The organism is Xenorhabdus thailandensis, from assembly GCF_037996785.1.
In the GTDB taxonomy this organism is placed as follows: domain Bacteria; phylum Pseudomonadota; class Gammaproteobacteria; order Enterobacterales; family Enterobacteriaceae; genus Xenorhabdus; species Xenorhabdus griffiniae.
On sequence record NZ_JBBMXF010000012.1, the window covers coordinates 660858 to 714577 of the forward strand.

The window sequence follows — 53720 nt, forward strand, 5'->3', positions numbered from 1 at the left end:
TTCAAGATCAATTGGTTGGATGATAAGCTGAGCACATTCATTGTTGCACTGATCACATCAAACAGACGTTGACGGGCTTTATTGGCATCCACAGATTTCGGTGGGGCATATTCTTGCACAACGATTTTATCGGCATAGCGATCAACAGCAACATTGTATTCAGGTAAATCTGCATCATATAAACGGTAGCAATCAATACCTTGCTGCTTGGCCCATTTGCTGATTTTTTTCTCATTTTTACGCAAACGGTTAGCATAATCCTCTGCGATACCGATATCCAATGACTGAGGTCTATCCGCTGGCTGTTCACTTTTCTGGATGACATAATTCTTTTGGATACAATCCAAAGGACCATTTTTAGCTTTAAATTCACGCTCTGCGCGTAATTGTAAACAACCCAACAATTCCGGCGAAGCACTGAACAGTGATAAACGCCAGCCAGGGAAGCGAGCTTTCATCACGCGACCAAATACACTGTGCAGCGCGATCAGTGCAGGTTCACTTTCAAGACGTTCTCCATAAGGCGGGTTGCTTAATATTGTTCCCTCTGGCCCTTCCGGCAAAGGATTTTCCAGTTTGCTGGCATCTCCTTGTTGGAACTGGATCAATTGGGATACCCCTGCCCTACGTGCATTTGAACGTGCCATATCCATGACTCGGCGATCAATATCCGTTCCAAAAAAACGGGAAGTCGTTTCCTGTAACCCCTTACGGAAACGGATCTGTGCCTCTGTAGTGACTTCACGCCAGATTGTTTCATTGAATTGTAACCATGATGTGAACCCCCAATGCTGACGATACAAGCCAGGAGCGCAATCTGCCGCCATCATAGACGCTTCGATTAGCAACGTTCCCGAACCACACATGGGATCAACCATTGGCGTTCCTGCCTGCCAGCCAGAACGTAAAATAATCGCGGCGGCAAGGTTCTCTTTCAGTGGTGCTTGTCCAGCCAGATCACGGTAGCCACGGATATGCAGGCTATCTCCACTCAAATCGAGTGATACGATGGCTTTCTCTTTATTCAGGAAAACATGGATACGGACATCAGGTTGTTGTTTAGCAACATCAGGACGTTGTTTGATTTTGCGCATAAAACTATCGACAATAGCGTCTTTCACTTTCAATGCGCCATATTGTGTATTTCTGATCTCCTCATTCGTGCCGCTGAAATGCACAGAGAACGTACTATCAACTGAGAAAATCTCGCTCCAGTCAATGGACTGGACACCCAGATACAGATCCAAGTCACTATAAACTTTAAATTCGTTAAGCGGCATCATGATACGGGATGCCAGTCTGCTCCACAGCAAACTTTTATACATCACCCGATCATCGCCCTGAAAATGAACCCCACCTTGGGCAATCTTACAGGATTGCGCTCCCAGAATTTCCAGTTCGTTCTTTAATAGTTCTTCCAGTCCACGTGCCGTGCTGGCAAAGAGAGAGTTCATCTTATTAATCATCACAAAAGTTCACCACCAAAAAAATTGTGGCACATTATAGCCAATACCTTCGACATGTCCTAAAGTTGCTGACACAATAAAGCTAAAAATGCTTTGGTAAAGATAAAAATATTTGGGAGATAATGGATGTTAACTCTATCGCGTCTCTATACTTACCCAGTCAAGTCCATGCGTGGATTACAACTTTCTCATTCTCTCGTTCAGGAAAGTGGCCTGATGTTTGATCGAAATTTTATGATCACCACAACAGACGGCACCTTTATTACTGCCCGCCAATATCCGCAGATGCTGCTATTTACTCCAACTATGCTCCATAACGGTTTGTATTTGCAGGCTCCAAATGGAGAAAGCATCACTGTACTTTACGATGATTTTAAAGAAGAGCGCCTCCCCACTGAAGTTTGGAGAAATCATTTTACCGCGTTAGTCGCTCCCGATATGGTGAATCGTTGGCTCAGTGGCTTCTTTGATAAACCTGTGCAACTACGCTGGCTCAGTGAAGAACTAACACGACGAGTTAAAAAATTCCCTGATATTTCTTTATCATTCGCAGATGGTTTTCCCTATTTAATTATCAATGAAGCCTCTTTTCATGCTTTGCAACAACGCTGTCCTGCCAGTATTAAAATAGAGCAATTCCGGGCCAATATCATTGTCACGGGTGCCGCTCCTTTTGAAGAGGATAGCTGGCAAACTATCCAAATCGGCGATATTGTTTTTGATCTACCAAAACCGTGCAGTCGCTGTATCTTGACAACAGTCAGTCCAGAGAAAGGCCGCAAAAATCCGCAAAGTGAGCCACTGGCTACCCTGCAATCTTTCAGAACAGCCAAAGAAAATGGTGCGGTTGATTTTGGACAGAATGCCATTGCCCGTGACAGCGGCGTTATTCGAGTTGGGGATCGTGTTACCATTTTGGAAAAGAGAACGCCACGCGAATATAGCAGTGGTGAACAAGCAACCCATTTACCTATAAAGGAAACTGTTCAACAGTCCGTTACTATTGAATTCAATGGACAACGTTTTATTGGCAATAATCAGCAAATTATTTTAGAACAACTCGAAGATCAAGGTATTCAAATTCCCTATTCATGTCGTGCCGGAATTTGTGGCTCCTGTAAGATATCTTTGGTTAAAGGGGACGTATTGCCACTAAAATCGACATCCATTAAGGATAGTGGAAAAATTCTGGCATGTAGCTGTATTCCTCAAAATAATTTAGTCATTGAACTAAGATAAACATTAATGATGTATACCAATCCAACCTCAAGTTGCAGCTTGTAAATCAATGTGATTATTTATATCTTCCCGCTTCGCGGGGAGATATTACACGCATCTTGAAGTTAGATTGGTATAACACTTATTTTAACCTGCTGGTAACGAGTGAAAACTATTTTGGTATGAATTTATCCAAAATATGAGGACAATGAGAATATTCCCCTGCATTTTTAGTAAATAAATACACTTGATTCAAATTATCCATCATGTTTGAATAACACATTAACAATCGTTATTGAAATTAAATTTATTTTAAAAAATCCACCTCATACATATATTCACCAAACTCTTCAAAATAAAGTTGTTGAGTTTTCATAAAACGCTCATCAAATGTTTCTAATAGCCCCTCTGCCGGAACACCTGCCCCAGAGGATAGAGAATAATGAATAAAATAACCATAAATATCTTCACAGTCTTTTTTATAATTTATAGTATCTAAAATATGATGATGCCATATTTCATCTATTTCAACAGAGGGAATAAGCGCTATTTCTTTTCCGTTATATTTATAGATAAAAAACCTAAATTTTTTATACTGATCTACAGCATCACGTGCACCTTCTTCTGTCCATACCCTGGCTATATTGGGATTTTCTTTCGTGATCTTTTGTATAACACTTTAAAAATTAACACTTTTTATTTTTCAAAAACTCTTCCTACCTCATTTTGGCCACCCTCTTTTTAGTTTACTAAAAAAATAAAGCAGGAACAGAAATTAATTCTATACGCATTAAACTTCAAGTTGCAATTTACAACACGATATGAAACCTGATTTTTCCCCGCTTCGCGGGGAGAAATCACATGCATCTTGAAGTTAGATTGGTATATCCCTGCACGTGTTTATCAATTTAAATATTATCTACTGATAACTATAAAAAAATAGGATTGTTACATGTTATTCGATAATACCTGCATAAGGATATCCTAAGCAGCTTTACATGCATTATTTTTGTGACTACTCTGCCTTTCCGAGTCAATATCCTTGCTATGCTGGTTATAGCCAATTTTTGGTTAGTCTGGCATAAATTTCCGTGGGCAAAACAACGAATCCCATTGAAGGAAAAATTGGTTTTTAGTATTGACCTAATGTGTTGAAAATAAATTATTTTTAGAACAATAGAATAGCTTATGTGAAATAAGATGTGGATAACCGTGACTTCACAGATAAATAGAGAAAAGCAAAATCAACGGATTGATACTATAAATATATCTGAACGCAGCAGCCTGATGACACTAAATTGCCCTATGATATATCGATGACTGAGTTGGCTCGATATAAGGCATGATGCGATCATTCATAACCTTAATGGGATCACAAAAATTCATGACACGATTGTGCATCTCTAGCTTTTGCTGTGCCAATAAACACAAGCTGGCATTGTCACCCACTTCTGCAACCATAAACAGTGCTTCAGTACCGCTATCCTGTAATTTAAGCTGAATAATTTCACCGTGTTCTGGTTTCTCTATCAAAGAAAAATGGGAGAAATACCAGCTCTTAGGCATTTGCGGTTTCATAAAACGTAACGCAACCACCCCGTTTAGAGCTAATTCAGCGCTGAACGCAGGAGCCATGTTGATACGACGTGAATGTTCTTCAAAAGTGTAAAAAAGTGCGGCATCATCGACTGAGAATGACATTTCTTCCATTGTAACGGCGTAATCAGTCAACATTTTGGCAGGGAAACGAGAACGAAAAACCATGCCATTAGCGAGATCGAGCATGACACGACTATGCTCATGATCAAAATACCAGCGCCACTGATCATCAGGTCTAATTTTCATTGATTACCTTTTTATGCTCAAAATAGCTTTTTTGGTTAAAATAAGCATTGTCAGCGAAATAAGAAGTAAAAAATAAATGATAAAATTTAATCTACAAGACAAAATATAGACGAGTTGAGGACAGAAATAAACCCCTGCCCCCAAATTGCAGCAAATATTTAGATATGATTAACAATATCTTTGATGAGTTTTGGTCCTTTATAGATAAAGCCGGAATATATCTGAATTAATGAAGCCCCTGCTTCTATTTTCTCCCTGGCTGCAACAAGCGAATCAATTCCTCCTACACCAATAATCGGTATTTCACCTTTTAATTCTTGCGAAAGGCGACGGATAATCTCTGTGCTACGCAATTGCACAGGACGCCCACTCAATCCCCCCGCCTGTTGGTAGTGATTCAAACCTTCGATAATCTTTCTATCCAATGTGGTATTTGTTGCAATAACTCCATCAATATGATGACGCATTAAACTATCAGCAATTTTTATTAATTCTTCTTCTGAAAGATCGGGAGAGATTTTAACAGCAACAGGAACATATTTCTGGTACTTTTGCTGAAGTTCGCTTTGCTTATTTTTAATCGCAGACAAAAGATCATCCAGAGCTTCTCCATACTGTAATGTCCTCAAGCCTGGCGTATTAGGAGAAGAAATATTGATAGTGATATAACCTGCATGAGGATAAACTTTATCCATGCAAATTAAATAATCATCTTTTCCATTTTCAACCGGAGTATCTTTATTTTTGCCGATATTGATCCCGATAATCCCGTCATATTTTGCACGCTTAACATTCTCAACCAGATTATCCACCCCAAGATTGTTGAACCCCATCCGGTTGATGATCCCTTCCGCTTCAATCACCCGGAATAATCTCGGCTTATCATTTCCAGCTTGCGGGCGCGGTGTTACTGTACCAACTTCAACAAACCCAAACCCCATTACTCCAAACGCATCAATACAATCACCGTTTTTATCAAGACCAGCAGCTAAGCCCAGTGGATTTTTGAAGGACAACCCCATGCAGGTAACAGGCTTAGTGGCAACTGATTGACGGATAAAAAATTCGAAAGGAGTACCGGCTACACGTTTGAGTTGGCGGAAAGTCAGCTCATGTGCCTGTTCAGGATCAAGCTGGAACAACGCTTTCCGTACTAGAGAATAATACATTTAAATTAACCTATTGTTCTTTATGATTGTCTTTACGTGAGAATTGTCAGTTATACATCTTGAGTTATACGCAATCCCATACATATTAATTGCTGCGTTGTTGTGGCAGGAAGAGGGCGTTAATTTAACATTATATGAGTAAACAAAAAAGTCCTCTCTATATAAGCAGGTAAAAACAAACCCCGTTTAAAACAACAACAGGGTTTGTGTGCGATCTCATCTCCGGCAATAACCAAAGAATATGTTACATATACCAATCTAACTTCAAGATGCGTTTGATTTCTCCCCGCGAGGCGGGGAGAAACCAGGTTTCATATCGTGTTGTAAATTGTAACTTGAAGTTTAATGCGTATATTAACTCTCAAGTGCCTTGGTAATCTTTTCGAACAGGTCACCAGATAAGTTCTCTATTCCTTTCAACTGTTCCAATGCCGCACGCATCAAGGCCTGACGTTTTTCATCGTAACGTTTCAAACGGATCAATGGATCAATCAAATGTGATGCTACTTGCGGATTTAGGTTATTCAGCTCGGTTAGCACTTCCACCAGGAATTGATAACCACTCCCATCTTCAGCATGGAAGGCCACGGCATTTCTGCTAAAGAATATTCTCAACAGTGAATAAACACGGTTTGGGTTGCTCAAGCTGAAAGAACGATGTTGCATCAAACCACGCACTTTCTCAAGTACATCGAAGGCTGGATTGGTGGCTTGCAGCCTGAACCATTTATCCATGACCAAACCATTCTGATGCCATTGATTATCAAATTCATCCAGTAATTGATAACTGCAAGGCAATTCAGCAAATACAGCCGCAGATAAGGCCGCGATGCTGTCAGTCATGTTATCAGCGTGATAATATTGTGCCGCCACTAATTTATCGGCCAACTCTTTGGTATCAATAAAGGCCAGATAGTAGAGGCAGGTATTACGCAAATCACGTTTTGCAATATCCCTATGCTCTACACGGTATACGCCTGTCTGGAGGCTGTGATAAACCGCAGAGAATTCATCTGCCATTTCATTGGCCAGTGCTTTTGTCATAGCACGAATGACATCATGGATAGCTTTAGGATCTACCACCGTAAACAATTCTGCCACTTCATTTTCAGACGGCAAGGTCAGGATCAATGCAGCCAGAGCCGGATCGATATCTTTATCCAACAATACAGCACGGAAAGCATCAATGACATGCATTGGCAATTCCAGTGGCAGGGATTTTTGGTGACGGACAACATTCAGCCTCACATAGTTGGTTAACAGTGCCTGCGCTGCATTCCAACGGGAGAACTCATTACGCGCATGTTTCATTAAAAATGAAAGTTGCTCATCACTGTATGGATAATCCAATTTCACTGGTGCAGAAAACTCACGCAATAAAGAAGGGACAGGCCGTGATGGAACGTTATCGAAAACAAATGATTGCTCTGCATTAATAACATTCAAAACATGATGCACAGGCTGACCATGACGACGCAGCGGGATAACCCTTCCCTGTTCATCATAAAGTTCAATATCCAGAGGAATGTGCAGCGGTTGTTTCTCTTTCTGATCTGCTGTTGGTGATGTCATTTGACTGACATGCAAAATATATTGTTGCGTTTCTGCATCATATTCGTCGCGGACAGTCAGCACAGGTGTCCCGGATTGGCTATACCAACGGCGAAAGAGGGTTAAATCGACATTTGACGCGTCTTCCATCGCCTGCACAAAATCATCACAGGTAGCCGCGCTACCATCATGGCGATGGATATAAAGCTGCATACCCGCCTGAAATTGTTCTTCCCCCAATAAGGTGTGGATCATCCGAATCACTTCTGCGCCTTTTTCATAGACGGTCAACGTATAGAAGTTATTCATTTCCATCACCTGATCAGGACGGATAGGGTGAGCCATAGGGCCAGCATCTTCGGCAAATTGTGCAGAACGCATAACTCGCACATTCTTGATACGGTTAACTGAACGTGAACCCAGATCCGAACTGAATTCCTGATCACGGAATACTGTCAGCCCTTCTTTCAGGCTTAACTGGAACCAGTCACGACATGTAATACGGTTTCCGGTCCAGTTATGGAAATATTCATGTCCGATCACGGCTTCAATAGCAAGATAGTCTTCGTCAGTCGCCGTTTCCGTTTTTGCCAGAACATATTTGGAATTGAAGATGTTTAATCCCTTGTTCTCCATCGCTCCCATATTGAAAAAATCAACGGCGACAATCATGTAGATATCAAGGTCATACTCCAAACCAAAGCGGGTTTCATCCCATTTCATTGAGTTTTTCAACGATGTCATGGCCCAATCAGCACGATCCAAGTTGCCCCGATCAACAAACAGCTCCAGTGCTACCTCACGGCCACTGCGGGTCACAAACGTGTCACGCAAGACATCAAAATCCCCCGCAACCAATGCGAACAAGTAAGCAGGTTTTGGGAACGGATCCTGCCATTTTACCCAATGACGCCCATCTTCCAGCTCCCCTTGTTCAATACGGTTACCATTGGAAAGCAGGAATGGGTATTTGGATTTATCCGCAGTAATGCGAGTAGTAAAACAAGCCAGAACATCTGGGCGATCCAAATAATACGTGATGTGACGGAATCCCTCTGCCTCACACTGGGTGCACAAGGCATCACCAGATACGTATAGTCCCTCAAGGGCTGTATTAGCTACTGGATTAATTTCATTCACAATTTTCAGTGTAAACTGGGCTGGAAGTTGTTCAATCCGCAACTTTCCATCCTGTTCCTGATAATGCTCCCACTCTTGATCATCGATATAGATACCTTTTAACGTGAGATTTTCGCCATCCAAAACCAGTGGGGTAATATCATTGACTTGACGTTTTACCTGACTGATTGCCGTCACCGTTGTTTTTTCAGCATCCAGATCAAAATCAAGATCAATATTAGTAATTGTGTAATCTGGTGCTTTATAATCCAAACGGTGTTTAACGAGTCGCTGTTGTGTCATAGGGAACCTTTTCCATTACTTTTAAAAACATAAACGCTGACATAGAGAAATCTTCCTTTCAATCAATAAGTTTCTTTTTTGTATGTTAATAACTTATTAAATAAAGGTATAAATGATGTGATTAGCATATTAGTACTTTCGTGCTAATTGTCATCTCATATCTCATTTAACATGATATTATCTATAAATGGATTAACCTTAATCTTTAGATTCGGGAAAATATATGCAGTTATATGGCTTCAATAACCCAATAATCACGGTATACTCTCCCGACTTTATCGATTTAGCTGACACGAATATGCTCCGCGAGGATGCCTGACGCGCCATGACTTTAGACGCTACCCCGATTATCAAATCACTGCTTGATACAGATGCCTATAAGTTTCACATGCAGCAAGCAGTGTACCACCATTACAACAATATTCCTGTTGTTGCAGAATTTCGTTGTCGTGGTGATGAACTACTCGGAGAATACGCCGAGCCATTACGCCATCAAATTGATATGATGGCAGACTTAGCATTAACAGAACGCGAAGTCGATTATCTTTCTCGTCTCCCGTTCTTTAAAGAGGATTACCTGAACTGGTGCAAAACATTTCGTTTTAATCCTAAACAAGTCGACGTTTCTGTTACCCATGAAGGGCAATTAACTATCCGCATTTCCGGTTTATGGCACGAAGTGATCTTGTGGGAAGTCCCCCTGCTTGCCCTGATCAGCGAATTGGTCCATCGTCATCGCTCACCTGAAATAACACCTGAAGATGCCGTTATTCAGCTGAGAAAATTGATTGAGCTGTTTTACAAAGACGCTGCAGAAAAAAATATCGATCTATCTGGTTTTAAATTAATGGATTTTGGTACTCGCCGTCGTTTTTCATACGCAGTGCAATATGCCATTATCAATGAGCTAAAAAATAACTTCCCTTATTTGATTGGAAGTAGTAATTATCAACTGGCAGAACAGCTTAATCTTTCGCCTCTCGGTACACAAGCCCATGAATGGTTCCAGGCTCACCAGCAAATTAGTCCAGAACTTGCCAATAGCCAGAGAGCAGCACTGCAAACCTGGCTGAACGAGTATCCAAATCAATTGGGCATCGCCCTGACTGACTGTATTACCATGGACGCTTTTCTGCGAGATTTCGATAAATCGTTGGCAACGGCTTACCAAGGCTTGCGTCATGACTCAGGTGATCCTATTGAATGGGGTGAAAAAGCCATAGCTCACTATCAATCACTCGATATTGATCCCATGACGAAAACATTAGTGTTTTCCGACAGCTTAGATCTGCAAAAAGCATTAACACTGTATCATCACTTCCATAAGAGAATTAATGTCGTTTTCGGTATTGGCACACGACTAACCTGTAATATTCCGGGTATAAAGCCACTGAATATTGTGATCAAATTGGTGGAATGTAATGGTAAACCCGTAGCAAAACTTTCTGATAGCCCCGGAAAAACCATTTGTGAAGATGATGAATTTGTCAATAGGTTACGTCGGGCGTTTGACCTTCCCTATATAGAGAAGGTGGTATAGAAAAAACGGCATAACTGGCTAATTATCTTTTGCGTAACCAGCTTTATGCTGGTTACAGCAACTTTTCCCTCTGTTTCCTCATTAAGACCCGAAATTTCCTCTTGTTTCCTGAGAGATGACAAGTAAGATAGAACAATCAGCTCCCTAATTAAGGGAGTATTTGGTAAATCTATCTAGTTATTAATTCACTATATAAAAGAGAGAAATTTATGAGCGTAGCGCCTGTAGTCAATGTACTGCAAGGCCGGGTTCCGGTTGACAACGAAGTCACCGTTCGCGGTTGGATACGTACAAGGAGAGATTCTAAAGCTGGTATCTCATTCCTCGCCGTCTATGACGGTTCCTGCTTTAATCCATTACAGGCCGTCGTTAATAATAATTTACCTAATTATCAGGATGAAATATTACATTTAACCACGGGTTGTTCTGTCGAAATCACCGGTACAGTGGTGGAATCGCAAGGTAAAGGTCAGGATTTTGAATTGCAGGCCACTAAAGTTGTTGTTGTTGGCATGGTTGATGATCCAGATACTTACCCAATGGCGGCTAAACGCCACAGTATTGAATACCTGCGTGAAGTAGCTCATCTTCGCCCACGCACCAATTTGATCGGCGCAGTGGCTCGTGTTCGCCATACACTAGCCCAAGCCCTACATCGTTTCTTCCATGAAAAAGGCTTCTTCTGGGTATCCTCGCCGCTTATCACCGCATCAGATACAGAAGGCGCTGGCGAAATGTTCCGCGTTTCTACTTTGGATTTGCAAAACTTGCCACGCACGGATAAAGGCGAAGTGGATTTCAGCCAAGATTTCTTCGGCCGTGAAGCTTTCCTTACTGTATCCGGTCAGTTAAACGGTGAAGCTTATGCTTGTGCATTGAGCAAAATCTATACCTTCGGACCCACTTTTCGTGCAGAAAACTCCAATACTAGCCGTCACTTGGCAGAGTTTTGGATGGTTGAACCAGAAGTGGCTTTTGCTGATCTGAATGATATTGCCAAGCTCTCTGAAGACATGCTGAAATATGTTTTCAAGGCCGCATTAGAAGAGCGTGCTGATGATCTGGCTTTCTTTGCAGAACGAGTTGACAGCGAAGTTATCACCCGTCTGAAAAAATTTGTTGATTCAGATTTCGTTCAGTTGGACTACACCGACGCGATAGAAATTCTGGAAAATTGTGGTCAGCAATTTGAAAACCCTGTTTTCTGGGGTGTGGATTTGGCATCAGAGCATGAACGCTATCTGGCAGAAAAACATTTCAACGCGCCAGTGATCATGAAAAACTATCCAAAAGACATTAAAGCCTTCTATATGCGCATGAATGATGATGGTAAAACTGTTGCAGCGATGGATGTGTTGGCTCCAGGCATCGGTGAAATCATTGGTGGTTCCCAGCGTGAAGAGCGTCTGGATAGGTTGGATCAGCGTATGGAAGAGATGGGACTGAATAAAGAAGATTATTGGTGGTATCGTGATCTGCGCCGTTATGGCACCGTTCCTCATGCTGGTTTCGGTTTGGGCTTCGAACGTCTGGTCGCTTATGTTACTGGCGTTTCCAACGTTCGTGATGTTATCCCGTTCCCACGGACACCAAGAAACGCAAGTTTCTAACGAATACGATTAATAAATAAGCTAAAAACCAATCCTTTAAAAAGCCAGCGAAAGTTGGCTTTTTTTGTTCATGTCGAAAAGCACCCGAAAAAAGTTCCCTGATATTTACATTTTGAAACATCTATTTTCATTTTATTACTGATTCTGTACTTTTGTAGCACTTTGAGGGTAGATAAAATTCATTACCAATGGAACACTGATCGCCGACTAATAAGACACTCGATACCCGCAAATAGTTCCAAAATTTTTTAGTGTTCTATTTCTGGCAGTGGCAGGTGTCTAGATAACACCAATGAGGGTAATAATAATGAAACGCAATATTCTTGCAGTGGTAATCCCAGCTTTGCTGGTTGCTGGTACAGCAAACGCAGCTGAAATCTTTAACAAAGATGGCAATAAACTGGATTTGTACGGTAAAGTGGACGTTCGTCATCAGATCGCAGACAAAAAAAGCGGTGAAGACGGCGATGATTCCTACGTACGTCTCGGCATTAAAGGTGAAACCCAAATCTCTGATCAACTGACTGGTTTCGGTCGTTGGGAATACAACATCCAATCTAATCGCGCAGAAGGTAAAGACGAAACAACCAAAACCCGTTTGGCTTTCGCTGGTTTGAAATTCGCTAACTACGGTTCACTGGATTATGGCCGTAACTACGGCATAAACTACGATATCAACGTATGGACTGACGTGCTGCCAATTTTCGGTGCTGATTCCATGGCTCAGAATGACAACTACATGACTGCTCGTGCTACTGGCCTGTTGACCTACCGTAATAGCGACTTCTTCGGCCTGGTTGATGGCTTGAACTTTGCCCTGCAATACCAAGGTCAAAATAGTGATCGTACTAAGAATAATCGCCCTTATGCTAATGCAAACGGTGATGGCTATGGTTTCGCCACTACCTACGACGTAGGTTATGGTATCACTGTTGGTGGTACTTACGCGAATTCGGCTCGTGCAAATAATCAGCAAAATGATGGCGCTGCTAAGGGTGAACGTGCTGAAGCATGGAACGTCGGTGCTAAATACGATGCTAACAACGTATACTTGGCTGCATTGTACGGCGAAACCCGTAATATGACTAACTTCACTGTTCCTGTTGGTCAATCCATAGGGAAAGGCACTTATACTGCAAACAAAACTCAGAATATTGAGTTAGTTGCGCAATACTTGTTCTCTGACTTGGGCCTGAAACCAGCTGTAGCTTATGTTCAGTCTAAAGGTAAAGATCTGGGTGAAGGTGAGAGACGCTATACCAGAGATCTGGTTAAATATGTTTCTTTAAATACTTCTTACTACTTTAACAAAAACTTCTCTACCTATGTTGTTTACAAAATCAACTTGCTGGACAAGAACAAAGGCGGAGACTCAAACGCTCGCAACGTACTTGGTGTTGGCCTGACTTATCAGTTCTAATTACTGTTGATAAATTATTTAGCGAAACGTTAATCGATTTATCCCAGGAAAAGCAGCGCATCAGCGCTGCTTTTTACATTTTACCTCCCTGTTTTTTCAGGCTCTTTTTTTCACTCCGTAAACTACTTCACAAGATTTTATTCTTTTTGCTACAAGTAGTTGGCAAATAGATTTCTTAAGGTTACCCTGAGCAGCGTACCACTTATTTTGGGCTTAACTCTCCGAGTCTTGGAATCAAAAAAATGTTTGAAAAAATCACAGCAGCGCCTGCCGACCCGATTCTTGGTTTAGCGGATAGCTTTAAAGCAGATCCCCGTGAAAATAAAATTAACTTGGGTATCGGCGTCTACAAAGACGAAACGGGTAAAACTCCTGTTCTAACTACTGTTAAAAAAGCAGAAAAGTTCCTGCTGGAAAACGAAACTACCAAAAATTATCTGGCAATTAGTGGATTACCTGAATTTGGCCGCGTCACTCAAGAACTGCTTTTCGGCAAAAACAGCCCTATCGTCACTGACAAACGCGCCCGTACTGTACAAAGCCCCGGCGGAACGGGTGCACTGCGTATTGCCGCTGACTTTATTGCTAAGCAGACCAATGCAAAACGTGTCTGGATCAGCAACCCAACCTGGCCAAACCACAAAGGCGTTTTCTCCAGTGCTGGCTTGGAGATCCGCGAATACAACTATTACGATGCAGAAAGTCATGCCTTAGATTTCGAAGGCATGTTGGCAAGTTTGTCTGAAGCACAAGCAGGTGATGTTGTTCTGCTGCATGGCTGCTGCCATAACCCAACGGGTATTGATCCAACCGCTGAACAGTGGCAGAAACTGGCAGATTTATCTGCTGCAAATGGCTGGCTGCCCGTATTCGACTTTGCTTACCAGGGCTTTGCCAAAGGGTTGGATGAAGATGCAGAAGGCCTGCGTATTTTTACCAGAAACCACAATGAGCTAATCGTTGCCAGCTCTTATTCCAAAAACTTTGGGTTATACAATGAGCGTGTTGGTGCCTGCACCATCGTTGCAACAGACAGCGATACCGCAGAAAAGGCATTCAGCCAGGCAAAATCCATTGTGCGTACCAACTACTCTAACCCACCGGCGCACGGTGCTTCTGTTGTGACGACCATTCTGTCCAATGATGATCTGAAAGCAGAATGGATTCAGGAATTGGCAACCATGCGTGAACGCATTCAGCGTATGCGCCAACTGTTTGTGAATACCTTGCAAGAAAAAGGCGCGAAGCAAGACTTTAGCTTTATTAGCACGCAAAATGGTATGTTCTCATTCAGTGGATTGACTAAAGAGCAAGTTGATCGCCTGCGTGAAGAGTATGGTATTTATGCGGTTAGCTCTGGCCGAATCAACGTAGCGGGTTTGACACTGGAAAATATGGTTCCTCTGTGTGAAGCTATCGTTGCAATACTCTGAGTTTCTCAAAAGCCGCTGACAAAGCGGCTTTTATCTTCTTTACATCATCTTATACGGCAAGAAAGACGTTTGCGATTAATCCTGTAAAAATGGATTGGTTTTTCGCTCATATCCTAATGTTGACATTGGACCGTGACCGGGTATGAATTGATACTCGTCCCCCAATGGCAATACTTTTTCCTTAATAGATTGAATCAATTCATCATAGTTTCCGCCCGGAAAATCCGTGCGACCAATACTGCCCTTAAACAATACATCCCCCATTGAGATGATTTTGTCGGTGTGGTTAGCAAGGATAATATGCCCCGGTGTATGCCCCGGACAGTGCAAAACGGATAACTCAATACTGCCAATTTTTAGTGTATCCCCTTCATCTAGCCAACGATCGGGCGTAAAAGAGGGGCATGGTTCAACACCAAACATTTGACATTGAATTTCCAAGCCTTCTATCCAAAAAGCATCCCCCTTATGTGGCCCGTAAACAGGCACATCAAAATGCTGCGCGACTTCGACAGTAGCACCAACATGATCATAGTGACCATGTGTCAGCAAAATTTGGGTGATTTTCAGCCCACGTCGCTCTATTTCAGCGATAAGTTGTTCAGCATTACCGCCAGGATCAACAATTGCCGCTTCCTGAGTTTCTTCACACCAAATCAATGTGCAATTTTGCATCGCCATCGTAACGGGGATAATGTGGTATTTCATTATACTGTTTCACTCCACAATCAAGACTCATTGTTGGTAATAAGATTACCACGTCCTGACCGGGCCTGTATCAATATGAATAAAATTACTCTTTGGATAAAACCCTACTCCCCCTGCCCGCATTTTCAATGCAGCCTTACGAATATGCGTAAGCTGAACACCATCAATGTGAAAATCCATGGCTTGTCCACGGGTATGATAACTGTGTTTTGCCACGCCACCACTGGTGTGACGCAACATATTATTTGTTGCCAAAGAACGATAACCCGAAACTAATTGAACATGTTTATTTATTCCCATCAGCATTTGCAATAAATAAATTTGATCAAATAATTTCGGATCAATGGTTTTAACCTTATTTTGCCGAAAATCGCGGAATAAATAATTCAGGCGGGCTAGTTCTGATTTATTATACCGATGACCATCAAAGAATTCGGCTTTGAGTGTTTCTCCGGTATGCAAGTTATCAAAACGTAAAACTCGAGGGCGTGGCGTTGTCAATGCAGCCAAAACCGATTGAGGCAATAAGCCTAATCCCAATGCGGCCACACTTATACCGAGCCACTTTCGGCGATCGTGGTCAATGTTATTCATGGATAATATGCCCTGCTATTCTTTAATATATTAATACTGTCTAAATGTATTTATAACTCAACTTAATCGACTAATAAGACATCATAAAATAAAAGATAGTTTCAATTATTTTTGTATTTTACTGTAAATTTACCACCTTATTATTGTGATCTACCTAACATAATTAAAATCACATTAAATTTATTGTCAACTACAAAATCACTCATTAAAAATGAACCATAGTAAAAAATACTTTAAAAATAATAAGTAATAAAGAATAACAGAGAAGAAAATATTATTTTCTTCTCTGTTTATACGCATTAAACTTCAAGCTGCAATTTACAACACGATATGAAACCTGATTTCTCCCCGCTTCGCGGGGAGAAATTACATGCATCTTGAAGTGAGATTGGTATATATAAATATCAACGCCAATTTTATTGCTTTAATTCTCATTGGTAACAGAAGAAGTTATAAATCATTTCTGGCTACTAAAATCTTGTAAAGTGACTCTGAATGCTGTCTTGCATTCATATCATAATCATAGATATCATCTCGGTATTGTGGTTTCCTTCCTTCATCAACCCACGCAGTTTGATAATAGAGGAAAACCGGGATTTTTTTGGGAATATTAACATATTTTGTTGACCATGTTTTCAATGAACTATTAACTTTAGTTTTATCCCAACCTGCGTCTCCCAACAACATATTAGCCAATTCAGAAGCCTTATTGACTCGTACGCAACCAGAACTAACAGCCCGCATTTCTCGGCTGAAAGCAGCTTGATTAGGTGTATCATGCAAATAAATAGCTTCTGAATTTGGCATATTGAATTTAAAACGCCCTAAAGAATTAGTTGGGCCTGGTGCTTGCCTGATACGATACGGGAAATTGCTCGGTGTTATTACGCCCCAGTTAATCGATGAAGGATCGACAATTTTGGCATCATTGCTCCAACTGGAAAAAATCGTATAACCACGCGTACGAAAATAACCAGGGTCACGCATTGCCCTTGGTGCAATATCTTTTCTAGTCATGCTGGTTGGGACATTCCACGGAGGATTGATTACCACATTATTTAATTCACTACTCATGATAGGTGTTTTTCGACTGGGGCGTCCAACAACCACTTTAGAACTTAGCACTTCTTTACCATCTAAATAATAGAAAAGTGAGTAATTCGGAATATTAACTAAAATACTTGTAGGAATATCTCCAGGAATAATCCGTAGTCGTTGGATATTCAATGCCATAATACTAGCTCGGGTTTGTGGAGTCGTATTTAACCATGCTTTAGTGGATTTACCGATAACCCCATCAGCTGACAATCCGTGCTGAGCTTGAAAATGTTTTACAGCCGCGGTTAATTCTCTATCATAAACTCTATTATCAGATTTGGCAGCAGATAAATCCACTATGTCTGAACGAGCCAATATTTTCCTTAATGCAATGACACTTTCACTACTTTGTCCGGGCCTTAGCGTTCCTTGAAATGAAAACCCAGTCCATGGCCGTTGATCAGCCAATTGGATCATCATCTCCTTACGCATATTTTCATACATAGGATGAGTTGGTGATAAACTCACAATATAAGAAAAAATACTATTTTTATTGATATGTTGTTGCCACGTATTAATTAAATGGGGCGGAGGTAATTCAATTTTATAAGGGGATTGACTATATAACCATGAACTCCCTTTTTTATCGACATTATTAATAAAGTGGAGATAACCTAACATAGCATCAGATAAGATAATATCACGTCCCATTTCACTTAATTCAGGAGTATGAAGTTGTATCAGCCATTTTTCAAATTGAGGCTGAAAACCCGCTAACGATATTTCAACTAATTGATTTTCAAAATGATTAATGGTTTTCTTATCTGACCACAACGGTTGCATTTTATTGTTAGCATATAAAGTTGCTAACTTATCACGAAATATCGGTTTTATTTGTTGTGGCAACCAAATCTGTAATTGCTTTCGACTTTCGTCAATAGAAATCACTGAAGGAATAGGAACTATCTTATCAGTTAAAATAACAGGATCAGCGTCTTTTTGTTCTGCTGGTAATTGCTGCATAACACTCGATGATAATCCATTTTGTTGATTTGCAAAGGTTCCTTCTGATACCACCAATGTGCTACAGATAAAAGAAACTTTCAGTAACCTGACCGTGTTCTTCATCATAAGAGTTCACCTCACCTTATTATGACTCAGCTATCCAATAACTTATTATAATTATCCGCAGATCTATTTTATCAGAAAGAATATTGGTAATTATATACATAATTACTATTTAAGATAGTATTTCCACCTAATCAAATGAGATCTCACCAGGTAAAATAAAACCTAATAAAATTTTTATCATAATAATTTAAATTTTAATGACTTAAAAAAAGAAAAGGCACCTTTAGTGCCTTTAATTAAAGTATATTGTGTTGAATTTTAAGATTAATACTCAGAATTAATGACAACTTCTTCTCCAAAGCGACCCGCTTTAGGCAGGGGCTGATAAGACGAGTTTGATGCTCTCAGAATGCGGATCCCACGAATATTCAATGCGCGAGCGGCAGCAATATCAGTATCTGCATCGCCATAATAAATCTTCAAGTTATGCTCTTTCATCCAACGAATTTTGTTATTTTTACCTGGTTCATCACCCGTAAAAATAACGGCATTCATTTTATCGGCTGGAATATGTAAGTCTTCCTGTAAGTATTTAGTCACCGCCTCTGTCTTAGTTTTTGTACGTGCAGTAATGAAATAAATATTATCACCCCGCTTTAAGTGCATCTGAACCAATTCAATACCGATCTTTTTGGGCATACTGAATTTATCCCATTCATTATTCATTTTTTCCCAAAATGCCGGATTTTTCAGATAACTATTATCATTAGGTGAGTATTCCGATTTACCACGATAAAAACCTGGACTTGAAAACAGTACGGTATCATCGATATCAAAACCTACCGCCATGGCTGGTTGGTTTTGTAGGCTTTGCTTAATCTGCTCTACGGATACCCAATGTACCGCATGACGTTGAGCCAAATCTGCCACAGAAACACCTGAAGCAACTTGCTCAGGCATAAATATTTTTGCTTGTGCCATGCTGTTCAAACCAAAAGCAAGCACAATTGTACTAAATAGCAGGGTAACTTTACGCATCGTTATTCCTTTTTCACATTAGTAGTAACGGTGCGAAATAGTAAACTTTATCACCACATCAAAACGAGACATACCGCACAAGGAGACAAATATCCAAACAAGTTCTATCCCAATTAAGAAAGAGGGCATAATACGCCCCCTTCTTAGAAGAAATATCATTCAATGATAAAGTTATTCTTGCAATACAGGTTGCACCTGTGTTTGTGATTGCCCAGTCACCGGAATATCTTGCCCAAAACCACGCAGCCCAACAACATGCACATGTTCCTGGTTATTGAAAATCTTACGTACCAATTTATAAGTTGTCCCTTTTTCTGGACTGATATTTTCCGGTGCAGCAATAATTAACTGCATATGCAAACGTTCACATAACTCAAACAGCGTTGCAATGGATTTCGCATCTAATCGAGCAGCTTCATCAAGGAACAGCAGTCGGCATGGAGAAATATCTTTACCACGCAGCCGACGTGATTCTTCTTCCCAGCTCTGTACAACCATGACCAGAATGGACATCCCCGTACCAATCGCTTCTCCGGTAGAAAGTGCCCCACTTTCCGCTTTTAGCCAGCCATCCGAACCTCGGTTGACTTCAACTTCCAGCTCAAGGTAATTGCGGTAATCCAGTAATTCTTCACCGATAGTCTGAGGCAAACGCTGTCCTATATCGATTTGCGGGTTCAGGCGCTGATAAAGTTTTGCCATCGCTTCTGAGAAAGTCAACGCTGGCTGTTGAACAGATCTTGATGCTGTTCCTGCTGTTCAGAAAGCACATCCAACAACAGGGAATGACTTTCACGCACATTCACATTCAGGCGCACACCACCAACCTGTCCAAAAGAAACCGCCTGCAATCCCTGATTCAGCATACGAATGCGATTCTGTTCACGTTGAATGGTTTTGCGAATGATATTTGCCACGCTCTTGGAACTGATTGCCAGTTTCTGCTCACGAGCGGTTAGTTCTTCCGTCAAACGCGCCAATTCAATTTCCATCTGTTCAATGGCATCGACTGGATCATCCGTCGAATAATATCCTGCCGGATACGTTCACGCAGATGCTGATAAACGGCCACAAAGAACTGAATTTTACGCTCAGGACGTTTTGGATCTTCGGATAAACGCACGCATCACGTAGATGTTCATTATCCGCCACTGCCAGACGCAATGCCCCCAATGCTTTATCCGACATTGAACGTAAGCGCATCACCATCCATATAAGCCAGTTCACGACGATGTAAGCGACGTTCAACGCCATTGTCTTTCACCATACGCATAACGGCACACCAGCCCGCTTTGGAAGAAACCACCTGCTCACGTTTCTGATAATAATCACGTTCAGATTTCCGCAGTTTTTTCTGGAGGTTTTCCATTTCCGCTTCACAGAAAGCGATCTGCTTCTCAAGCTGGTTGACTCGGGAACGATTAGTACTTCACGCCGCATGAAGCTGATCACGGCGTTCACGGGCACGGCTTTCGGCGTTAGCATCTGCCTGGACACCAATATCTTTCAGCTCCTGCTCAAGTTCTTTTAACATGTCTTGCTTGGTGTCATAAGAACTTTTCAGTGATGCCAAGACTTGGTTAAATTGCGCACATTGTGCTTGCTGCTGACGCAATTTTTCACGCGCACGGCTGCGATCAGATTCTGCGTGTTCAAGGCGTTGGCGCAATTTGTCGTTCAAGTCGGCATTTTCGTTAAGCATACCGGCAGAGTCGCTGTAGCTGAAATGCGCACGACGCTGTACAACTTCCGTCAAGGCAAAGGTTTGTTGTTTAGCCTGATTCTGGCTCTGTTTCAGCGGTTTCATAATCCTTCTGCAACTGCTCATGTTGCTGTGGATCACTTTGCAAAACCGAAACCAACGGTTCAAGTTTAGCCAACGCATTACCGTGTTGTTGCAGGAAACGAGCCGCTTCCTGAGCTTCACTCATTTCTTCACGGACGGTTTCCACGCGATCAAACAGGGTTTCATCCAACAAAATCGTCATTTGTGGAATCAGGCGATTTAATAGTGACAGGCTCTCTTTCACCTGAACCAGCTTCTGCTGATGTTGTTGAGCCTGGGTTTCAAATTGCGATAACTCACGCTCCAATTCGTGTACGACGCTGACTCAGACGACGAATTTCTGCTTCTGGATCATCATCAAACACAACAGAAAGGTGTTTACCGACAAAACGACTGAAAGCCTGATGCGCACGCTGAATTTTTGCACATCAAACGAAAGTGTCGCGTAACGCTCTGCCAGAGTATCACGCTCCAGACTGAGTGCTTCCAGACGATTTTCTCGCTGCCCGCCCAAATAATGGAACTTCAGGATAGCGGGAATAACGCCATTGGCGATCGGATGATTTCACCAGAACCGCATTTTCCTGCTCTTCAAAATGGAAGACGCTGTCATCAAAAGATTGTGGATCTCCTTCAATTAAATAGAGATCTTCCGGGCAATCTTCCAATGTTTCCAGATGTGGACGAAGTAGTGAGAGATCAGGCACGACAATTGCGTGACGTGCAGGACCATACAGTGCGGAGAAATAAGGTGCATCGTCAATGGTAATGTCGTCATAAATTTCAGACAATAAAACACCACCAAAACGCTCTGCCAATGCGAGCAATCGGCTATCTTCGGCACCACTTGGTTGGCTCAAACGTTCAATCTGTTTTTCCAGTTCGCGTTTCTGTGCAGCAATATCATCACGTTCGACTGTAATTTCACGCTCTTGCTCAAGCAATTGCTGCATATATTCAGTCACATCGTGACTATTTTCGAATGTTTCATTGCATTGTTCACTCAGCTGCTCCAGGCTTCCTGTGCCGCCAACCACACGGGTGCCCGTGCGGTCAGCCCTTGAATTTTTTGCTTGAGCTGTTCAAATTCTTGACGTATTTGAATACGACGTTCACCACTTTCATTGGCGCCCAGGCTCAATTCTTCCAACTGAGCTTCCAGTTCACCCCGTAACGCCTCCAGGTCTTCTGCCTGATATTGCTGATTATGACGCTTACAAAACTCTTCCAACAAACGTTCTGCATTTTGCTGACTGTTCAGGCGTTGTTCCAGTTCGGCCAACTGGATACGCAAAGGTTGGACGCGCTCAGCCAGATGACGCTGGGATGGCCATTCACGCAATGCTTCACGAGCAGCTTGCCAGGCTTCACTACGGCTTACTTCACCAATAATACTTTTTACCAGTTGGTAAGCCTGCTCAAACTGACTATGCGCTGCGTCAGCAACGCTCAATTTCTGTTCCAGCGCCAGCAACGTCTCTGTCGCTTGCTGCGCTTTGGCCTGATAGGTTTCCTGCCATTCGTCGGCATTTTCTATCGACAGTTCGGGAAGCTGGCAAAGTTCACGGGCACGTTCTAATGCTTGCAATGCTTGCTGGTATTGAATAGCGCGAGTTTGCTGTACATCCAACGCTTGTTGGTAGTCAGCCAGCTGGCTTTTCAGTTCATCAACTTCTTGTTCTGCCGCTTCACATGTGGCTTCATATTCCGCCTGCAGATCTCTCGCCTCTTCTACAACTTCGCTCTGCTCTTCCAGTCGGTAGGTTAGCTCTTCAATATCAGACTGGTAGCGATCGATTTTTTCCTGCTGACGCATCGCCGTTTGAACCAGATTCAGGTGATCACTGGCCGCCTGATAATCCATTTCTAAATCAGAAGAGGCTCCGCTTTGTTCCGCCAGTTCCCGCGCCATTTCAACATGGCGATATCGTTCAGCGACCAGTTGGCGGCGGCTGCCAAATAATTCACTACGCAAAGCCAGTGCCTCATCCAGATGAACGCGACGTTCGTTGGCATGACGCATATAGTCAGCAGACACATAAGCCGTAGCTTCTGTGATAAGGTGCTTGAAAAGATCACGGTCGGATTGGGTGACACGGATAGCTTCCAACGTAATGCGATTTTCACGCAATGCGGCTTCCATATCCTGAAATGCTTTTCTGACGCCGCTGTTTTCCGGTAACAAGTAATCACGCAATGAGCGGGTAATCGCACTGGAAATTCCGCCATATAATGATGCTTCTATCAGACGATAAAACTTGCTGCGGTCACTCGCTGAACGCAAACGTTTTGGGATCACACCCAAATCAAACATCAGGGCGTGGTAATCGGTAATCGAGTTAAATTGTTTGAACTGAACGCCTTCCATCTTATCAAGGCGTTCCTTTAGTTCATTTAACGGCAGCACCCGCGCCTGACGTTCGTTGATATTGTCAGTCAATAGCTGCGTTGGCTGAATCGACGCAGGAACGCCCTGAATCATAAAGGGTTTAATATCAACTTTTCGATCACGTCCTGCGACTTGCTGTAAACGGACTCCGGTGATGATCCGTTGATGACGTGAATTAACCACGTCCAGCGTGGAGTAGCAAACACCTGCCCGCAACTTACCGTGCAACCCTTTATCACGTGAACCTGAAGTTGCCCCCGCTTCTGTCGTATTGCGGAAATGGAGCAATGTTAAATCAGGGATCAATGCAGTGACAAAGGCTGCCATTGTGGTTGATTTACCAGCACCATTACCGCCGGATAACGTTGTCACAAGTTCGTCAAGATCAAACGTTCTGGCAAAAAAACCATTCCAATTAACTAACGTCAGTGAGCGAAATTTACCACGTTCAATCATGACTGCTCATCCTCCGTACCTTCTGCTGAATGCCCTGATGCTTCTTCATGTTCATTATCTTCCTGCGATGTTTCCCTTTCTACTGGCATGGCTTCACCATCACGGATCATCCGCAATTGTGCCTCGCGTGGGTCATCACCGCTGCGTACATCTGCGCCGAAGCGAAATACCGCTTCAGTAATCGTAAATTTATTACTGTCGTTTTGCAGGAAATAAACCATACCCAGACGGCGTAAGCGGTTTAAAGCTGTACGCGCTTTTTCCTGCAATTTTTGTTTATCCAAATCTGAACCAGTCGAACGTTGGTTCACTAATTTCATCAGCTTATTTTCGTCTGCCAATGACAATAATTCTTCGTACAGTTCCTGAAAGGTAAATATCCCCTGATTGGACAGGCGCTCTGGGCTAAGGTAAAGGTAACATAGGATTTTACCCACCATCATATCCAATTCAGACAGCACAGAGCGCGGGATCAGCGTCGTTGAACGGGGACGCAGGTAGAAAAAACCTTCTGGTGCACGGATTAACTCGACGTTATAACGCGCATAAAACATTTCCAACTCTTCCTGAAAATCCATCAGAAAAGCATGATTATCAAGATCATCCAGACTAATATGGCGCCCTGCGCGCAGTTGGCTGTCTAATTCAGGGAAAAGTGTATTGGATAATGCCTGAGCCAGTTTTACTGGCATAAATTGTTCAATATGTGTCGATGACATGTGCCTGTACCTTGGCTCCGTAATCATTAATCGCTAACCATTCCGCTGGCAACCCAGAGAAATCCGCTTCTGCAACCCCCAACCTACTGCCTGATCCACCAAAATACGTGCCACATCAAAATGACGTTTACGTGGATGTTGGACAAGGTAGTCGCGCAGTACAGCTCCCAAATCCAGAGGAAGTTTTGCCTGCTGGTAAACCACCAGCGCCTGCTCTATCATTTCAGCTAATTGTTCATTGATTTCACTAAACTCTTCGTATTCCATTTCTGGCGGTAACTCACCCATTACCTCTTCATTACGCAGAGTCAGCTCTTCATCACGCATATCCAAAAAACGTTCTGCGTTAGCGACTGTCAGTGCCCACGGACTGTCAAAATAGTGTTGAATAGATTGACGAAGACGCTGGGCAAAAATGCGGTTTTTATCCATATCAATGGCAGTTCGGATAAATTTGTGAACATGGCGGTCATAACCTATCCACAAATCAATGGCTTGTTGCCCCCAACTGATAATGCGATCCAGTTTGCTTTGCAAATCAAAAACCAGTTTATCGACCAACTCAGAACCGCCGCTGTCCATATTCGCGGCTTGGATGCGTAATAGATTCGCCTGCAATTTATCGCCCGCCGCTTCTAAAGTATCCTGAAGTTCCCGCAACGTGCCGGAGGTTTCGGACAGCAGTTGCTCACAATTAGCGATGGCCGCCTGCCAATCCTGATTGAGTAGTGCGGCGATATCAGTTTTTACGCTGTTTTGCTGTTCATCCATCAAGCGCTGGGACATATCGATACTGTCAAAAATTTCAGCGACGGAATATTTGAGAGGAACAAAAACATTGCGGTGCCAATGTAATTCATCGCCCCCTTCTTCGGCTGCCTCTGCTGCCCGATGCAATTCGTTAGCAACGATAGATAACTGCATAGAAAGACGCAACGTGGAGAATTCACGCTGGCGGATGTAATAATCACTGATACCAATTCCCAGTGGAGTCAGGCGATAAATGGCATTGCCATCCGCTAATTCACTGGTAAAACGGTTAAGTAACTTCTGGCGAACCATATCGTTAATGGCATTATTCGCCCTGACAGATACCGTTTCTGAAGTCTGCTCAAAACCTTTACAGACTTCACGAAAGGCATCCACCAGCTCCCCTTCACTCATTTCACCATCAAGCCGTTCACTGTTTAATACGGCAATAGCCAACAAAAAAGCCAACCGTTCTGGTGGCAACGAAATTGAAAAATCGTTTTTTCTGGCCCAAGACACAAGTTCAGGAACCGTCTGGGAATATTCACTCATAATTCGCTCTTTAAGGTAGGCTTGCGTGCCATCACATGAATATAACGCCCCAGGCTGATATAAGGTTCCTGTCTGCAATAACGCTGTTCAAGTTCAAGCAACGCTGGGAAATCTGTGTCTTGTAATTGACGACTTTGCAGGTAATCATGAAAAACTCTCACACCTGTTTTACCTGTTATTTCCATCTTAAATTCAGTTAGCCATTGATATACCTGTTCTGGTATTAATGGATTTTGTGGTGATAGAGAACGTTTTCGACGACGCTGAATATTAGGCGTCGCCAAATGAAAATTACCCAAGATGGCGTTACGCATGACCAACCCATTTGCATTATAAAACATTAATGAAAGTGCACCACCGGGCGTTATCATCTCTTCCAATGTTTCTATTACATCTTTTTGGTCGGTGATCCATTCCAAGACAGCATGAAATAAAATCAGATCAACGGGCTGTTTAATATGCTGGTGAATTTCCTGTACCGGGCTTTGGATAAATTGCATCTGATCGAGAACATCCCGCTCTTCAGCGTTATGTTTCGCTCTCTGAATCATCTCCTTTGATAAATCACAAAGTATGACCTGATGTCCCAATTCAGCTAATTGGCAGGCCATATTACCTTCACCGCCCCCTGCATCCAAAATGCGCAAAGGACGTTGAGGCAAATGATTCAGCAATTCGTTAATATCCTGCCAGACAACGGCTTGCCTGATTTTACCTTTGGTTGTGCCGTAAATATTACGCGAAAATTTGTCTGCAATATCATCGAAATTGCGATCCCGCATGAAAAGCCGCCTCATTTATAAGCTAAGTTTAATTTATCTATTGAGTAATGATGTTATCTACTGCTATTTTTACTACTGTTATTTTGGCACAGTAATCATTTAATTAACTACTTTTAGCCTTAAACTCGCCCTCATAAGATTATAGTTTAACCAACTCAAGGCCAATCAATGTTATTTCTGTTAAAAAAATATATCGGCTCGCTATTAATGCCTTTGCCGTTGATTATTATTGTCTCTTTTGCCGCCCTGCTATTACTATGGTTTACCCGTTGGCAAAAAACAGGGAAAGCCATTTTATCACTCAGTTGGTTGACATTACTTTTATTTAGTTTACAACCTATTGCGGATAAACTCTTACTCCCTGTCGAGGGAAAATATGTTCAACGCTATGAACCAGACACAACACCTACCACTCCCATAAAATATATTGTGGTTCTTGGCGGCGGTTTTACTTATAACCCCCACTGGGCTCCCAGCGCCAATCTTATTAGTAACAGCTTGCCCAGAGTGACGGAGGGGATTCGGTTATATCGTCTCAATCCTGGCGCTAAAATGATTTTTACTGGCGGTAAAGGCGTTAATGTCATTAGCAGTGCCGAAATTGCTGCTATGGTAGCACAATCTCTGGGAATTCCTGTAGAAGACACGATAGCATTAAAAAAACCCTTAGATACAGAAGAAGAAGCTGCTGAAGTTGAAAAAATCGTCGGACAACAACCTTTCATTCTTGTCACTTCTGCCAACCATATGGAACGATCTCTCAAGTTTTTTGCACAACGAGGCCTGCATCCCATTGCGGGTCCTGCCAATCAATTAGCCGTTACAACACCTCTATATTCGTGGGAAAAATACCTTCCTTCTTCCTACTATTTATCACACACTGAGCGTGCCTGGTATGAGACATTAGGCCACATCTGGCAGGCTATTAAACCGGTAAGTCAGGATATACGTATTGAACAATCAAAAGACCTTCAACCAAAAGAGGGTGAGAAATAACATCAGAATTAGCAGTGAAGTGTGACGAAAAAAGAGAATGCCGTATAAACGTTACGGCATTCTCTTTTAAATTTCACCCGATTTCAGACAAGAAGATCAGAGTGTGGCAAAAACTTTTCTGACGGCTTGTAGATCTTCCGGTGTATCAACCCCTGTACCAGGCGCTTGTAGGGCTTTTGCTACATGGATCTTTTCACCGTACCAAAGCACCCTTAATTGTTCGAGCATTTCGATACTTTCCAAGGGGCTTGGTGACCACTGGATATAACGTCGAATAAACCCCGCCCGATACGCATAAATTCCAATATGGCGCAGGAAATGCTCTCCAATAGACTCTGTTGATTGCATAAAGCGATCACGTTCCCATGGGATCGTAGCGCGAGAAAAATAGAGGGCATAACCTTGCGAATCCATCACAACTTTGACAGCATTGGGATTAAATGCCTCTTCTGCATCCTGGATCTGCACGGCAAGTGTTGCCATTCCTGCATCGCTGTCAGCTAAATTATCAGCCACTTGTTTGATGATCTGTTCTGGGATAAGGGGTTCATCACCCTGAACATTCACAATAATTTCATCATCAGCGAATTGGTATTTATCGATAACCTCAGCCAAACGCTCTGTACCTGAATGGTGATTTTCACGTGTCATGCAAGCCTCACCGCCTGCGGCAATGACTGCATTAAACACTTCTTGATGATCCGTTGCCACAATAACCCGATCAGCACCAGAACGGACAGCCCGTTCCATCACACGCACAACCATTGGCTTACCATGAATATCAGCCAATGGTTTTCCAGGTAAACGGGTTGAGGAAAAACGTGCCGGAATGATAACGGTAAACATGGGTTATTGATTTTCCTCTGTAGGCAAGACACGTGCTTCATTCTCTAGCAACACAGGAATGCCATCACGGAAGGGAAAAGCGAGACGATCAAACTTACAAATCAGTTCAAAGTTTTCTTTATCATAACTGAGCTTGCCATGACATAGCGGACAAGCAATGATTTCGAGTAAACGGTGATCCATATATCCCCCATCAAATTTAATGTGGCTCAGAATACCATAAGCAATGTATCACCGTTAACTTTGTTGCTTTGTTTAATTTACCTTATTTTGCTTAGTATGGTGAAGTGAGAATAGCCTGACATTATTGGTGAGTATTTAATGCTGGCAGTAAAGCACAGATATCATTCAACACCTTTTGCCCTTTTTCCTCGGGCAATTCAGCGTGTACAGGCAAATACCACCAGTTAGGTTGGGCAAATTGGAAACATTTAACCGCATCTTTTTCTGTCATCAATAAATTTTGATCACTATTTGCCAGGGCCAATAGTTGAGATTTTTCGTACGCCTGATGATCAGCAAAAGCGTATGTTTTCTGTAATTTCGCTCCTAATTGCTGCAATGTTGCAAAAAAACGTGGTGGATGACCAATTCCTGCCATCGCAACACCATTGGAAAGATCAGTCACCTTTCGCGTTTCCCCAGTCAGCAAATTAACCACCAAATCGCCCTTTAGAGTCATTGGTAATTCACCCGATTCGGGTGTTCCACCATTAACAATGATGGCATTGACGCTATTCAAGCGTCCCGCCAGTTCTCGCATAGGGCCAGCAGGCAACCAGCAACCATTGCCAAAACGACGAACGCCATCAATGACGACAATCTCATAATCACGCCGCAAGGCATAATGCTGAAGACCATCATCGGTAATGACGATATCAACCGGAGCATGTGCCAATAATGCCTGAACGGCTTCTGCTCGCTTTGGTGCCACTGCAACAGGTACACCAGTACGACGACGAATTAAAACAGGTTCATCCCCTGCTTGTGCCGTTGTCACTTCATCGGTAACCAATAACGGGTAATGTGCCGATTTCCCGCCATAACCACGCGAAACAACGCCAACCCGATAACCTTTTTGCTGCAACTGTTCAACCAGCCAAATAACAACCGGGGTTTTGCCATTTCCTCCTGCCGTCAAATTACCGACAACCACAACAGGCACTGGTGCTTTCCAGGAGCGGCTCAACCCTAGTTTATAGCTTAAACGCCGCAAGCCACTTATCAGCCCATAAAGGGCTGATAATGGCAATAATACGATGTAAAGCCGCGAGCGGCCTGACCATATGCGTTCAATCATTGGCCAAATTGCATCCTATGTAACTGAGCATATGCCCCATCATGTTGCAATAAAATCGCATGGTTGCCCCTTTCTATGATATTCCCATCTTCAATGACGATAATTTCATCGGCATTTTCAATAGTAGAAAGGCGGTGAGCAATGACCAATGAAGTTCTGTTTTTCTGTAATTCATCTAATGCAGCCTGAATTGCCCGTTCAGATTCTGTATCCAATGCAGAAGTGGCTTCATCCAAAATTAAAATCGGAGAATCACGCAATAAAGCACGGGCAATCGCAATACGCTGACGCTGCCCCCCAGAAAGCAAAACACCATTTTCACCGATCATGGTATCAAGGCCATTATCCAGTTTTTTGATAAAGTCCATTGCATAAGCCATTTCTGCCGCCCGCTCTATCTCTTCGCGGCTAAAGCATCCTTCGCTAGCGTAAGCAATATTATTGGCAACCGTATCATTGAATAGATGGACATTTTGCGATACCAACGCGATTTGGTTACGCAGTGAAGCCAGGGTATATTCACGCAGATCATGACCGTCTAATACTATCTCACCTTCATTCACGTCATAAAAACGCGTCATGAGATTGGCAATTGTCGATTTACCTGATCCTGAACGACCCACCAATGCAATCGTCTTTCCCGCTGGGATTGTCATTGAAATATTTTTCAATGCAGGATGATCCTTGGTTGGATAACAGAAAGTAACATGACGGAATTCAATATTGCCTTTTGCCTTTTTGATTTCCAATTTACCTTCGTCTTTTTCCTGCTCCATATCCAGGATAGTAAATAAGGTCTGGCAGGCAGCCATACCACGTTGGAATTGTGCATTAACGTTAGTAAGGACTTCAATGGGCGCATCAGGGCAATCATAGATGAAAATACAACAGTGATTTTCCCTGCGGTTAAAGCCCCCATAATTTCAGGAAAACTGGCTGCATACAGGATAAATGCCAGTGCAAAAGAAGCAATAAGCTGGATAATCGGATCTGAAATGGAATCAGCAGTGACCATTTTCATACCCTGCTGCGCATATGGTTGCTGACTTTGTTAAAGCGTTCAGTTTCAACTTTTTGACCACCAAAAATTAAAACTTCTTTGTGCCCTTTCAGCATCTGTTCAGCACTGGTTGTTACCATCCCCATGCTGCTTTGCATATTTTTACTAATATTACGAAAACGCACGGAAACAAGACGAATAACTCCCGCAACTATCGGCGCAATGACGATCAAAATAAGCGAGAGTTCCCAACTGTAATAAAACATCAGTATAAACAGGCCAATAATTGATGCGCCTTCCCTGACAACCGTCACTAATGCACCGGAGGAAGAGGAGGCAACCTGTTCTGAATCGTATGTAATACGGGAAAGCAAAGTCCCCGTGGATTGCTGGTCAAAGAAGGAAACAGGCATTCCCATCATATGATTGAACAGGCGGCGACGCATCTGCATGACCACTTTGCCTGATACCCAAGAGAGACAATAACTCGATATAAAACCAGATATGCCACGCAACAACATCAATCCGATAACAACCAGTGGCATCCACTTCAATACGCCAATGTCTGCCTTGCCAAAACCCTCATCAAGCAAAGGCTTCAACAAGGAAAGCATCAATGTATCACCGGCAGCATTAATGACTAACGCAACCGCCGAGACGATCAGCCCGATTTTAAAAGGAGTGATGATCGGCCACAATCGGCGAAAGGTCTGCCAGGTAGAAAGGTCTTTATCATTCATTAGTGAGTTACCAAAACCAAAAGAAATAGCGAATCATTCTACTCATGATCGCCACGAATACCAAACCACTGATGATACCATCGTGACACTATTTGTTGTCGATAACCTTTTAATTTAATGTCATCGCGATAAAAATAGCCGGTTATCTGACCAGAAACCGCTGTGCTATGCCATTTAATGCCAGCATTTTTGTAGCGTTGTTTCACCTTTGCTGAAGGCAATCGCCACGGGCTATAGCGTGCAACTGAAGCCAGAGCATATCGAGGCATAACTCTGCGTATAAACACCGAAGTAGAAGAAGTGTTACTCCCATGATGAGGTACTTGTAGTATTGTTGCACGCAGATGATCCTTCTCAAGCTCCAATAAGCGGTATTCGCCCAGCTTTTCTAGATCTCCTGTTAATAGCAGACTGTATCTACCATCATCAATACGGATCACGCAAGATTGATCATTGCCAACTATAACTGACTTTTCTGGTGGCCAAAGAACGGCAAAATTTAACCCCTGCCATGTCCACTTTTCACCACGGACACAAGGTAAATGAGCCTGATTTAGAGAAGGGCTTCTAATTTGGATATCGGGATACTTTTCAGCTAGATATTCCATTCCTCCCGTATGATCCAAATGATCATGACTCAGGATTATTTGCCCTGGTGTTAACCGATGCCAACGTAAATAGGGTTCAATAACTTTTTCTGCCATGCTGCCCGTTTCCCAACGATTTCCTGTATCAAATACAATCGCTTCCCCTCCCTTATCGATGACCACAGCTAATCCATGCCCCACATCCAGCATGGAAAAACGCCATTGATAATCATTAGAACGTTTGGAATAACACGCCATGATTCCAATGCAAACGCCCAACAACCATTTATAGGAGCGCCACCAACCTAAGCGCCAAATCACAACAAAAAACCAGCCGATTAACGTAATACCTATCGGATAGTACCCTGTTTCAAACCATGAATATGTCAAAATAGGTAAAGGTGCCAAAGCAAATAAAATGCTGTAATCAACAAGCTGCCATAAAAAGGGTTGGATCACCGGAAGAAAGAGACAAACCATCCCCAACATAACCAACGGAACAGATAAAAAAGAAATAATTGGAATAGCCCACAGGTTAGCCACCAATGATGCAATATTAACGCTCTGAAATAGCAAAAGCTGTAACGGTAACAACATTAGCAACATGCCCAACTGTATATGCAGTGCTCGCAGCCATGACCACTGCCACCCCTGACGTATCTTTTTTGGCAAAGGCATCCAATAAAACCAAAATAACAGTGCCATTACCGCAGTAAATGAGAGCCAGAAACTGTCAGAAAGTATTGCCAAAGGATCGAAAAATAAAATCAGGGCGGCACTCCATAAAGCCCATTGCCATGAAAAACACAACCGGCTTTTGCACCGTAAATAAATCCATAAAGTTAACCCTAATATTGCCCGAACGGCTGGAATTCCCCAACCAGATAACCATCCATACAGCATTGCGGTTAACCAGCCCATGATCAATGGAAAGCGAAATCCAATCCATTTTGCAGGAAAGAAAAACTGCGTCATTCTTGCAAAACTCCAGCCAAATAAGCTGGCCATTGCAATATGCAGCCCTGAAATTGCCATCAAATGCGCAATACCTGTCTGCTGTAATAGCAAGCGAGTGGATTTATCCAACCACGTCCTTTCACCAAACGAGAGTGCTAAGACAATACCCGCCTGTTTTAATGGTTGGATTTCTGGTAACAGCTTATTAATGAGACTTTGTCGGAGATTACAATTTTTATCGAGAGGTTTTGCCTCAATAATTTTTCCATTCAATGGCTGGCGAATAGAAAGTGAATATCGTTGGCTATCGAAACTACCATGGTTTAATTGAGCATGAACAGGTCTGAGTTTCATTGTCATCTGCCACTTCTGACCGGCACATAGCAACTCTTGAGAGTTCCATGATACTGACGCATATAAGGCAGGAATAATATATTTCCCATCACTCTCAATCAGCTTAATACGATAACGCGCCTTCTTATCTTCCTTCTTCGTATTATTTTCCAACGATACACTATCAATCATAACGATTGCAGTGCGGGATGTTTCGCTGAAATAGGTGACTTGAGCCAATATATGCTGGCCATGCCAACATCCGAAAATAAATGCCCATAATGCTAATGATACTAGTCGTATAATCTTATAAGGAAAAAATAATAAGCAAAACGCAAGGATAACCAGGTATTGAATGACTTTTTGTTGAGGAAGCTCTGCAAGGAATAATAAGGGAAAAACTCCCAATATAATGGCTAATGCCGCCCAATTTAGACTGATAAGTGGCGTTGGTTTTCGCCAAATGGTAAACAAACAGGTAAAAAGAGAAAATATTATCGGCTGCATCCATTATGCCTCTGTGCTGACATTCCATTCACGCAAGAGAGCTTATGACATAGTAAATCTTACTGCCAGTTAGAGAAATGTTTTCGTGGAATCGCTTCGCAAATTAACTTTTAAACAAAAGAAACGATCTCAAAAAAATACGTCTATTCTCACAAAAACCAGAGATACATTAAATTAGATATATACCCATCTCACTTCAGGATGCATATTGTTTATCCCCGCTACGCTGGGAGATATAAGACGCGTCTTGAAAGGCGATTAGTATATACAAAAAACGGCACCGTAAGGTGCCGTTAGTTTAATTAAGTAATAACTGATATCTTAGCTATCGCTATAGATATTCACGCGGTCACGTAACTCTTTACCGGGTTTAAAGTGGGGAACATATTTACCGTCCAATTCCACTTTTTCACCCGTTTTAGGGTTACGACCCACACGCGGAGCCCGGTAGTGAAGAGAAAAGCTGCCGAATCCGCGAACTTCAATACGTTCACCTGCGGCTAGTGTTTCTGCCATATGATCAAGCATTTCTTTCACTGCATCTTCAACGGCTTTGGCCGGCATGTGAGATTGCTGCTCTGCAAGTCTTTCGATTAATTCAGACTTGGTCATGGTACCTCCCTAAACTACCGTATTCGGGTAACATTCTCATTATAGAGAACATTACCCGCCGTTATTGACTTAGATTATTCGCCTTTAGCTGCTTTGAAAGCTTCAGCCATTGCGTTGTTAGCAAAGTTTGTGTCTTCTTGTTTGTTCACAGAAGCGATAGCGTCTTTTTCATCAGCTTCGTCTTTTGCACGAACAGACAGGTTGATTACGCGGTTTTTGCGATCAACGCCAACATATTTAGCTTCAACTTCATCGCCAACGTTCAGAACTTGAGTTGCATCTTCAACGCGGTCACGAGAAGCTTCTGATGCACGCAGGTAACCTTCAACACCGTCAGCTAATTCAACTGTAGCACCTTTTGCGTCAACTGCAGTGACTTTACCAGTAACAATGACACCTTTCTTGTTTACAGACAGGTAATTGTTGAATGGATCTTCTGCCAGTTGCTTGATGCCCAGAGAGATACGCTCACGCTCTGCATCTACTTGCAGAACTACAGCAGCGATTTCGTCGCCTTTTTTGTATTCACGAACTGCTTCTTCACCTGCAACGTTCCAGGAGATGTCAGACAGGTGAACCAGGCCGTCAATGCCGCCTTCCAGACCAATGAAGATACCGAAGTCAGTGATAGACTTGATTTTACCTTCAACGCGATCGTTCTTGTTGTGCGTCTCAGCAAATTGCTGCCAAGGGTTAGCTTTGCACTGTTTCAGGCCCAGGGAGATACGACGACGTTCTTCATCGATATCCAGAACCATAACTTCCACAACGTCACCAACGTTAACAACTTTGGATGGGTGGATGTTCTTGTTGGTCCAATCCATTTCTGAAACGTGTACCAGACCTTCAACACCTTCTTCGATTTCAACGAAGCAGCCGTAATCAGTCAGGTTAGTTACGCGACCAGTCAGTTTAGTACTTTCTGGATAACGCTTAGCGATTGCTACCCATGGATCTTCACCCAGTTGTTTCAGACCCAGAGATACGCGAGTACGCTCACGGTCGAATTTCAGTACCTTAACTGTGATTTCATCGCCCACATTGACAATTTCGCTTGGGTGTTTAACACGTTTCCAAGCCATATCAGTAATGTGCAGCAAGCCATCAACGCCACCCAGATCAACGAATGCACCGTAGTCAGTCAGGTTCTTAACGATACCTTTAACTTCCATGCCTTCTTGCAGGTTTTCCAGCAGCTGATCACGTTCTGCGCTGTTTTCAGATTCGATAACTGCACGACGAGAAACAACTACGTTGTTGCGTTTCTGATCCAGCTTGATGACTTTGAACTCAAGCTCTTTGCCTTCAAGGTGAGCAGTGTCACGAACTGGACGAACGTCAACCAGTGAACCTGGCAGGAACGCACGGATGCCGTTCAGTTCTACAGTGAAGCCACCTTTTACTTTGCCATTGATAATACCAGTGACAGTTTCAGCTTCTTCGTATGCTTTTTCCAGCATCAGCCATGCTTCGTGACGTTTCGCTTTCTCACGAGACAGACAGTTTCACCGAAACCATCTTCTACCGCATCCAAAGCTACGTCGATTTCATCGCCAACCTGGATTTCCAGCTCACCTTGAGCATTTTTGAATTGTTCTACAGGAATTGCAGATTCTGATTTCAGGCCTGCGTCAACCAATACAACGTCTTTATCGATAGCAACCACGACACCACGAACGATGGCGCCTGGACGAGTTTCGATAGCCTGTAGGGATTCTTCAAAGAGTTGAGCAAAGGATTCTGTCATGTTTATGATCTTCAAGATTTTTAATTAACGTCCATTAAGCATCCAGCCGAATGGGGTTGTTTTACATACCTCGCAACTTTTCCCTGTTACAAGGTGTTTTAGTGTACCAGAATATTTCACTACCAATACACTAGAATTCTATATACATCTTCTTGATACGCGACTGCAATAGTCTATTTGCGAAAATTAACGATTATGCGGGTATTTCCAGCGCGTTTTTCACATAAACCAGTGCTTTATCAATCACTTCTTCGATAGACATACTGGTCGAATCCAGGATCAATGCATCTTGTGCAGGCACTAAGGGCGCAACAGCCCGATTGCGATCGCGGAAGTCCCGTTCTTGTATCTCGGACAAAAGATTTTCAAAGTTAACACTAAAACCTCTCTCCTGCAACTGCAACATACGTCTGCGGGCGCGTTCTTCCGCACTTGCATCAAGAAATATTTTCACTGGCGCGTCGGGAAATACGACTGTTCCCATATCACGTCCATCGGCTATCAGCCCAGGGGCAATGCGGAAAGCTCTCTGCCGACGTAAGAGTGCTTCACGGACACGTGGGAATGTCGCCGCCTGTGAAGCCGTATTTCCAACGGTTTCGGTACGAATTTCATTGCTGACATCTTCGCCTTCCAGAATGACGCGGAGTTTGCCATTTGCAGGCAAAAAACGAACATCCAGGTTTGCAGCCAGAGGAACCAGTGCGTCTTCAGACTGGATATCCACCTGATGATGGATGGCAGCCAGTGCCAATACACGATAAATGGCGCCTGAATCAAGCAACTGCCAATCTAACGCTTCAGCCAATGCCTGACATAGTGTTCCCTTGCCAGCACCACTTGGCCCATCAACGGTTATTACTGGGGCTATCGCCGCCATCATTATCCTCCTTTTCGCATAACATTCGTATAACAGACAGGTCATTTACCGAATGCAAAAAATTGCTTAATTAGCAAGCAATAAAAACCGGTCCTATTATACGCGCTCAGCAGATGAGAGAAACAGGCAAAGCCCATTTATTTCTATCCCTACCGACTTTTGCGTCTCCCTCTACTTTACGTATTGGCTGAGCTTTTCGAGCTGATTGAAATAGTCAGGGAATGTCTTTGCTGTACAGCCTGGATCAAGGATAGTAACTGGAGTATCCGACAGGGCTACCAACGAGAAACACATCGCAATGCGGTGATCATTATAGGTCGCAATTTCAGCATGATTGAGCTTTTCTGGCGGAGAAATTCGAATATAATCATGTCCCTCTTCCACTTCGGCGCCTATTTTTCTCAATTCGGTTGCCATCGCATTTAGTCGATCGGTTTCTTTTACCCGCCAATTGTAGATATTGCGGATAACGGTTTCTCCCTGTGCAAATAACGCAGTTGTCGCAATTGTCATTGCTGCGTCAGGAATAGTATTCATATCCATATCAATGCCCGTCAACGTACCACGCTCGCATTCAACAAAATCGTCCCCCCACCGAATCGTTGCTCCCATCTGTTCCAATACATTGGCAAATTGGCTATCCCCTTGCAGGCTATTTCTGCCAATGCCCGTGACACGAACGGTTCCGCCTTTAATTGCCGCTGCTGCCAGAAAATAAGATGCCGATGAAGCATCGCCTTCTACCAGATACTGCCCCGGAGACAAATATTGTTGCTGACCTCTAATGTGAAAAACCTGATATTGTTCATTGTCTACTGTTACACCAAAACTTTTCATCAGTGCCAATGTAATATCAATATAAGGTTTAGAGACCAAATCACCTTGTATGTGAATTTCCGTATCGTTTTTTGCCAATGGAGCTGCCATCAACAGAGCGGTCAGGAACTGGCTGGAAACAGTGCCATCAACGGTGACTTTTCCGCCTAAAAATCCCCCTTTGATATGTAAAGGCGGGTAATTTTCCTGCTCAAGATAATCAATTTCTGCTCCTCCCTGACGCAATGCATCGACCAAGTGACCAATTGGGCGTTCTTTCATACGAGGTTCACCGGTCAATACCACACTCATACCACTGTCTCCCAAACTGCTGTCCCCTAAACATAGAGCCGCGGCCAATGGGCGCATAGCTGTACCTGCATTGCCCAAAAACAGTTCAATATCGCTTTTGCCCGTAATGCGGCCTCCAATGCCATCTACTTCACAGATAGTACGATCGGCAGAGAGGCGATAGGAAATACCCAATACAGTCAGAGCATTAAGCATGTAACGGATATCATCGCTGTCCAACACATTGGTCAATCGGGTTGTTCCTTTAGCAAGAGCAGCAAGTAACAAAGCGCGGTTAGAAACGCTTTTAGAACCAGGTAAGTTAATTGTTCCATTAATATGGGAAATAGGTTGTAACGTCAGGGATTGCATAAAGAGAGGAATCTCCAGATATGATTTTAGTTTTTAGGATAAATCGAGGATTTTGAGATCGGGAGGTTTTATCCCTCCCGATAATAAAAAATTATGCGTTGCGGCGTTCAAAATCAGCCATAAATTCAACTAATGCGTTCACACCCTCATAAGGCATAGCGTTATAAATTGAAGCACGAGCGCCACCTGCAACTTTGTGCCCTTTCAATGCATGTAGCCCGTGTGCATAGGCTTCTTCCAAAAACTGGCCATCTAACGCTGGGTTAGCCAGTTGGAAGGGTACATTCATGATAGAACGGTTTTGGGGAGCAACACGGTTGATATACAACTTGCTGTTATCAACGGCATGATAAAGGTGTTCGGCTTTAGCATGATTGCGTTTACTGATTTCTTGTAGCCCTCCCTGCTCTTTCAACCACTTGAATACCATGCCAGACAAATACCATGCAAATGTCGGTGGCGTGTTATACATGGAGTCGTATTGAACCTGCACAGTATAATCCAGAATAGATGGCGTATGCTGGTGTGCTTTACCTAGTAGATCTTCACGGATAATGACGACAGTAATCCCTGCTGGCCCAATATTTTTTTGTGCCCCAGCATAAATAACACCATAGCGGCTAACATCAATGGGTACAGAGAGGATAGTTGAAGAGTAATCGGCAATGACAATTTTATCATCACCGAAATCAGGCTCTTCAAAAATGGCAACGCCTTCAATAGTTTCATTAGGACAATAATGGACATAGGCAGCATCACGGCTCAATGCCCATTCACTCATCGGCTTCACACCTTTGACACCGTCCGTTTCTGTCCTGATATCAATGACATTTGGAGTGCAATATTTTTCTGCTTCTTTTGCTGCACATTCAGACCAGTAGCCACTAACGATATAATCTGCTGTCGGTTTATCACCCAGTAAATTCAGTGGTAACGCCGAAAACTGCCCACGGGCACCGCCGTGACAAAACAGCACCTTGTAATTCTCAGGTATTGCTAATAAATCTCGGAGATCTTTTTCTGCTTCTGCCGCAACAGCCACAAACTCTTTACTACGGTGACTAATTTCCATTACAGATGTCCCCAAACCGTGCCAGTTGCAAAGTTCCTGCTCTGCACGTCGTAACACTTCTGCTGGCAACATAGCTGGGCCAGCACTGAAATTATATACCTGACTCATTAACTTCACCCTATCAATGGATACAATAAAATCGGACGCATTGGTTTTATCATTCTCTCCTTGCCGCTGCAATGGTTATTAAGAGATTATCGCAAATATTGTTGTAGCCTATTGGTTACAGCACATTGTATAACTGGCTGATAAACTATGCATTAATAATTAGAATATTAAAAATAACTAAGACTACATCCATTAATATAGGTAAATTAAAAAATTACAATCAATCTCAATTCAAAGTTAAATATAAAAACACCCGTTTATTGATTAAATTTAATAATGCAAGATAACATTTTCATAAAAAATCAAAAAAAAATACTTCATCCTATATTTTTTCATTTATAATTTATAAAAGACAGTTTTTTGCAAACATAACTATCTCATTATAAATATTTTCAGAAACACCCATGCATTACCTAAAACACTTTAATTATCAACCACACCAAGTAATTTATAATTTAAACCAAGATAGAAATAAAATGATCCATCAAATATATACATTTAAAAACATCACCTTAAATTTTTTAAAAAATATCAGTTACTCCAATAAGTCAGAAAAAATACTTTGCAAACAATAATAAGCAACCCCAAAATAGGATGACATAAATATGAAAAAAGCAAAACCAATAACCTTTATTTATATATTTTTTATTATATTATTCTTCTCATCTTCTTCTGCCTTCGGTACAGACAGATCAAAATATATAACCCGGGATTATAAAGTGGTTGTGATGTCTGATCCGCAACCATGGAGATTGGAAACTGGAGATCCTAATTCCTCTGAAAATCAGAAACCTTGGGAAAACAGAAATCGAAATGTAGTACAAAGTATTAATAAATTACATTCACAAGAGTTAGTGGACTTCGGCATCATAAACGGCGATATGACCGAATTTGGCCGTCAATCCACTAGGAATAGTTTTTATAAAATATATAATAAACTATTATTTCCATTTTACTTTGGTCTGGGGAATCATGATTATGCAAACAATGTTAATGATTGCACTGAAATAGGAAACCTTGATTTTAGTAAAAACGCTTGTGCAAGGGAGTCTGTAGACAATATGGCATCAGAAATAAGCAACCACTATCAAAAAGAATTATTGCTAAATTTCAGCAGTGATTATGATAACAGTCACCGTAGTGGTAGTTTGGCTTATTCATGGGATTTTGGTTCTATTCACTATGTCCAACTACAGTTTTATCCAACTTATCAAGTTGAATTAGATCACTATCTCGCACCAACAATACATATAAAATCATCAATGGAGTGGTTAAAGAATGATTTAGCAAAAGCATATGCCAGAGGAAAAGTCAGTATTCTTAATTTTCATGATGGCACTGATCATTTCATCGAAACAAGTACTGATGAACAGAAAAAGGAATTCAAAGAATTAATTGAAAAATATAATGTCATGGCAGTATTTATTGGCCATACTCATCAGGTGGAAGAATCCAACCAGAGTGGAGGAGATCCTGTTTTTGGCCATGCCAGAATATATAATAGCGGTGCCTTATTCCAAGGCGATTTTTTACTGATGAATGTAAGAAAAAAATGTATTGATGTTTCAGTTTATAATGGTCGTAATGGTACACCTGAAAAAATCCAAGACTTTCAAAGTACTTGTGGAAAATGAATGTTTTATCTGAATCATAACCACCCGCATAGCGGGTGGTTTGCTCTAGCCCTATAAGGGCATGTTACCGACTGCGCCTAAATGACGCGGCTTTCTCTTCGTTCAAGCTAAGTGCCTTTGCTTCTTTGGCTTACCCCTTGAAGGGGGCGTTATACTCTCGTGTACTTAATTTATCTTGAAGTAAATCTGACTTTTCTTGCTCTCTGATATAGTTACGGATTGTGGCTTCATTCAGCCCCACTGTGCTGACGTAGTATCCTTCCGACCAAAACTTCCGGTTGCCAAATTTGTATTTTAAATTGGCATGTTTATCAAATATCATCAACGAGCTTTTACCTTTTAAGTACCCCATAAAACTGGAAACACTTATTTTCGGGGGGGTACTCACCAGCATATGAACATGATCTGGCATTAAATGCCCTTCGATTATTTCGACTCCTTTGTACTTACAAAGGGTTCGTAGACTCTCACCTATACTTGAACGGATACTATTGAAGATGACTTTTCGTCTATATTTCGGCGAAAAGACGATATGGTATTTACACAGCCACTTTGTATGCGCTGAGCTTTGTGCTTTAATTCCCATAAACACCTTTCCTTATTTAAGTTACGGATATTAGCTTGAACATCTATATCGTAACGGAAAGGTGTTTTTCTTGGTATAACCCTTGAACTCCACCCGCATAGCGGGGGGTTTTATGTTTAAGAAGCTAACGCATCTTAAACTGGCTAAAGCCATAAAAAAATATAAAAAGGCGCATCAAATGCACCTTTTTATATGGTTAAATCAGGAATTAGGGCGTGTTGACGTTTCGTGGAGGGAAGTTTGAACAGCATGATGATCTGGCAGGGTGAGAGCGTGAATTTTTTGTTAACAAAATTTAGGGTTGACGGATAAGAAAAAACATCATCTCATCCTTCTTTTTTTAGGAAGTATTCTCATGAGCATCAATGCCTTTTCTCAATATTTCAGTACGTTAACAGACCCTCGCCAGTCGTCTAAGATCAGTTATCCTTTGTTTGATATCCTTTTTCTGGCAATTACATCCATCATCGCCGGCGCGGAAGGATGGGAAGATATTGAAGATTTCGGCGAAACGTATCTGGACTGGTATCAAAAAAAATCACTTTTCCCGAATGGAATACCGGGACATGATTCTATCGCTCGACTTATTTCTCGTCTCAATCCTGTTGAGTTTCAGCACTGTAATGAACCACAAAGAATGAGAAACAAAGATTAATAGGGAATTTGTCAAAATAAACGGGATTTCGCGGATATAAATTCAAGTAATTCACGGAGTTGGGATGTGAGTTATAGAACGGCTTCGACTTCTCGTGCAGACTTACCAAAATGAGAAAAATTTTGAACTATACTTTTTTGATTCACTTGTTTTGGTAAATGTAGGGCTTGCACGATCATCTGTTTAAATCATCTTTAAATATCTTTTAACTAATGGGCCGCCTAGCCCATTAGCTGGCTTTGCTTTTTCCACTTAAATGGCGGTCAGTATCCTTTTGCTCTTCTTCTCGGATAGATTCCAAAAATCTCTGGCGTTGCTCATCCGTCAATGAATCGTACATGCGAGCGACGAATAGAGCATGATTAGATATAGACTGGTCTTCTGGCGATTGTTCTTGTTTACTGTCTGTCGGTAATACTTGTAGTAACGAAGCAAGACCCAGCCTTACAACTCGAGCAATGATTGCGTCTCTTTCGTCTGGAGTCATCCTATGTAGAAATTCTAACCAAACCTTTTCTTGTGTCTCCGTAACGTGCTCTGGGATTTCCTTTAATTCAGGAACACTATCTACATTACTACCATTTGCCAGCCATTCAATTGATACTTCGCATTTTTCTGCGAGCAAAGCTAGCTTATCTAAAGATGGATATGTTTTACCCGATAAATAAGTTCTTATCGCAGCTTCCGATATACCACATCTTTTAGCTAAGCTATTACCAGATTCATTTCCCATGGCTTGTCTGAGCCTATCCTTAAACTGTGTTATTTTATTTCGTATAAAAACACGATTCATACTTTTGTCATTACTTGCGTTTTTTTCTTTGTCATTCATTGAAATTACTAGCTCCTGCCTTTGATTTACACTTGCGAATAAAAACACGAATTAATCTTTAATTCGTGTTTTTATGCGAATATATTTATACCTGTACAGATAATCTTCGATGATTATCGGAACCGATAAATATTATAAGGATCGCATGATGTCGTTAATCTCGCAAGAAGACGTAGATTGGCACCGCGCAGATATCCGCGCGGCATTAGAAAAACGTGGCACAAATTTACGCACACTATCGATAGCAGCAGGTCTGGCCGCTGATACATTGCGTAATGCATTAGTCAGGCCCTGGCCTAAAGGAGAAAAAATTATTGCTCAGGCTATTGGGGTTGAACCTGCAGTTATCTGGCCAAGCCGTTATTCAAAACAATAGAAACAGTAAGGGTGGGACATGGATATTTGGGTTACAGCACAAGAGTGTATCGGGCTACCGAATTTACCAACGGCCCCTTTTAACATCTCTAACCGTTTAAAAAAACTCGCAACTGACGATATGGTCAGGAAGCGTGAAGGCTCTAAGGCGTTTGAGTTTCACATTAGCTGCCTGCCACCTGTTGCCCGTGCCGCGGTATTGAAAAAGCAAGGCGTGATCGAAGTTGCAGGCAATCCGATTGAGATAAAAAAACGCCAGACCGAAAGCTATTCCCGCGAGTTGCTTTGGCAGGGCTGGAACAACGCCAATGAAAAACAGCGTGGAAAAGCACGCGAACGTTGTGAGGCAGTCATCGCCGTGGCGGAATTACTGGACAGTGGCATTGATACGCTGACCGCATTTGATTCCGTGGGGGAAGCCCTGAAGGTTGCGCCGGCGTCTGTCCGTCGTTGGTACTACCAGGCCAAGCCGTTTGACCGTTCGGACTGGCTTGCTGCGATGGTCAGCCAGCATGGCCATAGTTTGTCGGCGCGCCGGAAGAAAGAAGCAGAGTGCAGCCCGGCGGCCTGGGATTTCTTTCTGGCCGACTATTTGCGCCCTGAGCAGCCGGCATTGCGGACTTGCTATGCCCGCCTGACAGAAGCGGCGACAGCACAGGGTTGGATAATCCCCAGCCTGTCATCCCTGCGCCGGAAGCTGGAGCGTGAAGTGCCTGCCGAGCAGGTGGTATTGCTACGCGAGAGCGAACACGCCCTGATGCGGTTATACCCTGCGCAGGAGCGTACCGTACTGGATTTGGATGCGATGGAGTGGATCAACGGGGACGGCTATCAACATAACGTGTTCGTGCGTTGGTTTAATGGTGAAGTCATTCGTCCCAAGACGTGGGTCTGGCAGGATATCCGTACCCGCAAGATCTTATCCTGGCGTACTGACGTATCTGAAAACAGCGACAGCATTCGTCTGGCTCTGGCTGATGTGGTTGAGAAATACGGTATCCCCAGACACGTCACCATTGATAATACGCGAGCCGCAGCCAACAAATGGATGACAGGCGGTGTACCCAACCGTTACCGCTTCAAGGTGAAGGAGGATGACCCTAAAGGCATTATCCCATTATTGGGTATCCAACTGCACTGGACCAGCGTGCTGTTTGGCCGGGGTCATGGTCAGGCCAAACCGATTGAACGTGCATTTTCCCACGGCGGACTGGGGGAAGTGGTTGACCGCCATCCGGCACTGGCGGGTGCGTATACAGGCCCTAACCCTATGGCAAAGCCGGATAATTATGGTGACCGGGTGATTGATGCCGAAACCTTTTTACAGGTACTGGCGGAGGGTATCGCTTTCTGGAACCGGCAACCGAAGCGGGATACTGAAGCCTGTCAGGGTGTCCTGTCTTTTGATGCCGCCTTTGAACAGAGTTATCAGGCCAGTGCTATCCGTAAGGCCACAGCCGAGCAGCGCCACTTGCTGCTGTTACCTGCCGAGGCGGTCACGGTGAACAATGGTGCCTTTACCCTGAATGCCGGCGGCAAAATTGCATCACGCAAGAACCGTTACTACCACGAGCAGTTGCTGGGCATTAAACCTCATAAAGTGGTCATCCGGTTTGATCCGCAATCACTGCATGAATCTGTCCTGTGTTACACACTGGATGGCCGTTTTATCTGTGCTGCCCAGTGTATTGAAAAATCAGGCTTTGGTGATACTCAGGCGGCTCGTGAGCATGTCCGCAACCGGACACGCTTTGTCAAACGGACGAAAGAGGCTGCCACAGCGCAGCGCCGCATGACTGCGCTGGAAGTGGCAGAACTGATGCCGGAAACCGTGGCACCTGAACCGCCTGAAACCCGCGTTGTTGAGATTTACAGGTCCGCGGGCAATACCGTCCGTCGTGAGCTTGTCGATCTGCACGCCGAGACAGAAAACGATTACGACTACGCCTTTGAAAATGCCGTCGCCCAGTTACATCAACAACAGCAGAAAAACACGATTTAGGGGGAATTATGAGCAACATTATTGAATTGACACCGGCACAAACAGCACAAGCCGATATCCGTGCCGCCATTAGAAATGTGGTCGAGAACGACGGGCTGACCTATAGCAACATCGCCCGTGAAAGTGGTATCTCAGGCACGGCGCTGTCCCAGTTTATGAATGACAGTTATCGGGGTAACAGCGATAGCATTGCCAGCAAACTGTCGGTCTGGCTGGAAAACCGCATACGCCGTGCCAGTGAGATGCCGTCAGCGCCGGATTTTGTCGAAACTAAAACCGTCAGGCAGATTTGGAGTGCCCTGCAATATGCCCAGATAGCCCAGTGTATCAGTGTGATCTATGGCAGCCCGGGCGTGGGTAAGACCAAATCACTGCAACAGTTTGCCAACGAGCGTCCTAATGTCTGGCTGATTACCGTGTCACCTTCCCGTGCCAGCCTGAGCGAATGCCTGTATGAACTGGCGCTGGAACTGGGCATCGGTGACGCACCACGCCGTGCGGGTCAGTTGGGGCGTGCCGTTCGCCGCAAGCTGCGCGGAACATCCGGCTTACTCATTATTGATGAAGCCGATCACCTTGATTATCCCGTACTGGAAGAGCTGCGCATTTTGCAGGAAGACACCGGCATCGGGTTGGCTCTGGTGGGTAATCATCAGGTGTATTCCAAGCTGACAGGGGGAAATTCCCGTAACGTAGACTTTGCCCGTCTGTTTAGCCGTATCGCCAAGAAAGTGGCGATCCTGAAAACCAAAAAAGATGACGTGCAGGCGATATCGGCGGCGTGGGGATTGGGGCAACAAGAGCGTGCACTGGTTCAGCAACTGGCAGAACGCCCGGGTGCATTGCGCACAGTTTCCCATACCTTGCGGCTGGCGGCCATGTTTGCCACCGGGGCTAATGAAGCATTGACGGAAAAACACATTCGTGCCGCTGTCAAAGATCTGGAGGGGACGACATTATGAACCGCAATTGCTTAGCGCAGGCATTTACGTGTGCCGGACTGGCTATTGATGCGCTTACCGCCCGCGGGTTTACTGTCATCAGTGTTGTGATACGTGACAGCGCACCACGTATTCACATTGCCCGTCATACGCTATGTGAACATTTAATTCAGAATGGTAAGGCGAGTTATCGGCACCTTAGCCGTTACAGTCGGCAGGGCTGGTTTACTCACCACGGTTGTCAGGTTTATTGGTCGGAATCTTTACATTAAGGAGAGCAATATCATGGCAGTAAAAATTGAGATCTTAATTACCAGTGAGTCAGGTGAATTAAAACATGAGGTTATCGCCAGTGGTCCTGCGGGTGAATATACCCATCAGGAATATCAAGCCGCGATGCGCTTATCAGATGTGTTAGGTCAGCACTTGACTCATGGCGGGCATGGATTGGTGATACATCAGGTACCCTCACGGTACAACATTCACTAACCATTAACTCTAATATTTCGAAAAGGTAAAATAATGTTAATGATAACAAAACAATTTACAAATCAAATCGCACCGGAAGGCTACTGGATTGATGCGAAAGGCGTGCTGACTCCGGTGGAAATCATCAAAGAAATCGACTTTGAACGTGATCATCTGGTGGGCGAAATTGTGAGACACGCCATCAGCGTGAATGAAGCACTGAATGAACTAAAATTACGAGCCTTTGGCGATATTCAGGCCTTCATTGATCTCTCTGCTGAGAAATACGGTGCTGTCAAAGGCGGTAAAAAAGGCAACGTAACTTTATATAGCTATGACGGCCGCTACAAAGTTCAGCGCGCCATGCAGGATAGGATAGCCTTTGATGAACGTTTGCAGGCCGCGAAGATATTGATTGATGAATGCCTGGCTGACTGGACAGAAGGTGCAAAACCGGAGATCCAGACGCTGATTAACCAGGCGTTTATCACCGATAAAGAGGGCGATATTAACACCGGGCGCGTGCTGGCGCTGCGTCGTCTGGGTATTGATGATGAGCGCTGGGTACAGGCGATGATGGCGATTGGCGAAGCGCTGCAAATTGTGGGCAGTAAGTCCTATCTGCGTGTCTATGAGCGCGTCGGTAGTACAGACCAGTTTCGCCCCATTGCTCTCGATATTGCGGGGGTGTGAGATGGACGAACATATCCATAAAAACCGTGCACGCAATCACTATGCTGCCTACTCATCCGTTGCCGCCCATGCAGAACGCAATACCGATTATCTGAATGCAGCAATGCTATGGGATAACGCGGCTCATCATGCCCGCAGTACAATGACCCGCAATTGGGCAGAACGGCGCAGCGCATTTTGTCAAAACGCCGCCACCAGGGAATGGGGAAAGCCGGATGAAAGCGCAGCAGTTTAACCAGCGTTTCCCGATAGGGCACTGTTTTATCTATCAGCCTAACCGGGTTTTACGGGGCGACCAGACCGTCAGAACGATTGAGCGGGCGCAGGACTTAAATAATATGACCGTGGTGGAAATCAGTACCGAACCTTATTTAGTCCGAATTGAACATTTAACACCGGCGTAATGTAACAAACTGAAAATTAATGATTTTTAAAAATGGCGTAAATCTGCCAGGGGCTGGCTTACGCCAAAATTCTGATAAGGCGCTATTTATGAACATTGATGACATTGATTTAACGTTATTAAAACAAGAAGTTGTTGATTGGCATGAAGCCGCAAATGAACACTGTGATTTATTAATAGAGCATGCTGATAAGAAAATGGATTTACAAATTGGTGAAACTTTTCAATGTAGCACTCTCGAAGAACAACGTGCATTCAAAGTTGGTGTTCTTCTTGCAAAGGCTCAATTTAGGGATTTGCCCTTCAGGACAGAACAGGAGGAAGATCATGATTAAGATTAAACAGCTTTCACTGGTTACCGCCATTGCAAAAGAGATTAGTCATCAACAGCCTGGCATCACCATCAATCAGGAACAATTAAATACCCTCATTACCGCAGCCAATAATATCTGTGCGGCATTTGAACAACCTGAAACCCCAGAGCGCGATCTCTGTGATAGCGGCAATGACTGGCCGCGCGGTGGTTGCCAGACTGGCTGTGTAGCTTATAAGTGAGGTGATTAATGACTAGCCAACAACTTATTCGCCTCATTCATATCGCCAAAACCCAACTTAAATTGGATGATGAAACTTACCGTGCGGCGCTAGTTGCCGCGACGGGCAAATCATCTTGCCGTGGAATGGCGTATGCTGAATTAAAAACCGTCTATAACGCCTTCGTCGAACGCGGATTTAAACGCCGTTTTAAACGGGATCACCAACGGGTTAAACCCCGATTAAACGGTCAAACCAAAGCACCGGAAATTGCCAAGATTCGTGCCATCTGGATCACTATGCACCAGCAAAAATTTGTGATTGACGGTTCTGAAGCGGCGCTTAACCAGTTTGTCCAGCGTCAGACGGCCAAAATCAATGGGGGTGTCGGTGTGGCCGAAGTGGGCTGGCTTGATGCATCACTGGCCTGTCAGGTTTTGGAGTCCCTGAAACAGTGGCACGGTCGGCTCATGTTGGGAGTGATGCACGTGCGAGGTCAGCACCTGCCGGAACGGCGGGGGTATGATGCCTTGTGTGATGCGTACAATATGGGGAAAGCATGATGAAAATTGGCCGCTGCCCAATCTGCCATTCCGATTTTCACCTGGATGCCATTTTTGAAGATGATGCCAGCCGGCAATTGCTGGCTAAACTCACCGATTTACCCGGTGGTTGTGCCAGACCGTTGGTAGCTTATATCGGCCTCTTTCGTCGGGAGAAAAATAATCTGTCCAATAGCCGGGCATTGAAGCTGGCGGAAGAAGTGCTGGCAATGTACTCCGCCAATCGGGTATTGGGCCACGCGCTCAGTGAAACCGTTGAACGTATGCGGGAGAAACGGGCACAAGGCGATAATAAGCCATTAACCAACCATAACTACCTGAAAATTGTTTACCAGTCATCAGAACAGTTATTTGCTCAAAGCAGTAATATCAATGCCAGGGAAAAGAAACAATTATCAGGATCTGATAGTCGTGATGCCTATTTTAAACAAATGCAGCAATATGGTGTTGATTTGGCTACACTATCGGGTGGCAAAGAGTGGTTAGAACAACAGAAAGGAGGGATAAATGGAGAGTGAACTGAGTAGTTTCTTCTTTACATTGATACCGATTGCGGCGGCGTTCTGGGTCTATTTTGATGCGTACCATAATCGGATTGGCACATACCGTGATGAACTAAACCGACTCCGCGGGCATTCGCCAGTCTGGTGGGGAACGTTGACCTTATTATTGTTAATTATCTTTCTTCCTTTATACCTGATTCAGCGGAAGGCATTGCTGGAAATAGCGAAAGAGCACCCCGCTAACAGTGATATGAGCATTGGGATCTTAGTTATGTCAATACTGAGTGGACTGATGATCTGGTATTACAACTTTAATTATTAATGGCTTGACAATATGAGAAATCTACCCTTCTTTGCCGAGAGTCATGACGAATTAGGCCAGCTATTAGATCAGCTGGATACTATCCCAGAGGCAGAGTTACAGACTCGCTGGCCTCAGTTACTGGCGGATATGGTGGATCTGTTCAGTACCGAACTACAGCGGCAGGGCTACGATGAACCCGCCGCCCGCAGGTCGGCCAGTAAACTGGTCGGTTCTCTGGCGCATTACTATGGCGGCCGTGCTGTCTATCTGCCAACGGGTGAGACATTAAAAGCGGCACTGCGGGATAACCAGTTATTCAGTGACTGGAGCCGTTCCCGCGGTAATGTAGATGTATTAGCCCGAAAATATTCCCTGACCCACTCGACCGTTTATGCGATACTGCGCCAACAGTTAACGCTGCACCGTAAACGCTACCAGCCTGAACTGTTCGACTAAAACCAACCCGCTGCGGCGGGTTTTTTGTTTGATACCCCACAAACCCAATCTTTCTCACTAAAAACCGATGATGAGCTACCCATTATTGACAGGTCGCCATCATGACTCACCCTACCTACAGCGTCGCGTTTCTTCATGCCATTCATTACCTGCTACCTGTTGAAGGCGGTTATGTCAATGACCCCCATGACCGGGGCGGTGAAACCCAATACGGCATCAGCCAACGCAGTTATCCCCAACTGGATATTCGTGCATTAACCCAGGCAGATGCGACTGCGATCTACTATCGGGATTTCTGGCAGCCGGCAGGTTGCGAACGCGTCCCGTCCGGGATCTCACTGGTGTTGTTTGACAGTGCCGTTCAGCATGGCGTGGTCTCGGCTATCCGGTTATTACAACGTGCAGTGGGCGTGCGTGATGACGGCATCTTGGGCAATCAAACCCTCGGTGCTATTGCCGCCACCGCACCGGATTATCTGTTACATCGTGTGATGAACCAGCGTGCCCGCTACTATGCCCAGATTATCGCCCGCAATCCCCTGCAACAACGGTTTTTGAATGGGTGGTTCAATCGATTGGATCATCTCATTCAGGCTGCACTGGAGGTGATGTGATGTTGCCGCCGCCTATTCCTGAACTGTTGTTACAAAAGCAGATCCCGGCGCTGCGCAATCCACGCTATTACAGCATTTATCAGAGCGGGCGTGAGCGCTGTTTACAGCAAGCGCTGGCCGGAAACGCTATCAGTCAGGTTCCGCTGTACAGCCATAACGCCACGTACCAGTCCCTGTTCAGTCAAGGCTGGGCATCGGTCAATGCGCAAGATATCCGTCTGGCAAAAGCGGCAGGTATGTCATGTTGACCTTACTTAAGCAATTGATCACCAACCCGGCTACAGGGCGTTTTTCGACATCTGACACCACGTTGTTTGGGGCCTGGGTCGCCAGTACCGTCGTTCTGCTCTGGTCGGCACTGTCAGGCCAGCTTTCCGAATGGCTGTTCGTCGGCTATCTGGCTGCCTGGGTGACCCAGAATCAGGCCTCCAAACAGGCAGCCATTAAGCGGGATAAGGAGATCGGTCTATGAATGTTATCTACCGCTATGGTCTGACCGCGATGGTCAGCGCTGCACTGGGCGGGGGAATGGCTGCGTGGTGGGTGGACAAATCCATGCAGTCTGCCGTGGATGCGGAGATCCAGAACCGTCAGGCCGCAGAGCTGACCTTCTATCAGTCACAAAAAGCGTTGGCTGAGTTAAATGCGGCCGCCCTCCATCAACTGGTGACAGAACAACAGGCACAATTACAGAAAAATGCAGACTTATCTAACAAAGTGTATGCCGCGCTGGCGGGGTTATCCCAGACGGCCAAACGCATTGAAAACCAAATTCCAGCCGCCCTGGCCCGTGATGGGGTGGGTTATAACGGCCTTGGTCCTGACGGGTTGCAGCTCTACCAACGCGCCTTCGGTTACGGTCACCCCACCGTTGATCGTGACAGCCTGTCCGGTGATCCCCGCGCCCCTGCTGCAACTGCCTCCCAAACCCGCGCCGCCCCGGTCAGGGACACCCGCTGCCCTGCTGGCCCATGCCAGCCAGTACGGCCAGTGGAGCCAGGCCCTGGCGCACCAGTTGCGGGCCATTCAGCGTTGGGCGGCACAACAACAGGAACGGCACCATGAGCAGGCTGATAGATAAAGCGTGTGCGCTGGAACAATGGCATCGTGAACGGGCGCTGAGGGTACATTTTCAGCGCCCGGCACAGGCAGGCAACGGGGTTTGCTTCGACTGTGGCGAGGCCATTGATCCGGCCAGGCTGGCTATCAACCCGGCCTTTGAACGGTGTATCGGGTGCCAGGAACATAGCGAATCCCGGGAGAAACATGCTGGACGTTCTTAGAGAAAACTGGGCGATGGTCTGGGCGGCAGCCACCACGGCCTTTAACGTCATTCTGGTGCTGCTCAGTAAAACCTACGCCAAACGTGATGAGGTGGAGGTCCTTAAGATGCAGGTTCGTCAACTGGAAACTTCACTGTCTACGTTACCCAACCGGCAGGAACTGCACAACCTGCAACTGGAAATTGCCCAATTGCGCGGTGATCTCAGTGCGGTGTTACCGGAATTACGTCAATTGCGCAATTTAAGTGATTTGTTATTACAGAACGAATTAAAGGAAAAAAGCTAATGTCAGCCATGCGTGAAATCTTAACTGCTGACCAGCGGCTGGTGCTGCTGCGTTCGCTCACCGAATGTGGTGGTGATGCCAATGAATCGGTGTTACAAACGTGCCTGGATGCCTACGGCCACCGTATCAGCCGTGATGGGGTACGCTCGCACCTGAGCTGGCTGGCAGAACAAGGGCTGTGTGCCCTCAACGATGTCGCCGGTTGTCTGGTGGCCACCCTGACCGGCCGCGGGGCTGACGTCGCCGAGGGGCGTAGCACCGTACCCGGTGTCAAACGCCCGCGCCCACGGGGGTAATGATGACTGATAAGCGTACCCGCGGCCGTCCCTCCAAAATCGATTTATTACCGGATGCCATTCGTGATCAATTACATGCACTGTTGCGTGATAAACGTCACACGCAAGAAGATATCCGCGCGGCCGTAAATGAGTTGATTGATGACGCTGGCCTGTCTGGAGATCTCAAAATTTCACGCACAGGGCTAAATCGCTATGCGTCGCGTATGGAGACATTAGGCGCCAAAATTCGTGAAGGCCGCGAGATTGCGGACGTATGGGTGTCTCGTCTTGGCTCTGCCCCGACATCCGATATCGGTAAATTATTGCAGGAATTTGTGAAATCCCTCGCGTTTGAAACCAGTATGTCGCTGGCGGAAGGTGACAATGTGGTTGAACCTAAGGCACTGGCACAGTTAGCCCTGGTTGCCGCCCGTATCGAGCAAGCCGCGATGACCAGCACCAAGCGTGAGAGAAAGAGATCCGTGCGGCCTTTGCGGCAGAAGCGGCAGAACAGGCAGAAAAAATCGTCAAACAGGCCGGGTTGACCGCTGACGCTGCCGCCGATATCCGCCGACAAATTTTGGGGATT

General features: G+C 44.0%; 48 protein-coding genes and 6 pseudogenes (1 of these 54 only partly in view). 30 read left to right on the forward strand and 24 right to left on the reverse strand.

Annotated features, from left to right (window positions below; translation table 11 throughout):
* Positions 1 to 1454, reverse strand: the 5' portion of a protein-coding gene (rlmKL, locus tag AAC853_RS13270; RefSeq protein ID WP_340614859.1) for a bifunctional 23S rRNA (guanine(2069)-N(7))-methyltransferase RlmK/23S rRNA (guanine(2445)-N(2))-methyltransferase RlmL. 682 nt of this gene lie to the left of the window's left edge; the window shows 1454 of its 2136 coding nt (coding positions 1-1454); its start codon is at positions 1452 to 1454; its stop codon lies beyond the left edge, outside the window.
* Between the two features lie 138 nt (positions 1455 to 1592).
* Between rlmKL and AAC853_RS13275 the strand changes: the two genes are divergently transcribed.
* Positions 1593 to 2705: a YcbX family protein gene (locus AAC853_RS13275; protein ID WP_340614813.1), complete on the forward strand. Its 1113-nt coding sequence runs from the start codon at positions 1593 to 1595 to the stop codon at positions 2703 to 2705.
* A gap of 1272 nt (positions 2706 to 3977) precedes the next feature.
* On the opposite strand, the gene AAC853_RS13280 is transcribed toward AAC853_RS13275, so the two are convergent.
* The 3 genes from AAC853_RS13280 to pepN all read right to left on the reverse strand — a co-directional run bounded on the left by AAC853_RS13280 (position 3978) and on the right by pepN (position 8671).
* Positions 3978 to 4529: a cell division protein ZapC gene (locus tag AAC853_RS13280; protein ID WP_338882710.1), complete on the reverse strand. Its 552-nt coding sequence runs from the start codon at positions 4527 to 4529 to the stop codon at positions 3978 to 3980.
* A gap of 158 nt (positions 4530 to 4687) precedes the next feature.
* Complete coding sequence (gene pyrD / locus AAC853_RS13285; protein WP_340614814.1) at positions 4688 to 5698, reverse strand: quinone-dependent dihydroorotate dehydrogenase; 1011 nt, start codon at positions 5696 to 5698, stop codon at positions 4688 to 4690.
* Positions 5699 to 6052: 354 nt separating this feature from the next.
* Entirely contained in the window at positions 6053 to 8671 is a 2619-nt protein-coding gene (gene pepN, locus AAC853_RS13290) for an aminopeptidase N (protein WP_340614815.1), read from the reverse strand.
* A gap of 325 nt (positions 8672 to 8996) precedes the next feature.
* On the opposite strand from pepN, the gene pncB reads away from it, so the two are divergent.
* The 4 genes from pncB to AAC853_RS13310 all read left to right on the forward strand — a co-directional run bounded on the left by pncB (position 8997) and on the right by AAC853_RS13310 (position 14674).
* Positions 8997 to 10211 carry a nicotinate phosphoribosyltransferase gene (gene pncB / locus AAC853_RS13295; RefSeq protein WP_338882713.1) on the forward strand — a complete coding sequence of 405 codons (1215 nt, stop codon included), beginning with the start codon at positions 8997 to 8999 and terminating at the stop codon, positions 10209 to 10211.
* A 209-nt stretch (positions 10212 to 10420) separates the two neighbouring features.
* The gene (gene asnS / locus AAC853_RS13300; protein WP_338882714.1) at positions 10421 to 11821 is read left to right on the forward strand and encodes an asparagine--tRNA ligase; all 1401 of its coding nucleotides are present in this window, start codon (positions 10421 to 10423) and stop codon (positions 11819 to 11821) included.
* Positions 11822 to 12128: 307 nt separating this feature from the next.
* Positions 12129 to 13241: a porin gene (locus tag AAC853_RS13305; protein ID WP_340614816.1), complete on the forward strand. Its 1113-nt coding sequence runs from the start codon at positions 12129 to 12131 to the stop codon at positions 13239 to 13241.
* A gap of 242 nt (positions 13242 to 13483) precedes the next feature.
* Entirely contained in the window at positions 13484 to 14674 is a 1191-nt protein-coding gene (locus AAC853_RS13310) for an amino acid aminotransferase (protein WP_189759284.1), read from the forward strand.
* A gap of 75 nt (positions 14675 to 14749) precedes the next feature.
* On the opposite strand, the gene AAC853_RS13315 is transcribed toward AAC853_RS13310, so the two are convergent.
* The 8 genes and pseudogenes from AAC853_RS13315 to cmoM form a co-directional block, all read right to left on the reverse strand.
* Positions 14750 to 15382: an MBL fold metallo-hydrolase gene (locus tag AAC853_RS13315; protein WP_340614817.1), complete on the reverse strand. Its 633-nt coding sequence runs from the start codon at positions 15380 to 15382 to the stop codon at positions 14750 to 14752.
* Positions 15383 to 15427: 45 nt separating this feature from the next.
* A complete protein-coding gene (mepK, locus tag AAC853_RS13320) occupies positions 15428 to 15976 on the reverse strand; it encodes a peptidoglycan L,D-endopeptidase MepK (protein WP_340614818.1) in 549 nt (182 codons plus the stop codon).
* A gap of 450 nt (positions 15977 to 16426) precedes the next feature.
* Positions 16427 to 18145 (reverse strand): L,D-transpeptidase, encoded by a 1719-nt coding sequence (gene ldtD, locus AAC853_RS13325; RefSeq protein WP_340614819.1) that lies wholly within the window; start codon positions 18143 to 18145, stop codon positions 16427 to 16429.
* Between the two features lie 264 nt (positions 18146 to 18409).
* Positions 18410 to 19123 carry an acid phosphatase AphA gene (gene aphA / locus AAC853_RS13330; protein ID WP_338882718.1) on the reverse strand — a complete coding sequence of 238 codons (714 nt, stop codon included), beginning with the start codon at positions 19121 to 19123 and terminating at the stop codon, positions 18410 to 18412.
* A 171-nt stretch (positions 19124 to 19294) separates the two neighbouring features.
* Positions 19295 to 23754: pseudogene (gene mukB, locus AAC853_RS13335) on the reverse strand (chromosome partition protein MukB).
* Positions 23751 to 24473: a chromosome partition protein MukE gene (mukE, locus tag AAC853_RS13340; protein WP_340614820.1), complete on the reverse strand. Its 723-nt coding sequence runs from the start codon at positions 24471 to 24473 to the stop codon at positions 23751 to 23753. Before mukE ends, mukB begins: the two are co-directional and overlap by 4 nt.
* Positions 24454 to 25775: pseudogene (mukF, locus tag AAC853_RS13345) on the reverse strand (chromosome partition protein MukF). Before mukF ends, mukE begins: the two are co-directional and overlap by 20 nt.
* Positions 25772 to 26557 (reverse strand): tRNA uridine 5-oxyacetic acid(34) methyltransferase CmoM, encoded by a 786-nt coding sequence (gene cmoM / locus AAC853_RS13350; RefSeq protein WP_338882721.1) that lies wholly within the window; start codon positions 26555 to 26557, stop codon positions 25772 to 25774. Before cmoM ends, mukF begins: the two are co-directional and overlap by 4 nt.
* 168 nt (positions 26558 to 26725) lie before the next feature.
* Between cmoM and elyC the strand changes: the two genes are divergently transcribed.
* Positions 26726 to 27553: an envelope biogenesis factor ElyC gene (gene elyC, locus AAC853_RS13355; protein WP_338882722.1), complete on the forward strand. Its 828-nt coding sequence runs from the start codon at positions 26726 to 26728 to the stop codon at positions 27551 to 27553.
* A 96-nt stretch (positions 27554 to 27649) separates the two neighbouring features.
* Here elyC and kdsB read toward each other — a convergent pair whose 3' ends face one another.
* The 10 genes and pseudogenes from kdsB to serC form a co-directional block, all read right to left on the reverse strand.
* Positions 27650 to 28399: a 3-deoxy-manno-octulosonate cytidylyltransferase gene (gene kdsB, locus AAC853_RS13360; protein WP_338882724.1), complete on the reverse strand. Its 750-nt coding sequence runs from the start codon at positions 28397 to 28399 to the stop codon at positions 27650 to 27652.
* 3 nt (positions 28400 to 28402) lie between these two features.
* Complete coding sequence (locus AAC853_RS13365; protein WP_099133267.1) at positions 28403 to 28582, reverse strand: Trm112 family protein; 180 nt, start codon at positions 28580 to 28582, stop codon at positions 28403 to 28405.
* Positions 28583 to 28703: 121 nt separating this feature from the next.
* The gene (lpxK, locus tag AAC853_RS13370) at positions 28704 to 29699 is read right to left on the reverse strand and encodes a tetraacyldisaccharide 4'-kinase (protein WP_338882725.1); all 996 of its coding nucleotides are present in this window, start codon (positions 29697 to 29699) and stop codon (positions 28704 to 28706) included.
* Positions 29696 to 31439 (reverse strand): annotated as a pseudogene (msbA, locus tag AAC853_RS13375) (lipid A ABC transporter ATP-binding protein/permease MsbA). The gene lpxK and the pseudogene msbA overlap by 4 nt, the downstream one beginning before the upstream one ends.
* A 38-nt stretch (positions 31440 to 31477) precedes the next feature.
* Positions 31478 to 33823, reverse strand: coding sequence for a ComEC family protein (locus tag AAC853_RS13380; protein WP_340614821.1), 2346 nt, complete (start codon positions 33821 to 33823; stop codon positions 31478 to 31480).
* A gap of 321 nt (positions 33824 to 34144) precedes the next feature.
* On the reverse strand, positions 34145 to 34435 hold the full coding sequence (ihfB, locus tag AAC853_RS13385) for an integration host factor subunit beta (protein WP_047767557.1): 291 nt from the start codon (positions 34433 to 34435) through the stop codon (positions 34145 to 34147).
* Positions 34436 to 34509: 74 nt separating this feature from the next.
* Positions 34510 to 36182, reverse strand: a pseudogene (gene rpsA / locus AAC853_RS13390) (30S ribosomal protein S1).
* A gap of 193 nt (positions 36183 to 36375) precedes the next feature.
* Positions 36376 to 37062, reverse strand: a complete 687-nt coding sequence (cmk, locus tag AAC853_RS13395) for a (d)CMP kinase (RefSeq protein WP_338805411.1) — start codon at positions 37060 to 37062, stop codon at positions 36376 to 36378.
* A gap of 171 nt (positions 37063 to 37233) precedes the next feature.
* Positions 37234 to 38541, reverse strand: coding sequence for a 3-phosphoshikimate 1-carboxyvinyltransferase (aroA, locus tag AAC853_RS13400; RefSeq protein WP_340614822.1), 1308 nt, complete (start codon positions 38539 to 38541; stop codon positions 37234 to 37236).
* 91 nt (positions 38542 to 38632) lie between these two features.
* Positions 38633 to 39721, reverse strand: a complete 1089-nt coding sequence (serC, locus tag AAC853_RS13405; RefSeq protein WP_340614823.1) for a 3-phosphoserine/phosphohydroxythreonine transaminase — start codon at positions 39719 to 39721, stop codon at positions 38633 to 38635.
* 605 nt (positions 39722 to 40326) lie between these two features.
* Between serC and AAC853_RS13410 the strand changes: the two genes are divergently transcribed.
* Positions 40327 to 41355, forward strand: coding sequence for a metallophosphoesterase (locus tag AAC853_RS13410; protein ID WP_340614824.1), 1029 nt, complete (start codon positions 40327 to 40329; stop codon positions 41353 to 41355).
* 130 nt (positions 41356 to 41485) lie between these two features.
* On the opposite strand, the gene tnpA is transcribed toward AAC853_RS13410, so the two are convergent.
* Positions 41486 to 41941: an IS200/IS605 family transposase gene (gene tnpA, locus AAC853_RS13415; RefSeq protein WP_340614825.1), complete on the reverse strand. Its 456-nt coding sequence runs from the start codon at positions 41939 to 41941 to the stop codon at positions 41486 to 41488.
* A 355-nt stretch (positions 41942 to 42296) separates the two neighbouring features.
* Here tnpA and AAC853_RS13420 point away from each other — a divergent pair.
* Positions 42297 to 42563, forward strand: a pseudogene (locus AAC853_RS13420) (transposase family protein); the annotation flags it as partial.
* Between the two features lie 262 nt (positions 42564 to 42825).
* Here the strand turns inward: AAC853_RS13420 and AAC853_RS13425 are convergent.
* Entirely contained in the window at positions 42826 to 43428 is a 603-nt protein-coding gene (locus AAC853_RS13425) for a helix-turn-helix domain-containing protein (RefSeq protein ID WP_074020591.1), read from the reverse strand.
* A gap of 148 nt (positions 43429 to 43576) precedes the next feature.
* Between AAC853_RS13425 and AAC853_RS13430 the strand changes: the two genes are divergently transcribed.
* The 22 genes and pseudogenes from AAC853_RS13430 to AAC853_RS13535 all read left to right on the forward strand — a co-directional run.
* Positions 43577 to 43804 carry a helix-turn-helix domain-containing protein gene (locus tag AAC853_RS13430; protein ID WP_074020630.1) on the forward strand — a complete coding sequence of 76 codons (228 nt, stop codon included), beginning with the start codon at positions 43577 to 43579 and terminating at the stop codon, positions 43802 to 43804.
* Between the two features lie 18 nt (positions 43805 to 43822).
* Positions 43823 to 45805 (forward strand): transposase domain-containing protein, encoded by a 1983-nt coding sequence (locus tag AAC853_RS13435; RefSeq protein ID WP_340614826.1) that lies wholly within the window; start codon positions 43823 to 43825, stop codon positions 45803 to 45805.
* Between the two features lie 8 nt (positions 45806 to 45813).
* Complete coding sequence (locus AAC853_RS13440; RefSeq protein ID WP_340614827.1) at positions 45814 to 46767, forward strand: AAA family ATPase; 954 nt, start codon at positions 45814 to 45816, stop codon at positions 46765 to 46767.
* On the forward strand, positions 46764 to 47018 hold the full coding sequence (locus AAC853_RS13445; protein ID WP_074020594.1) for a hypothetical protein: 255 nt from the start codon (positions 46764 to 46766) through the stop codon (positions 47016 to 47018). Before AAC853_RS13440 ends, AAC853_RS13445 begins: the two co-directional genes overlap by 4 nt.
* A 13-nt stretch (positions 47019 to 47031) precedes the next feature.
* Positions 47032 to 47235 carry a hypothetical protein gene (locus tag AAC853_RS13450; protein ID WP_074020595.1) on the forward strand — a complete coding sequence of 68 codons (204 nt, stop codon included), beginning with the start codon at positions 47032 to 47034 and terminating at the stop codon, positions 47233 to 47235.
* Positions 47236 to 47268: 33 nt separating this feature from the next.
* A complete protein-coding gene (locus AAC853_RS13455; RefSeq protein WP_340614828.1) occupies positions 47269 to 47907 on the forward strand; it encodes a DUF3164 family protein in 639 nt (212 codons plus the stop codon).
* A 1-nt stretch (position 47908) separates the two neighbouring features.
* A complete protein-coding gene (locus AAC853_RS13460) occupies positions 47909 to 48142 on the forward strand; it encodes an ANR family transcriptional regulator (RefSeq protein WP_074020596.1) in 234 nt (77 codons plus the stop codon).
* Positions 48123 to 48311 carry a hypothetical protein gene (locus AAC853_RS13465; RefSeq protein ID WP_340614829.1) on the forward strand — a complete coding sequence of 63 codons (189 nt, stop codon included), beginning with the start codon at positions 48123 to 48125 and terminating at the stop codon, positions 48309 to 48311. The genes AAC853_RS13460 and AAC853_RS13465 overlap by 20 nt, the downstream gene beginning before the upstream one ends.
* Before the next feature lie 19 nt (positions 48312 to 48330).
* The gene (locus tag AAC853_RS13470) at positions 48331 to 48645 is read left to right on the forward strand and encodes a hypothetical protein (RefSeq protein ID WP_340614830.1); all 315 of its coding nucleotides are present in this window, start codon (positions 48331 to 48333) and stop codon (positions 48643 to 48645) included.
* Positions 48638 to 48865, forward strand: a complete 228-nt coding sequence (locus tag AAC853_RS13475) for a hypothetical protein (protein ID WP_074020599.1) — start codon at positions 48638 to 48640, stop codon at positions 48863 to 48865. Before AAC853_RS13470 ends, AAC853_RS13475 begins: the two co-directional genes overlap by 8 nt.
* 8 nt (positions 48866 to 48873) lie before the next feature.
* Entirely contained in the window at positions 48874 to 49407 is a 534-nt protein-coding gene (locus tag AAC853_RS13480; protein WP_340614831.1) for a gp16 family protein, read from the forward strand.
* The gene (locus AAC853_RS13485; protein WP_340614832.1) at positions 49404 to 49925 is read left to right on the forward strand and encodes a hypothetical protein; all 522 of its coding nucleotides are present in this window, start codon (positions 49404 to 49406) and stop codon (positions 49923 to 49925) included. The genes AAC853_RS13480 and AAC853_RS13485 overlap by 4 nt, the downstream gene beginning before the upstream one ends.
* Positions 49915 to 50232 (forward strand): hypothetical protein, encoded by a 318-nt coding sequence (locus AAC853_RS13490; protein ID WP_074020601.1) that lies wholly within the window; start codon positions 49915 to 49917, stop codon positions 50230 to 50232. The genes AAC853_RS13485 and AAC853_RS13490 overlap by 11 nt, the downstream gene beginning before the upstream one ends.
* Positions 50233 to 50244: 12 nt before the next feature.
* A complete protein-coding gene (locus AAC853_RS13495) occupies positions 50245 to 50670 on the forward strand; it encodes a Mor transcription activator family protein (protein WP_340614833.1) in 426 nt (141 codons plus the stop codon).
* Between the two features lie 101 nt (positions 50671 to 50771).
* Positions 50772 to 51284, forward strand: coding sequence for a glycoside hydrolase family 108 protein (locus tag AAC853_RS13500; RefSeq protein ID WP_340614834.1), 513 nt, complete (start codon positions 50772 to 50774; stop codon positions 51282 to 51284).
* Entirely contained in the window at positions 51284 to 51532 is a 249-nt protein-coding gene (locus AAC853_RS13505; RefSeq protein WP_074020604.1) for a hypothetical protein, read from the forward strand. The genes AAC853_RS13500 and AAC853_RS13505 overlap by 1 nt, the downstream gene beginning before the upstream one ends.
* On the forward strand, positions 51526 to 51756 hold the full coding sequence (locus AAC853_RS13510; protein ID WP_074020605.1) for a hypothetical protein: 231 nt from the start codon (positions 51526 to 51528) through the stop codon (positions 51754 to 51756). The genes AAC853_RS13505 and AAC853_RS13510 overlap by 7 nt, the downstream gene beginning before the upstream one ends.
* Positions 51753 to 52349: a hypothetical protein gene (locus AAC853_RS13515; RefSeq protein ID WP_340614835.1), complete on the forward strand. Its 597-nt coding sequence runs from the start codon at positions 51753 to 51755 to the stop codon at positions 52347 to 52349. Before AAC853_RS13510 ends, AAC853_RS13515 begins: the two co-directional genes overlap by 4 nt.
* Positions 52346 to 52567: a TraR/DksA C4-type zinc finger protein gene (locus AAC853_RS13520; RefSeq protein WP_074020606.1), complete on the forward strand. Its 222-nt coding sequence runs from the start codon at positions 52346 to 52348 to the stop codon at positions 52565 to 52567. Before AAC853_RS13515 ends, AAC853_RS13520 begins: the two co-directional genes overlap by 4 nt.
* A complete protein-coding gene (locus AAC853_RS13525; RefSeq protein ID WP_083600961.1) occupies positions 52551 to 52853 on the forward strand; it encodes a DUF2730 family protein in 303 nt (100 codons plus the stop codon). Before AAC853_RS13520 ends, AAC853_RS13525 begins: the two co-directional genes overlap by 17 nt.
* 8 nt (positions 52854 to 52861) lie before the next feature.
* A complete protein-coding gene (locus tag AAC853_RS13530) occupies positions 52862 to 53149 on the forward strand; it encodes a VpaChn25_0724 family phage protein (protein WP_074020635.1) in 288 nt (95 codons plus the stop codon).
* A gap of 2 nt (positions 53150 to 53151) precedes the next feature.
* Positions 53152 to 53720, forward strand: a pseudogene (locus tag AAC853_RS13535) (DUF3486 family protein); the annotation flags it as partial.

Coding starts and splice junctions, on each gene's coding strand:
- pncB (WP_338882713.1), top strand. CDS start 8,997: ATGACTTTAGACGCTACCCCGATTATCAAATCACTGCTTGATACAGAT.
- AAC853_RS13485 (WP_340614832.1), top strand. CDS start 49,404: ATGATGAAAATTGGCCGCTGCCCAATCTGCCATTCCGATTTTCACCTG.
- AAC853_RS13280 (WP_338882710.1), bottom strand. CDS start 4,529: ATGAAAATTAGACCTGATGATCAGTGGCGCTGGTATTTTGATCATGAG.
- AAC853_RS13380 (WP_340614821.1), bottom strand. CDS start 33,823: ATGCAGCCGATAATATTTTCTCTTTTTACCTGTTTGTTTACCATTTGG.
- cmoM (WP_338882721.1), bottom strand. CDS start 26,557: ATGCGGGATCGCAATTTCGATGATATTGCAGACAAATTTTCGCGTAAT.
- mukE (WP_340614820.1), bottom strand. CDS start 24,473: ATGTCATCGACACATATTGAACAATTTATGCCAGTAAAACTGGCTCAG.
- AAC853_RS13520 (WP_074020606.1), top strand. CDS start 52,346: ATGAGCAGGCTGATAGATAAAGCGTGTGCGCTGGAACAATGGCATCGT.
- lpxK (WP_338882725.1), bottom strand. CDS start 29,699: ATGATTGAACGCATATGGTCAGGCCGCTCGCGGCTTTACATCGTATTA.
- aphA (WP_338882718.1), bottom strand. CDS start 19,123: ATGCGTAAAGTTACCCTGCTATTTAGTACAATTGTGCTTGCTTTTGGT.
- AAC853_RS13425 (WP_074020591.1), bottom strand. CDS start 43,428: ATGAATGACAAAGAAAAAAACGCAAGTAATGACAAAAGTATGAATCGT.
- AAC853_RS13410 (WP_340614824.1), top strand. CDS start 40,327: ATGAAAAAAGCAAAACCAATAACCTTTATTTATATATTTTTTATTATA.
- AAC853_RS13460 (WP_074020596.1), top strand. CDS start 47,909: ATGGACGAACATATCCATAAAAACCGTGCACGCAATCACTATGCTGCC.
- AAC853_RS13525 (WP_083600961.1), top strand. CDS start 52,551: ATGCTGGACGTTCTTAGAGAAAACTGGGCGATGGTCTGGGCGGCAGCC.
- tnpA (WP_340614825.1), bottom strand. CDS start 41,941: ATGGGAATTAAAGCACAAAGCTCAGCGCATACAAAGTGGCTGTGTAAA.
- ldtD (WP_340614819.1), bottom strand. CDS start 18,145: ATGATGAAGAACACGGTCAGGTTACTGAAAGTTTCTTTTATCTGTAGC.
- AAC853_RS13435 (WP_340614826.1), top strand. CDS start 43,823: ATGGATATTTGGGTTACAGCACAAGAGTGTATCGGGCTACCGAATTTA.
- AAC853_RS13490 (WP_074020601.1), top strand. CDS start 49,915: ATGGAGAGTGAACTGAGTAGTTTCTTCTTTACATTGATACCGATTGCG.
- AAC853_RS13465 (WP_340614829.1), top strand. CDS start 48,123: ATGAAAGCGCAGCAGTTTAACCAGCGTTTCCCGATAGGGCACTGTTTT.
- AAC853_RS13305 (WP_340614816.1), top strand. CDS start 12,129: ATGAAACGCAATATTCTTGCAGTGGTAATCCCAGCTTTGCTGGTTGCT.
- AAC853_RS13430 (WP_074020630.1), top strand. CDS start 43,577: ATGTCGTTAATCTCGCAAGAAGACGTAGATTGGCACCGCGCAGATATC.
- cmk (WP_338805411.1), bottom strand. CDS start 37,062: ATGGCGGCGATAGCCCCAGTAATAACCGTTGATGGGCCAAGTGGTGCT.
- AAC853_RS13505 (WP_074020604.1), top strand. CDS start 51,284: ATGTTGCCGCCGCCTATTCCTGAACTGTTGTTACAAAAGCAGATCCCG.
- pepN (WP_340614815.1), bottom strand. CDS start 8,671: ATGACACAACAGCGACTCGTTAAACACCGTTTGGATTATAAAGCACCA.
- AAC853_RS13445 (WP_074020594.1), top strand. CDS start 46,764: ATGAACCGCAATTGCTTAGCGCAGGCATTTACGTGTGCCGGACTGGCT.
- AAC853_RS13315 (WP_340614817.1), bottom strand. CDS start 15,382: ATGAAATACCACATTATCCCCGTTACGATGGCGATGCAAAATTGCACA.
- AAC853_RS13500 (WP_340614834.1), top strand. CDS start 50,772: ATGACTCACCCTACCTACAGCGTCGCGTTTCTTCATGCCATTCATTAC.
- ihfB (WP_047767557.1), bottom strand. CDS start 34,435: ATGACCAAGTCTGAATTAATCGAAAGACTTGCAGAGCAGCAATCTCAC.
- AAC853_RS13440 (WP_340614827.1), top strand. CDS start 45,814: ATGAGCAACATTATTGAATTGACACCGGCACAAACAGCACAAGCCGAT.
- AAC853_RS13475 (WP_074020599.1), top strand. CDS start 48,638: ATGATTAAGATTAAACAGCTTTCACTGGTTACCGCCATTGCAAAAGAG.
- AAC853_RS13450 (WP_074020595.1), top strand. CDS start 47,032: ATGGCAGTAAAAATTGAGATCTTAATTACCAGTGAGTCAGGTGAATTA.
- AAC853_RS13455 (WP_340614828.1), top strand. CDS start 47,269: ATGTTAATGATAACAAAACAATTTACAAATCAAATCGCACCGGAAGGC.
- AAC853_RS13310 (WP_189759284.1), top strand. CDS start 13,484: ATGTTTGAAAAAATCACAGCAGCGCCTGCCGACCCGATTCTTGGTTTA.
- AAC853_RS13495 (WP_340614833.1), top strand. CDS start 50,245: ATGAGAAATCTACCCTTCTTTGCCGAGAGTCATGACGAATTAGGCCAG.
- AAC853_RS13530 (WP_074020635.1), top strand. CDS start 52,862: ATGCGTGAAATCTTAACTGCTGACCAGCGGCTGGTGCTGCTGCGTTCG.
- mepK (WP_340614818.1), bottom strand. CDS start 15,976: ATGAATAACATTGACCACGATCGCCGAAAGTGGCTCGGTATAAGTGTG.
- AAC853_RS13510 (WP_074020605.1), top strand. CDS start 51,526: ATGTTGACCTTACTTAAGCAATTGATCACCAACCCGGCTACAGGGCGT.
- serC (WP_340614823.1), bottom strand. CDS start 39,721: ATGAGTCAGGTATATAATTTCAGTGCTGGCCCAGCTATGTTGCCAGCA.
- kdsB (WP_338882724.1), bottom strand. CDS start 28,399: ATGTTTACCGTTATCATTCCGGCACGTTTTTCCTCAACCCGTTTACCT.
- elyC (WP_338882722.1), top strand. CDS start 26,726: ATGTTATTTCTGTTAAAAAAATATATCGGCTCGCTATTAATGCCTTTG.
- AAC853_RS13480 (WP_340614831.1), top strand. CDS start 48,874: ATGACTAGCCAACAACTTATTCGCCTCATTCATATCGCCAAAACCCAA.
- AAC853_RS13365 (WP_099133267.1), bottom strand. CDS start 28,582: ATGGATCACCGTTTACTCGAAATCATTGCTTGTCCGCTATGTCATGGC.
- aroA (WP_340614822.1), bottom strand. CDS start 38,541: ATGCAATCCCTGACGTTACAACCTATTTCCCATATTAATGGAACAATT.
- pyrD (WP_340614814.1), bottom strand. CDS start 5,698: ATGTATTATTCTCTAGTACGGAAAGCGTTGTTCCAGCTTGATCCTGAA.
- AAC853_RS13275 (WP_340614813.1), top strand. CDS start 1,593: ATGTTAACTCTATCGCGTCTCTATACTTACCCAGTCAAGTCCATGCGT.
- AAC853_RS13470 (WP_340614830.1), top strand. CDS start 48,331: ATGATTTTTAAAAATGGCGTAAATCTGCCAGGGGCTGGCTTACGCCAA.
- asnS (WP_338882714.1), top strand. CDS start 10,421: ATGAGCGTAGCGCCTGTAGTCAATGTACTGCAAGGCCGGGTTCCGGTT.
- AAC853_RS13515 (WP_340614835.1), top strand. CDS start 51,753: ATGAATGTTATCTACCGCTATGGTCTGACCGCGATGGTCAGCGCTGCA.